Consider the following 57,671-nt stretch of genomic DNA (forward strand, 5'->3'; position numbering starts at 1 on the left):
TTGGACAGGTACAGGATAAGAGCATGCATCCATCCAGATATGCTGTTTCTGATGTTCATTACTCCAAGGGTAATAAGATTCTCCAAAAATATGTGTAACTCCATAGCTAGGTTTTACAATTTCTGCAATTTTATCAGATAATTCAAAAAACGTTGGCCACAATATTCTTGGCATTGACTTATGAAAATCAAACTTCAAAAAAGAACGTGAACTCATATTCAATTCAAAACTGCCAGAAAATTTCACAGCTTTATTGCGATATAGATGAACTTCAGAAATACCACAAACTGAGAATACTTTTTCAAAAATTTCATTGCGGTTATATCCGGTTTTAACCATCTCATTACTTCCCCAATGGGTAGGAGTAAATTTCTCGGTTGCCTCAAACGCATCCAGTATATGGCCTAGTACTTCTCTCTGGTTTAAATCAACTGTCGGGTACATTATAATCGAAAATAACTCAGGCTTCATAGATATTCTCCTTACTAATAAAACATTTTAATTGTATATTGTTTTTATATTTCCCCATCTGACTCCGCTATTTTTTTGATTAAAACACTGCCTGTGCTGCGACGGCCGGTTCATCTCCATGTAAAATCTCAGACGGAATCATAGACCGTAGCATCTAGTGAATCCCTATGCCAAGAAACGGCGCTCTTTCACAGAGGAATTGACATTTTAAGTTTATTCCACAAGTCTGTATCCACCTTATTCTATATCAACTGTTCATCAGCAGAGTTCTTTCTTCGCTTTAACAATCGCTGAACGGTTTAATTGAGTTGCGGACGATATGAAAAAACCTTCGTTTTAGCCGCCTTGCTCTTAATTGTGGTGGTATCTATCCTAAAAGATGCGATTTACCGCTATTTCAGCCTCCCTATCGTGGCGGCTTATTCTAAAGTTTCGAAAAAAACGCAAGAAAACGAAGATAACAAAAAACAGATCAATTAAGGTGGTGTCTGACCATAATCAACCTGTTTGATGTATAGGAATAGCGTTATTTAGGTTATAAAATTAAAGCATTTGATATGCGTACAACCGAAATGAAGAAATCAATCTTTATACAGGTATTACATGAGTTATATGTGTTATTGGTTGAACGATGGGTTCATTCGGCACTACTAATTCTCAATATTTTAAAAGATGCTCATAGCTTTGCGTGATATAAAGTAGATGAGAAATCATCTTAAGCGCTATGTTCTTTTTGAATTTGCTCGAACCATTCCTTTGCAATGTCGTCTGCAGTTTTTACAGGATCATTTGAATAAACCCGTTCATATTTATATTCTGCTTTAAGGCTATTTTTTGTAACATCATATACCAATTTTATTTCAGTTGGCATTTCTCTTTTGTGTTCGTCGCATGATCTATATATCTTTTCAATATCATCATTAATAATATTCAAAACGCCTTTTTGTCTTTCGACTGATATGTCATATAGAAAACCATAACTATCATCTAATGCATCGTTAAGTTTGTGTTTCTTTACAAGCTTACCGTTAATAAAACAGAAGAAATCACTGGAAATAACTCTTTCTTCAAATGAACAATAGATATATATTTTTTCCGCTCTTTTGTGAACATACTCTAAACAAATGGAGACCATATCCGCTTGAAGTTCACTAAAAATATCTTCAAATACTTTGCTCATAGTAACCTGCCTTTTTTAATTTAATATACTCTTTGAAAAAACTTCCCCATCAATTTCATATTGCACATTAAATTTAGATGGGCGCACACTATCTCCGTCATATTTCACTTCAACATTTACTTTTACTTGTTTCCCTTCTTTAATCGCATTAGCCCATTGATTCTCGATTTTCTTATATTGGTTTAAATTCACATTACTTAGTTGAGAAACAAGGTTATCAATTTCTGGTGAGCCACCAAATCTATCCCCTGCCAAATGACCCGCATGGTCGCCTGGCTCTTTGCCTGGAGTAACTGGATCATGAGATAATCTGCTACCCCTCTCAGTTAATTTTAAATCGTCAGCAGTAAATTTTTCAAGTCTTCCCTCACTATCAGTTTTATAGATATATTCATATTCACCAGTTTTATATGTTACATTTGGCTTTAGCTTCCCATCTACTATATGACTTCCATCACGTAAAACATCATCAGCCGGGCTATCAACCTTACCAATTCCACCCGTCCCCTCAGCCTCTGATTCACTTTTTTGTCTTTCTTCCTCTTCCCTTTTACGTTGTTCCTCCTCTTTTTTCTTTTTATCATTTTTACCTTTTCCTTTTTTCTTCGATGAATCTTGTTTCCACTGATTATGACTGTTGGGAATCTGATTATTTTTCTTGTTAGTGCTAGATGAATTTGTTCCTTCACCCTCGCTCGACTTTTTTCCTGTACCTGTATTTGATCCTGTAGTATCAGGTTCTCCGGATGTTTGGGTCTTCTTACTGGTATTCGGAGTTGGATCCTCTATCTTTCCACTACTTGATGGTCCTGTTTCTTCACCATCGCCAGACTTCTTCCCTGTACCTGGACTCGATGCAGTAGCATCCGTTTCACCTGACGATTGCGACTTCTTACTACTGCTCGGGGTCTGATTCGGTTTCTTGCCATTGCTGGAGGAACTTGTTCCTGCCCCGTCGCTTGACTGATTCCCAGCGTTCGAGCTAGTTTTCCCTCCGGAACCCACTTCCCCGGCATTACCCGACTCTTTGGGCTTGTTTTTTCCCAAGTTGCTCCAAGGCTGAAACCGGACGACCTGACTCTCCTTATAATAATCGCTGACGGCTTTAACCATCACATCTTTTGACTTTTTCACAAATGTCTTTGTTTTGCTTGTAGCCGGTTTGTCTGTCGTCGTTGTTCCTTTAGAAGCAGCTTGGAGAACCCGTTGTACCTGGCTGGTCTGAGGGTTCGGGTACACCTGAAGAACCCTTTTTCGTGCTTACTCTGCCCGTAAATCCATTGAACTCCCCGTCTAACCCTTTCATAGTCATCTCGTGTTGCTCGAATTCACCCATCAGGGTAGATAATTCTTCTTCGCTTATCGGAGCCATAATTCGCCGGGCAAGATACTTCTTCTGTTCGACCGTCAGATTCTGTTTCTGCCAGTAATTATAGTCACCCATTTCCTCGGCGGTGATGTCTATTCTTCCGATATCTCGAGCAATGCTGTTATGATAAGGGCCAAAAAAGAGTTCATATTTAATGTCATTCTGCTTCACATCCCCATAATACACGAGTGCTTCCTTCAACTCTTGGTCAACCTATTGATGAGCCCAATGCTCCCTCGTATTGCCTGGAATCTGATAATACATCTGGCTAATTTCCTTTTCCTGCTGATGCAGTTTCTTCACAAAATCCATAAAGGAAGTAGCCGTGCTTAACTCTCGTGCTACTGAGACAACTTTACCAAATAATTGGTGCTTATAAGCCTCTTCTTGCTGCATCTTGCCCACGAAATCACCATTCAGATAATTCAGAAGTTGTAGGGCCGAAGGCTTAAAGGATCCTGCACTTGGGATGTTCCCGATCAAGCCGATTGCTGCAGCGCCAACGACAACGGCCTGTGCCGCAATGGCTGGTGCACCTCCAAGCATACCCAAAACGGGGATCATGCCCGCCATGGCGACCGCTGCACCAAACAGGGAGACCTCCTTCATGTTAACCACGGAAGGCTGCATAGCAGCTGCCTCATATTGTTCAAGCGGAATAAGGGGCGGCTCCGGCGGCAAATCAGCTACCACGACCGGTGCCTTATGGCTGCCTTCTTGTTGAAGTAGTCCAGCACAAACATCAGCTTGTCCATCCAATATAAAGCTGCTTCCTCCGCCAAGAAGCCAAATTGCTTCAGGGGCGGTAGCTTTAATCTGACCTACTTTAAGCGATAGACTGCCACCCTGAATCGAGATATTACCTGCACTCTGCATCGTTACACCCTGGTCATTCAGTGTGATGACCAATCCAGCTCCAGCCTCTACGGTCACCTCATCCGATGACATACCAATAGATGGTCCGTCAGGGTGGCCCCACATTTTGTGTTGCGTTCCACCGGAAACCGAACGCTTGCTTTCGGGTACTGCATGACGAATATAAGCCTTGGACTCGCGACTTCCGGGAATGTACAGTTCTACCGTGTCACCAAGCTCTGGCATCAAGAGCAGATAGATCGTGGTTTTCGCATATGATGATCTTCTAGCATCATACGATGTGCAATGATGTGCAACCTGGACTCCATTCTGTTTATCCAAATCTTTAGTCATTTTTCTTATTACGTATCACTGAATATAATTCTTAAGACCTTGTGTATCATATGGTTGATCAAAGTTTTGACTTTTATTACGCAAGATTAACCCTTTCTAAAAAACCTCAAAACAAATAAGCCCCAGTCAAATAACTGGAGCCTGTCTGACTTAACTCTGAACTAAATATACAACTGGATATGACGCTCTTTTTCAGGAATATCTTCATCTTCTAGTAAATCCACTTCGGTTAGCGCACCCTCATGCTTAAGTTCGGCGATGAACAATGCATAGAAGTCTCCTGCTGTCGGATAGGAGAATAAACCATATCCTTTTCGAGAAATCAGCTTGTTTACCTCCCTAATTTTCTCAGGGAGATATTTGTAGTCAAACTCTCCCAACTCTTCTAGCTGATCTGCAGTTCCCAATTCGATATCATAGGCATACTCATAGTCTAAGATGTAATTGACGATTTCCTGATCCACTTCTCCTTTGTAGTCCAGAAATAAAAACCGTTTGGTCGCTAAGCCATGATTCAGCATACTATAATACGCCAGTGATTCATCCGGATCATTCAAAATTATGTCGATATCCTCTGTATCATCGAAAATTAACGGCACCAAATCTTCATCTGCCATGCAGTCTTCCTCCTCTCCTATTCAAACAGAACTCCATGGTGGTTTGGGATATACTCTGGATAGTTTTTGCGATAGAAGTCATCAATCATTCGTAAAACGGGATCCCATTCTGGATACGGTTCAGGATCTTGAATGTTCATTTTAGCCTCCGGTAAGTTCATCAGGAAATCATCAAAATGACTTGGGTTGGGCAGACCTTGTTTTTTTCTCACATGAAGCAAATACAAAATTTCATAAGGATAAAAAGCGTAATCATAATTTCCAAACTCAAGCGATTTTCCTAACTCTGAAGCAAGCGTGGAATGATGTTCGGACATTCTTCCAATTAAATGCGTAATTTCATCCACATCAGGTGTATTCCATTGTTCCAATACTTCTCTGTAGATTCCAAGTTCTTCGGGAATCAAGCCACATGGCTGTTCCCGATTTGTTAATGCGGATTTCACAGCCAAGTGAACATATTCATTAGTTCCCTCAATTTCTTGCTTGGTATGTTGGAGATATAACTCTAGTAAAAACCAGATATGTTGATTCCAATCATTCGCTTCCATTAAATTATCTCCAAGATATTTGACTATAAAATCAAAAAATATCTTTTCCTCTTTTACCCATCCGTATAAATTGAAGTGTATTAATGCGATGATGCTATACTCGAAAGAATAATCAATCAATTTCAGGCTCGGATAACGCTCTCTATAAATATGCCTACCCATGCACTGATAAAATTTTATTTGTTGGATTTTTTTTAGCGCACTTACATTTCGACCGTTTTTAATCAATACGTCATTTTTCCACACATCTAACCAAAAGGAAGATATATTATCCATATCAATTAATAGAATGTGATCTCTCTCTGTATCATTAATATCGATGACCTCAACAATCTCATTTTTACCTTCTTCGTATTCATTTACGGCATTACTACCAAAAAAGTTTTTGACATACCTTTTGTAGGCCAAATGCATTTTTTTTGAATTAACCATTGTGTTCTCCTTAAGTTTTATTTTATCTCCTTACTCCAATCTTTTACTTTTACAACATCTACTCCAAAACCAACCGAAGTTTTCGAAATATCAACCTCTACTCTGATATACTCAAACTCCAACCCTGGGTTATCTTTTAAAAGTTTCTTGTACTTTGCTTTAAAATCCGCAAAACTTTTATTTTTACGGCTTGACATCACTTCAAAATATTTAGCACCACCCAGTTTTTGCTCTGTTGAATAATTGAAATTTCCCCACTCGGAAGTCTTAGCCTCAATCATGGTTAATTTAGGAGGCGGACCTTTGGACAAAAAGGCTCCATCTATGCCGTTCCTACCAACTTGAAATTGATCGGAAATATCCTTACCCAGATTGTTGTTTATTGCGATTTTTTTCGCAACTTCCTCGCCAAAATCACCCTTATCATGATCATAATATTTTGTATTATCGATTTTTCGCTCATACCCTTCTACACTGGATAAATCAAATTTACTACTTATATCATCTGGAGTATCCAGTTGATTGATTGAATACCTTACTCCGTTGTCTTGACTGATCATCAGCTTATTTAAAAGTTGTGAGAAAACGAAGGTAATAAAAAAGAGGTCAATCATGGTGGTATCTGACCATAATTAACCTGTTTGATGTATAGGAATAGCGTTATTTAAATTATAAAATTAAAGCAATTGATTTGCGTACAACCGAAATGATGAAATCTTTATACGGGTATTACATGGGTTAGTTGTGTTATTGGTCGAATGATGGATGTAATCGGCACTGGGTAGTCCTACCAAAGAAAAATGGCATTTAATTCGCTTCTTCAAACTGCTTCATTTTTTCGATCTTTATTCTGTCATTCTCTTCTTGTGGAATATTATTCAGATATTTACTTTCCCAATATTCTAACCTGTCTGAAGGGCCAAAATTGGATTCTCCCCATTTTGTATAGTCGTATATTATATTTAATTTTCCTTCAGATGTAAGTTTCATGGTTATTGAAAACCAAGGCTCTTGTCCATCTTCTATAAATATATTTTTTAGATCATTGGTAACTTTCAACAACTTTCTCATAGTTTTTTTATATATTTCTGAATTAATATTGTAATTCTTCAAAATATCTCGGCAATAAACATAATCATGTTTATTTATTGGTTTGAAGAAAAAGAAAACACCCCCTTCTCCATTTTCTACCTCGCCATTAAAATAAAAATTTTCCCAATCTTCAGGTATCAATTCATTTATTGTTTCTGCTATCTCTCTATATAAATCATTCATCTGCTGTTCCATTCTACTAACCTCCCGGTTGATTCTGTATTGTAATAGTAACTTCTTTTTTCTTCCCTATTTGGTAAGTTACTTCGAATGAATGTGGTCTCATTGAACTTCCTGAATAGACTGGTTCAATTTTCACAGTAACTTTTTTAGGTGGTACTTCATTCAGAGCATTCGCCCATTCAGTTTCCATTTCATACCATTTTCCGCCACTTCGATTAATTTGGCTATTCTGTGGCACTAAGTTATCGATATCCTTTGGTCCTTTAAACTGTGCCCCTATCAAGTGTCCACCATCGTCATCAGGTAACCTACCTTGCCCTTTTCCTACCGTCCTCTGGGCATATTCACTACGGTCTCCTTTACCAAGTACAAGTGCTCCTTCACATTCAATAATACGCCCTTGACTGTCCGTACGATAATTATAACCATCTGGTGATGTGTATTCTATATTTGGTTTTAAAACTTTTTTTCTATTCTTTCTTGTAAAATGATCTCCATACTTAACTGTTTCATAGACTATTGGTGGCGGTATAACAGCTTGTCCCGTCCCCTCAGCCTCTGATTCACTTTCTTGTCTTTCTTCCTCTTCCCTTTTACGTTTTTCCTCCTCTTTTTTCTTTTTATCATCTTTTCCTTTTTTCTTCGATGAATCTTGTTTCCACTGATTATGACTGTTGGGAATCTGATTATCTTTCTTGTTAGCGCTAGATGAGCTTGTTCCTTCACCCTCGCTCGACTTTTTCCCTGTACCTGTATTTGATCCTGCAGTATCCGGTTCTCCGGATGTTTGGGTCTTCTTACTGGTATTCGGAGTTGGATCCTCTATCTTGCCACTACCTGATGATTCTGTTCCTTCACCATCGCCAGGCTTCTTCCCTGTACCTGGACTCGATGCAGTAGCATCCGTTTCACCCGATGATTTGGACTTCTTACTAGTATTCGGTGTCTGACCCGTTTTCTTGCCACTGCTTGGTGAGTTTGTGCCTTCACCGTCGCCAGACTTCTTCCCTATACCTGGACTCGATGCAGTAGCATCCGTTTCACCTGACGATGAAGACTTCTTACTGCTGCTCGGGGTCTGATTCGGTTTCTTGCCATTGCTGGAGGAACTTGTTCCTGCCCCGTCGCTTGACTTATTCCCAGCGTTCGAGCTTGTTTTCCCTCCAGAACCCACTTCCCCGGCAGTCCCCGACTCTTTGGGCTTGTTTTTTCCCAAGTTGCCCCAAGGCTGAAACCGGATGACCTGGTTCGCTTTATAATAATCGCTGACGGCTTTAACCATCACATCTTTTGACTTTTTCACAAATGTCTTTGTTTTACTTGTAGCCGGTTTGTCTGTCGTCGTTGTTCCTTTAGAAGCAGCACTTGGAGAACCTGTTGTTCCTGGATGGTCTGAGGGTTCGGGTACACCTGAAGAACCCTTTTTCGTGCTTACTCTGCCCGTAAATCCATTGAACTCCCCGTCCAATCCTTTCATAGTCATCTCGTGTTGCTCGAATTCACCCATCAGGGTAGATAATTCTTCTTCGCTCATGGGAGCCATAATTCGCCGGGCAAGATACTTCTTCTGTTCGACCGTCAGATTCTGTTTCTGCCAGTAATTATAGTCACCCATTTCCTCGGCGGTGATGTCTATTCTTCCGATATCTCGAGCAATGCCGTTATGATAAGGGCCAAAAAAGAGTTCATATTTAATGTCATTCTGCTTCACATCCCCATAATACACGAGTGCTTCCTTCAACTCTTGGTCAACCTGTTGATGAGCCCAATGCTCCCTCGTATTGCCTGGAATCTGATAATACATCTGGCTAATTTCCTTTTCCTGCTGATGCAGTTTCTTCACAAAATCCATAAAGGAAGTAGCTGTGCTTAACTCTCGTGCTGCTGAGACAACTTTACCAAATAATTGGTGCTTATAAGCCTCTTCTTGCTGCATCTTGCCCACGAAATCACCATTCAGATGATTCAGAAGTTGTAGGGCCGAAGGCTTAAAGGATCCTGCACTTGGGATGTTCCCGATCAAGCCGATTGCTGCAGCGCCAACGACAACGGCCTGTGCCGCAATGGCTGGTGCACCTCCAAGCATACCCAAAACGGGGATCATGCCCGCCATGGCGACCGCTGCACCAAACAGGGAGACCTCCTTCATGTTAACCACGGAAGGCTGCATAGCAGCTGCCTCATATTGTTCAAGCGGAATAAGGGGCGGCTCCGGCGGCAAATCAGCTACCACGACCGGTGCCTTATGGCTGCCTTCTTGTTGAAGTAGTCCAGCACAAACATCAGCTTGTCCATCCAATATAAAGCTGCTTCCTCCGCCAAGAAGCCAAATTGCTTCAGGGGCGGTAGCTTTAATCTGACCTACTTTAAGCGATAGACTGCCACCCTGAATCGAGATATTACCTGCACTCTGCATCGTTACACCCTGGTCATTCAGTGTGATGACCAATCCAGCTCCAGCCTCTACGGTCACCTCATCCGATGACATACCAATAGATGGTCCGTCAGGGTGGCCCCACATTTTGTGTTGCGTTCCACCGGAAACCGAACGCTTGCTTTCGGGTACTGCATGACGAATATAAGCCTTGGACTCGCGACTTCCAGGAATGTACAGTTCTACCGTGTCACCAAGCTCTGGCATCAAGAGCAGATAGATCGTGGTTTTCGCATATGATGATCTTCTAGCATCATACGATGTGCAATGATGTGCAACCTGGACTCCATTCTGTTTATCCAAATCTTTTGTCATTTTTCATATTTTGTTTCACTGAATATAAATCTTAATGACTTTATGTATCATATGGTTGATCAAAGTTTTGACTTTTAAAACGCAAGATTAACCCTTTCTAAACCTCAAAACAAATAAGCTCCAGTCAAATAACTGGAGCCTGTCTGATTTATCTTTGAACTAAATATACAACTGGATATGACGCTCTTTTTCAGGAATATCTTCATCTTCTAATAAATCCACTTGATTTAGCGCACCCTCATGCTTAAGTTCAGCGATGAACAATGCATAGAAGTCTCCTGCTGTCGGATAAGAAAATAAACCGTAACCTTTTCGAGAAATCAGCTTGTTCACCTCCCTAATTTTCTCTGGTAGATATTTGTAGTCAAACTCTCCCAACTCTTCTAGCTGATCTGCAGTTCCCAATTCGATATCATAGGCATACTCATAGTCTAAAATGTAATTGACGATTTCCTGATCCACTTCTCCTTTGTAGTCCAGAAATAAAAACCGTTTGGTCGCTAAGCCATGATTCAGCATACTATAATACGCCAGTGATTCATCCGGATCATTCAAAATCATGTCGATATCCTCTGCATCATCGAAAATTAACGGCACCAAATCTTCATCTGCCATGCAGTCTTCCTCCTCTCCTACTCAAACAGAACTCCATGGTGGTTCGGGATATACTCTGGATAGTTTTTCCGATAAAAGTCGTCAATCATTCGTAGAACGGGATCCCACTCTGGATACGGTTCAGGATCTTGAATGTTCATTTTAGCCTCCGGTGAGTTCATCAGGAAATCATCAAAATGACTTGGATTGGGCAGACCTTGTTTTTTTCTCACATGAAGCAAATACAAAATTTCATAAGGATAAAAAGCGTAATCATAATTACCAAATTCAAGCGATTTCCCTAACTCCGATGCAAGCATGGAATGATGTTCGGACATTCTTCCAATTAAACGCGTAATTCCATCCAAATCAGGCGTATTCCAGTGTTCCAATACTTCTCTGTAGATTCCAAGTTCTTCTGGAATCAAGCCACATGGCTGTTCCCGATCTGTTAATGCGGATTTCACAGCCAAGTGAACATATTCATTAGTTCCCTCAATTTCTTGCTTGGTATGTTGGAGGTATAACTCTAGTAAAAACCAAATATGTTGATTCCAATCATTTGCTTCCATTAAATTATCTCCAAGATATTTGACTATAAAATCAAAAAATACCTTTTCCTCTTTTATCCATCCATATAAATTGAAGTGTATTAATGCGATGATGCTATACTCAAAAGAATAATCAATCAATTTCATGCTCGGATAACGCTCTCTATAAATATGCCTACCCATGCACTGATAAAATTTTATTTGTTGAATTTTTTTTAGCGCACTTACATTTCGACCGTTTTTAATCAATACGTCATTTTTCCACACCTCTAACCAAAAGGAAGATATATTATCCATATCAATTAATAGAATATGATCTCTCTCTGTATCATTAATATCGATGATTTCAACAATCTCATTTTTACCTTCTTCGTATTCAATTACGGCATTACTATCAACAAAGTTTTTGACATACTTTTTGTAGGCCAAATGCATTTTTTTTGAATTAACCATTGTGTTCTCCTTATGTTTTATTTTATCTCTTTACTCCAATCTTTTACTTTTACAACATCTACTCCAAAACCAACCGAAGTTTTCGAAATATCAACTTCTACTCTGATATATTCAAACTCCAACCCTGGGTTATCTTTTAAAAGTTTCTTGTACTTTGCTTTAAAATCCGCAAAACTTTTATTTTTACGGCTTGACATCACTTCAAAATATTTTGGACCACCGAGTTTTTGCTCTGTTGAATAGTTGAAATTTCCCCACTCGGAAGTCTTAGCCTCAATCATGGTTAATTTAGGAGGCGGACCTTTGGACAAAAAGGCTCCATCTATTCCGTTCCTACCAACTTGAAATTGATCGGAAATATCCTTACCCAGATTGTTGTTTATTGCGATTTTTTTCGCAACTTCCTCTCCAAAGTCACCCTTATCATGATCATAATATTCTGTATTATCGATTTTTCGCTCATACCCTTCTACACCGGATAAATCAAATTTACTACTTATATCATCTGGAGTATTTAGTTGATTGATTGGATACCTTGCTCCGTTGTCTTGACTGATCATCAGCTTATTTAAAATCTGTGAGAAAAAGAAGATAACAAAAAAGAGGTCAATTACGGTAATAACTGACCATAATCAACCTATTCAGTGTAACGAAATAGCTATGAAATTAAAGCATCTAATTTTCTTACAACCGAATGGAGGAATCTGTACATGGGTTATATTTGATATTGGTTGAATGATGATATAATTCCACTAACTAATATTTAAAATGTAAAAATAGTTCACTCGGCAGACCGATTATCTAGCGCATCCAAGATTTCATCACTAATATCTAATGGTTCCTTTTCATCCCAAGCAACATCTGCAATTATAATAGAATTACCATTTATATATAAATATCCTTCCCTTCTATAAAAAAAGCCACCCCTTTCATATAGCTTTATTGCTGGCTCAAACAAATCCTTATTATCCATAGCTATTGGATTTTTTTCATCAATAAGAGCGCATAATTCAAGGTAACTCGTAACGAGAGCTTTGTGGTAAGAATTATTTATTTCATTCAGTATTTCAATCATTTCAATGTTTTCTTGTGGCTCAATGATCGAATTTGAAATCATAATAAAAGGAGGTATACAAGTACCTGGATAATTCTTTAAAAATTTGGTTGCTCTTCTTAAATATTCTCTACACAAATAACTCTGTGACACGAATTCCTTTTCTCCAAGACAACCCCAATCTATTAAGGAAATACGTTTAATTGCCTGACTTAAATATCCCACATTCATTCTCCTTTTTCTCTTTCTAATTGTTTTTCTATTTTACCTTGTTCTTTAAGATTATAGCTAAACGCCCCATCAAACTCACCTCTAGGTTGAGGCTCAGCTGCATCGTGTGCTCCTGGAGGATCAGAACCAAAGGTATTCGAGTCAGAATTGTATGCATTAGGGTTTTTATATGGATATCCTTGCTTCATAAGTTTAATTTCCGTAAGTTCATGTTTAATCATTTGTTGTAACCACTCTTTTTGTGAAAGTGTTAACGCTTTCTCTTTTTGTGCTTGCTTCCATGCGTAACCAAAATCAGCATCTGGAGTAAAGTGACCTACTCGATAGCTTTTATCACTCAATGGTATTTTATGTGAATCAAGAAAAATGTGTTGCTTCACTGCCCTTATTTCTTCTACTGATAAACCAGTATTTTTTGCAACCTGTTCAATATCTTCCATACCCACACTTCTGATCTCATCATAGTGCTTTGATGCAAGCCTATGATTTGCTTCATCAGGTATAGTTTCAAAAGTCGGTTTATAATTATCTACACGGTTGTACTTACTCCAATCAATCTTTGGAATATTAACTGAATCTTTACCCGTCCCCTCAGTGCCTTCCGTATTTCCCTTCGGTTTATTTGTATCCTGTTCTCCCTCTGGTTTTGGTGGCTTGGGTGGTTTAGTATCCGCTTCAGAATTACCCTCAACCTTATTTGGCAGAGATTTCTTCCATGAATTCACTTCATTTGGAGTAGCATTTTTTTCTGGATTCGTCTTAGTTTCGGTATCTTTTGGTTTCTGTTTTGGTGGCTTCTGATCACTACCCGCTTGGTTAGGTTTAGTTTCAGGTTCACCTTCTGTTTTACCACCAGAACTTGCTTGTCCCGTTTTTTCGACTTATCCCCGCTCCAATCGCTTCCTCCCCCAGAAACGATCCTCATTTTCTGGCCGTCTGTCCATTTCTTCTTTACAAATGTCGCTGCTTTTTTAAATCCGTTACCAACAACTTGCATGACCTTTCCTTCAATGTCTGGCGTCCTGACCCTTAGATTACCACCAGTCATCGTTCCGTTCTCTATTAAATCGCGATGCATTTCATAATCGTAGATCATCTCTACGAACTTCTCATCGCTAATCGGATTGTAAATCAACTGTGTCAGATATTTCATCTGTTCCAATGTCAGGTCCTGACGCAACCAAAAATCATAATGTTTTACTTCCTCGACGGTAATATTATGATATATGCCCGCCCTGTCTAATGCCCATGAAATTTCTTGGTAATAGGGCGAAAAGAAGGTTTGATGTTGAACATCGTCTTTCTCCACACTCTTGAAAAATTCCAGCGACTTCTGCAAGTCACGTTGGATTTTTTCACGCGCCCACTTCTCACGGAAGTAACTCGGAATCTGCTCATAAGCAAGGCTAATCTCCTTGTTCTGTTGTTCCAACTTCTTAAAGAAATCGGTCACCGAAGTCGATGTGGTCAGCTCTTTGGCGGCCGTCAGCATTTTACCCAGCATCGTCCATTTCGCTTCGTTCTCCTGCTGTTGGAGCTCAGCAAAACCATTCGTAAATCGGTCCAGCAAATTCAGAGCCGAAGGCTTGAAGGAACCTATCTTCGGCACGCTCGCGATGAGACCCGTGGCAACGGCAGCAATACCTACGCCGATGGCTGTCTGGGCAGCAATCCCCCCTAGAGCTCCCAGGATCGGAATCATAGCAGTGATGGCCAACGCAGCTCCAGCCAACGATCCATCTTTCGGATTCGTCGTTGATGCCTGCGTCACTGCAGCAGCCTCTGCGGCTGCTGCGGCCTGAGCCGCTTCGTACTCCTCAATCGGCATCAGCGGTGGCTCCGGCTCCGGAGGCAGATCCGCCACATGAACAGGCGCTTTGTTGCTGCCCTCCTGTTGCAATAGACCTGCTCGTACGTTGGCCTCCCCGTCCAAAATGAAGCTACCACCCCCGTCAAGCAGCCATTAGTTATTTTCGACACGCAAAAAGCTCTCTCCAACTCATAAATCAAGTAAGAAAGAGCTTTTGAATGTTAATCAAATGTTTGAATCATTTAATGTTGGGTTCGTTGGATATGGTTGTGCTATACGATTTAATTAGCCTGGTATCAAATTGCAACATCTTGGTATCCTACATCAGCTATTTCTTCATCTAATAAACGCAACCCTAAACCATTCTCTGAATCCCATGTGCAATTAAAAAGTATTCCAATATCTCGACCTTCTCTTATATCGCCATATGGGACCACAATTCCATCTAGAGCAATCATCTGAAGAATTTGGTCGGTTGTATCAACTAAAGGATAATTCTCATTAAGAGCAATATCATAACCTAGTTCATAACGCTTTTGTTGATAATATTCTAAAATTGGTTGCAAGAAGCTTTGCTGCAATTGATCCCAATTTTTCATTAATGCTTGATATGCCAAATACTGTTCTTCATCAAATCTACCGTCCTCATCCCCTTTAACAATGAGTGATATTTCGGTTTCATTTCCAAGAAAATTAATAGTAGTGCCCTTAGTCCAAACATAATCAAATTCGAGTTCGCCAAAAACTGAATCATTAATTTTCATTTTAAAATCTCCCCCTATTATTTTTTCGCAAATCCTCCAGGTTCAAACGCACCCGCATTTATTTCCCCAACACCGCCAAGATGTCCAAATGTACTGTTTATCTTTGTTGGGACAAGTTGCATTGTATTAACATCATTTAACTCATGCCATGTTAATTTATTTTTATCTCTGTATTTTTCTATATCTCTTGCTGTAATTCCACCAGGCTTCATGCCAAATTGACTTGCTAATTCTGGAGAATTATTAAGCTGATCAGCTAGCTTCTTATCTGACTGTGCAAAATTATACGTTCTGGCTTTTCCTCCATAAGTTCCTTTGCCACCTAGCATATATTCGATTTCTACTTGCGCTTTTGCTACAGGTGAAAGATCAGGTACAGCATTCTTATAATCTATACCATCAATCCCTGCTTCGTCTAATATTTTCTTCAATTCAGGATCAGGTGGTGGCTTAAGAGTACACTTAGTTTCGCCCCTAGTTCCTTCAAAACCAACTCTTGGATTCCCAGGTGCAGGTGTCTGATTAAGTCTTGCTTCATAAGAACTGGCAAATTCAGTTTGCTTGAAAGCAGGCGGAGTATCTTCACCTTTTCCCGTCCCCTCAGTGCCTTCAAGTTTATCCTTCGGTTTATTTGTATTCTCCTCTGGTTTTTTCGTTTCGGATGATTTAGGCGGTTTCGTATCGGCTTGCGGTTTACCTTCGCCCTTTTTCTTAGATGGAGATGGCTTCCACGTATTCACTTCATTCGGCGTTTCATTTTTTTCTGGTTTCGTCTTCGATGTCGTGCTATTTTTCGGCGTTGTCGGTACATTAGGTTCATTCATTTTCGAAGAAGGTATGCTATCCGAATTTTGTTTCGGTTTCGACGGGTTCCCTACAGGTTTGGAGGTCGATCCTGTTTCACTGTTTGCTGTCTTACTGCCTCCAGAAGCAGCCTCGCCCGTTTTGTTCTTCTTGTTATTGCTCCAGTGACTTCCTCCACCCGACACGATCCCCATCTTCTGACTGTCTTCCCAATACTTTCGGACAAATGTCTTCACTTTGGGCACGATGGACGAAGATGGGCTCATGTTCACTTTAGGCGGCGTTGTCTCACTTGCCTGTGGATGTCGGCCTTGGCCTAAAAAACCAGCTGCCTAACCTCCTCTGCCCTTAAAATTAAATTCCGCATCCAGGCCTTTTTTACATTTCGTCATTTGATTTTCTAGCATCATACGATGTGCAGTCATGAGCAACCCGGACTCCATGCTGTTTATCCAAATCTTTTGTCATTTTTCATATTTTTTCACTGAATATAAATCTTAAAAACTTTATGCATTATATGGTTGATCAAAGTTTTGAATTTTAAAACGCAAGATTAACCCTTTCTAAAAAACCTCAAAACAAATAAGCCCCAGTCAAATAACTGGAGCCTGTCTGACTTATCTTTGAACTAAATATACAACTGGATATGACGCTCTTTTTCCGTGCGTACAAACAAAATAGCGAAATCTTTTATACGGGTATTACATGGGTTATATGTGTTATTGGTTGTATGATGGAGTCATTCGGCACTTGGTAGCTGCTCCAAGCTTGAATCTGTTAAAGAGTGTACACAATCTATTTTACAGACTTGGGCAGTTAACTCCCATTGCGGCAATTTATAAATCAGAATAGTAACTCCAAAAATAAGTTATTATTGTAAAAATTATTTACAAATTTAGTAACTGCTCATATATATTAAACAACTATTCAAAACCAATTACAATCCATTCATCTACATAGCTCCAAAAATTTATATTATAATTCGGTTGTCTTTTTGATGACCAAAAAGTCGCATTATTATTATTACAATTTTGATAGTCTATTACTATATACGTTCCCATACCATTTGTGAAAAAACCAAAAGATGATTCTAAATTAATCCCGATGGGTTCTTCTAATTCATCAATTATCCCCCATTCTAAATCTTCGTCTCCTAGAAACGTTACAGACTTGATAGGAACTAGCCCCATAGATTCACTAGCATAGTAATAAAAACCATTGTGAACTTCTTCATAGAATTTTTGAATTAAGTTGGGCATTTTTTCCCAAACTTCACGTAATTCATTATTGTTAAATTGATCCTGTGGATTACGTCCCTCGTAATATAGTATGTTTCCCTTAGAATTTTTGATTGTATATAGAACCGAAAAATCCTCACCTGATTGCATTAATTCAACATCTACAAGAAATTCGCTTAAATAAGATATTGTGTTGCGTAATTCTATCCGTAAATATTCTTTCCAAATTCCTAGAATTCTTTTTATTCTGACTGTGCTATCTTGTTCTTTAAAAATATCATACCAATCATCTGGAAGTTGGTTAATTGCAATACTACTGATGTCTTCATGAGTAAGCAATCTTATCTCTTGGTTATATTTTCTTAAATGCTTCAGTTTATCATCCATTGAAATTTTCAACTCCCTACTTGTTATTCAAATTATTCAAATCATCTATTTGCTTTTGTAGCTTCCTTTCTATTTCTCTTTCAATAATCATCATTCTTTGTCTGAATTCAGGATCGATTTCAATTTCACCTTTCTTTCCTTTTTTATAATGAGTCCATTCTTCAAATTTTTGACTGTTTTGAAGTATTGGCTGACTTGCTTAATCCAATAAAGTTATCTGGATTATTAAGAACTTCAAGCTGTTGTGATTTTGTTAATTTCCCGAAACCGTCCATTTTAGTTATATTATTCATTGGTACGATATGGTCTGCTTCTAAAGAACCTATAAAAGTTTTTCCGGGTATTGCTTCGTCCTTTGTCTCCACATTTTGTTGTGTCCCTCGTTAACCTTGTCTCTTAGCTCTGGTGTTGGCGTCTCATCTCTCAATATTTTATATTCTTTATCAGTAATTTGTCTATCTCCATAACGAGGCGGTGTCCCAGAATCTCCCGTCCCCTCAGTGCCTTCCGGATTATCCTTCGGTTTGTTTGTATTCGGATTCTCCTGCGATTTCTCCGGTTCGGATGATTTAGGCGGTTTCGTATCGGCTTGCGGTTTACTTTCGTCCTTTTTCTTAGACGGAGATGGCTTCCACGTATTCACTTCATTCGGCGTTTCATTTTTTTCTGGTTTCGTCTTCGATGTCGTGCTATCTTTCGGCATTGTCGGTACATTAGGTTCTTTCGTTTTCGAAGAAGGTGAACTACCCGAACCTGTTTTCGACTTCGGCGGGTTCTCTACAGGCTTAGAGGTTGATCCTCCCCCACTGTTTGCTGTCTTTCCATTCCCCGAAGCCGTCTCACCTGTTTTGTTCGTCTTATTATTGCTCCAACGACTTCCTCCGCAAGAAACAGCATGCATCATCTGGCTTTTTTTCCATTGTTTTTTGAAAAAACTCTTCACTTTGGGCATCATAGTCTTAAATGCATTGTTGCTAGTTTTGGGCGACATTGTTCCGTTTGCCTGCGGGATGGACCGTACGAGGCCTGCAGAACCACCTGCTGAACCTCCTCTGCGATTCATACCAAATTGCGTATCCATCCCTTTTTGCATGGCGTCTAGTTGGTTATATCCATCAAGTTCAGCTAATTCTTCATTGCTCATTGTCGTACGCTTGATTCTCCAGGATAAAAACTTCTTTTCTTCGAGACTTAGCTCTTGAGTCTCCCAATAGTCATAACTGCCCAGTTCCTCTACCGTGATATGAGGCCTGCCTATGTCGAAGGTAATATTTGCAAAATAAGGATTTACGAAAAGGACATCATACTGCTCCGGGTTTTTCATCACTTTCTTGAAAAAATCCAGCGAACTTTTCAGTTCCTGATCCGCCTGTTGTTTCGTCCATTTCTCTCGAATATAAGCTGGAATATCATAGTATGTGGCACTAATTTCCTGATGCTGCTGATGCAACTTCTTGAGTAGATCAATGGGGGAAGTCGCTGTAGTCAACTCTTTGGCGGCCGTCAACATTTTACCCAGCATCGTCCATTTCGCTTCGTTCTCCTGCTGTTGCAGTTCAGCAAATCCATTCGTAAATCGGTCCAGCAAATTCAGAGCCGAAGGCTTGAAGGAGCCTATCTTCGGCACGCTCGCGATGAGACCCGTGGCAACGGCAGCAATGCCTACGCCGATGGCTGTCTGAGCAGCAATCCCCCCTAGAGCTCCCAGGATCGGAATCATAGCAGTGATGGCCAATGCAGCTCCAGCCAACGATCCATCTTTCGGGTTCGTCGTTGATGCCTGCGTCACTGCAGCAGCCTCTGCGGCTGCTGCGGCCTGAGCCGCTTCGTACTCCTCAATCGGCATCAGCGGTGGCTCCGGCTCCGGAGGCAGATCCGCCACATGAACAGTCGCTTTGTTGCTGCCCTCCTGTTGCAATAGACCTGCTCGTACGTTGGCCTCCCCGTCCAAAATGAAGCTACCACCCCCGCCAAGCAGCCATTAGTTATTTTCGACACGCAAAAAGCTCTCTCCAACTCATAAATCAAGTAAGAAAGAGCTTTTGAATGTTAATCAAATGTTTGAATCATCTAATGTTGGGTTCGTTGGATATGGTTGTGCTATACGATTTAATTAGCCTGGTATCAAATTGCAACATCTTGGTATCCTACATCAGCTATTTCTTCGTCTAATAAACGCAACCCTAAACCATTCTCTGAATCCCATGTACAACTAAAAAGAACTCCAATGTCACGTTCTTCATTAATGTCTCCATACGGAACAACAATCCCCTCTAAAGTAATCATCTTCATCAATTGAGTTGTTGTTTCAACTAATGGATAATTCTCATTAAACGCAACATCATAACCCAATTCACTTCTTTTTTGTATGTAATAATCCAAAATAGGTTGTAATAAGTTAAATTGCACTTGTTTCCAATCTTGTATCAATGATTGATATGCCGAATATTGTTTTTCATCAAATCTTCCATCTTCATCTCCATCAATCATCAATGTAATTCCAAGTTCTCCTCCGAATAATTGAAACATAGTCTTCCTAGTCCAACCATAGTTATATTCGAGCACTCCAAAAACAGGATCATTTTTTATCATTGTGTACTCCCCTCTTTATTGTTTATTAGAGAATCCCCCAGGTTCAAACGCTCCTGCATTCATTTCTCCCACACCTCCAAGATGCCCAAAAGTACTATTCATCTTTGTAGGTACTAGCTGCATTGTTTTAACATCATTTAATTCGTGCCATGTTAGTTTATTTCCATCTCGATAAATCTTTATATCTTTAGCAGTAATTTTACCAGACTCCATACCAAATTGGCGTGCTATTTCAGGAGAATTATTAAGTTGTTCAGCTAACCTTTGATCTGATTGAGCAAAATTAGCTCTTCTCGCTGCTCCTCCGTATGTGCCTTTTCCACCTAACATATACTCAATTTGCACTTCTGCTTTAGCTACTGGTGAAAGATCAGGGATCAGACAAATAAAAAGCCGATTTCGACTTATAATTCAAGTTGAAATTAGCATTTCTGCATCCGTCATTTTCTAAAGATTAAACTTCATATAAACTATCTAAAAAGCTATCAAAAGAATCAGATATAAGAAACATATTGCTCATCTTCTCAGTAGGTTCTATATCATGAAGTAAAATATATATTTTCCCCGCATACTCTTCGCTAGTTCCCAGACAAATTTGATTTCCTCCAGAATCATCACCTATAGATATAAATTCGTTTGGGATTTCGCCATATAATGAGTCAAACACACTTGATAACTCATCGTAGGATTCATTGATATCTAGCCCATAAAGTGTGTTGAGAGCAGTCTCTCCTTCATCATCTGAAATTTTGAAAACATTTGGCTTTACATTACCACCGTTATACTCAAGCAAAAAATCGCGATATTGAACCGGAAGCAAGACAGCATATTTTGCTTCAAATTCCTCAATATTTTTTAATTTAATTTTTTTATTTGTGTTATAAATCGTTGCCATGGTAATTCTCCTTTATAATCATTTTTTCCGTTAACTGTAGACTGACCACCTATATGTCTAAAGTCCCTATGGATATCCTTCTGAACAAGAACCATTGTCTTTCCATCTTCTTGATGATGCCAAGTGTACCCAGTTGGAGGTTGATTTAGTTCAGTAACTGGTGGATCAGAATCCTTATTTAGTCCTGCTTCTAAGTTCGCCTTCTTGGAGTCCGCCTGAGGGTTTTTAGGAATAGTAATTTCTATTGTTACTGCTGGTTTAATAGTTAGATGGTAAAATGCTGAAAAGTCAGGACACCCATTAGGATAACTAACCGATATTCCATTTTTGTTAGTATATGTCCATGTTCCATTCCCATCAATTGAAATATGTCCACCTTTATCCTACCTTTTTTAGGGATAGGAAATTCATTGGCTTCGTTTCCATTACTTCTTATGTCAAATCCGACAGTTCTAACTTCTTACCTTTACCCGTCTCCTCAGTGCCTTCCGTTTTTTCCTTCGGATTGTTTGTATCCTATTCTACCTTTGGTTTTGGTGGCTTGGGTGGTTTTGTATCTCTTCCGAATTACCATCCATATTTGGCATATATTTCCTCCATGAGCAGCATTTTTTTTGGATTCGTCTTCGATGTCATGCTTCTTTTCGGTGTTCTCGTTGCATTAGATTCATTCGTTTTCGAAGAAAGTGTTATCTCTTTTTCTTATATTTCCACCCCTATCAGGTGCAAGAGTGGCCTCATACTTTGGTTTAGGTAGCTTTAACGAGAAATCAGCATAGTCTTTTGCCTTGTTATCTCCATTCGAACTACAATGTGCTTAAAATTTCTTTTTGTCTATTCCTGTTATGTCTACTACGGAATATGCAAAATTAAGCTCATCTACAGTTGTGAGTAAATTTGAAACGCAAGAAAACTAAGAAACAAAAAAACAGGTCAATTACGGTGGTATCAGACCATAATCAACCTGTTTAATGTAACTAAAAAGTAGCTTTCAGAATATAAAATTAGAGTCAATCATCTGACTCATTTGACAGTATCTTTAAAGCTCATACTCCCACTCATTATAATGGGTTTATATCGGATTATTGGGATACTCTTCTAGATACCTATCTATTAGTTGTCTGCTTTTTTCATTCCCTGGTATGTTACCCAAATATTTATATTCCCAAATAAGTAGCTGGTCATTAAAGCTATATTTCGTATCAAACCAATTTGTATAGTCATAATGAATCTTGAATTTCCCATTCCTATCAATAGATAATGTGAAGGAATACCAAGGTTCTTGTTCATTATCTAGAAAATTCTTTCTTAGTTTTTCACTCAGTTCAAGCAGCACTCTGCCTTTGATTTTATATTGAGCTCTATAATCATGATAATAAAGAGGGATTTCTAAACTATATTTAAAATTTTCCACATCCTCAGGTGTGTTATAAAAAAAGTATGTCCCGCCCCCGGTTTCAGAAATTTGTGCATAGTAATGAAATTTCCCCCATTCTTCCGGGATCATTTCATTAACTGTTTCAGCTATTTGATTATATATTTGATTCATCTCTTTTTCCATGCTCAACGAAATCAACCTCCAGCTTGATTTTTAATAGTTTTTTGTACTGGCCTATTTCCTTCAATTTGATAAGTTACTTCAAAGGAATCTGGTCTCATTGAAGTACCTGAATAAACTGGTTCAATTTTTACAGTAACTTTTTTCGGAGGTATCTCTCTCAACGCATCCGCCCATTTAGACTCCATATTCACCGCCAGAGCTTTGTTTTGAGCCTGCTGGTTTCTGAGGTCCGGCGGTAGAACCAGGTTTTACCATAGGCTTCAGAGTTTCGGGTGCTGTCTTCGATATATCCATTTCATAAACATTAAAAAAACTCACTCCTGACTCATTGTTTGAGTAGGAATAAGCCTTTTAATTATTTTTGTCATATGATTGCATTATAAGAAGAACCTATTCTTCTAGCATATCAAGAAAACGATTAACATTATCTGCAATCTTTTCTGTAACTGGGTCATACTCATCTGATTCCTCATTATACCATATACAAACAACTGGATCGATTTTACTTTCAGTATAGTCTAAACAAACGAAATCTCCTGCAAATAGAGCTGCAATTGGTACTAATTCAGCACCTGTCATATCTCCATCAGAGAGTATCATTTCATCCAATTGACTGAAAACAACCTTAATATCATACATACCTTTATCATGCTCGCTTGGCTTGTCCAATAAACAAAGAAAACGATCAACCACATATCTATTCGATTTAAATTCAAAAAATCTAGTTATTGGAATAGATCCATTGCTTTCCGATATAAAATCTATAAAATCTTTAGGAAACTCGATTTCAAAATTCTCTTCTACACGCTTAATTAAATTACTACCTGGAAGCGGATAAATTATACTGTTATTTTTTATTTTTAACATATTTCACCTCTCAAATTAATGTCTTGGGGCGTCTGCTCAATGTCCCTTTGTTCTTCCTCCATTATGCTTTGTAATATTATGAATACCAAAAGGTACAAGTTGCATCAATCCGCCTTCCTCATTATGGTGACAAATTGTTCTTCTGGTTGTACTTTATTTGGTAATCTAGCGTTCAGCCACTTGAATTGTACAACCTCTGTTGCCTTCCAAAGGTCCTTTGGTAATACATCTTCATGCAATACTGCACCTGCCCCTTTAAAGTCTGCATATCCAAATTTCAATCTTGGAATCTTCTTCACTTGAATCGTAGGAATATCAGAATGTAATTCTAAGGCTCTCTGTTTAATCATACTTCTTTGGTCTGAATTTAATTTACCAACAAAGTCATCTTGCCATGACCACACTTTATTTGATTTTACAATATCCCCATATATAAAAGCATAATCATCAAGAACCTCATTAAATTTTTTATTACCTTTTGCAAAATCTTTTATGTTTTCAAGGTTAGCTGTCCTGTCAACACTGCCACTATTACCCGTTCCCTCTGTACCTTTCAGACTCTCCTTCGGTTTATTCGGATTCTCCTGCGGTTTCTCCGATTCGGATGATTTAGGTGGTTTCGTATCGGCTTGCGGTTTGCCTTCGTCCTTTTTCTTCGTTGGCGGTTTCCAGGTATTCACTTCATTAGGTGTTTCTTTTTTTCTGGATTCGTCTTTGGTGTCGTACTTGGTTTCGACGTTGTCGTTAAATTTCCTTTTCCTTCATTCTTTTTCCAAGAACATAACAAAAAAAACAGATCAATTATGGTGGTATCTGACCATAATCGACCTGTTCAATGTAACGGAATAGCGTTATTTAGGTTATAAAATTAAAGCATTTGATGTGCGTACCAACGGAATGTAGAAATCTTTATACAGGTATTACATTGGTTAAGTCTACTTGAAGTCAGCCGCCCGACTTATTCGGCACTGGGTGGGGATAAATCGTATTCTAAATATTCCTCATCCCATTTGAGAACATGATCTTCTACCGCCACATACCATTCAGTATTCAAAACAGTACATCGTATTTGTGACAGTAAAGCAGTCCAATGCTGAACACCTTCCCAGATTGCATCATCCATGTTATCAGGTAACTGTGTAGAACCTTCAAAAATAATCTCCGGATCAGACGAATCTTTCAGATCATATACATCAAAACCAGTCCAATTGTATCCTTCTCCTGTATTGTTGAATTTTTCAATTTCTTGTTGTACCGAATACTCGGAAATCAATTTCTTTATAAGGTCTCTTTCGACATCTGTTAATGATTCCTTTCGTTTTGCTGAGTAATATATTGAAATCGCCATGATACAAACCTCTCAATCGTTTTTCATTAGTGCATATACTCTCGTTTAAAGTCTTCATAAATTAAAAATGCATCAGCTAATAATTCTTTCAATTCTTCGTAATTACGGAATATCGGCTTCCTTACTTTATCATTTTCCAGACCATCTAGTTGTTCTTTTAATATTCCCCATGTCCCACCAATCTTAAGTTCGGAATTTTCCCATAGAGACCATATAAATTCAGCTACACCATATTTTAAAGAAATAACATATTGAAACTTATAATTATTCTGCGTTTCTGTAATCTTAAAAAACTTTTCCTTCTTATTAAACGAGGACTCGTACCCTAATTCACTAATAATTTTTACTACTTGGTTACTTTCATAGTCTTCGAAACTTTCACTAACATTAAATTGATACTTTGTGGCTAGATTCTTATACCTTTCAATAAATTTTATCTTCTCAAAAGTGTATTTAGTATGTTTATCTATCATATTTACTCCTCCCTAAATCTGATTTCGATCCCATATTTATTCTTTGCCAAATCAATGTAATCTTGTATCCCTGAAAAGTTCTTATTAGACGCAGGAATCTCAAGTATTTGTTTTCCCTTAAGTGGTTGACCGTCAATTGGAGGTTTAAAATCAGCGTATTTATCTGTTCTAATTATTGTTCCCGGCTCGTACTTCACCTTCATTTCCTTTAAATAACTCTCAAATGTAGATAACTCAATATCTGCTAAATCAGTCGCTTTTCTTGATACTATCTCGCCTTTTATAGGATCGTATGAATCCAAACGTTTTCCATTACTCAAATGTACTTCATTACATGGATACCATTCTTCCACAACTGACTTTTTATTGAATGCATTGCCTCTAGCCATTGGCGAATCATTCAACCAGTAATCTCTGGCCTTTTTCCACTCCAACCGATCTCGTGGTGGTTTCCCCTCTTTAGATTTACGAGCAAGATACTTTTGATAATCCGATTCTAACTTAGAATCTTTAAACTTTCCATTGGAAGACAGTAAATCTTTACCCGTCCCCTCAGTGCCTTCCGGATTATCCTTCGGTTTGTTTATATTCGGACTCTCCTGCGATTTCTCCGGTTCGGATGATTTAGGCGGTTTCGTATCGGCTTGCGGTTTACCTTCGTCCTTTTTCTTAGATGGAGATGGCTTCCACGTATTCACTTCATTCGGCGTTTAATTTTTTCTGGTTTCGTCTTCGATGTCGTGCTGTTTTTCGGCGTTGTCGGTACATTAGGTTCATTCGTTTTCGAAGAAGGTGTTTCTCAGGCCCGGCGGTTGAACCCGGTTTTACCGTCGGCTTCGGAGTTTCGGCTGCAGTCTTTGGAGGTTTCCCGGCATTGGAAACGACTTCATCCTCACTGCTGGCTCTCCATAAGGTGCTTAAACTTGGTTTTCTCGAATTATGGTTCGACGAGAAGATAGGGGTCAAAGTATGATTCGAGGAACGCGAAACGAGCCTAAGAAGCGATTCTATAGGCTCGTTTTTTTGAAAGAGACTTTTTCAGTAGCCTCTTCTTATGCTGGGGGGATTTTTCAATGTTCAGTTAGGTGTGTAAATGTAGTTTATAAAACACGCTTGAAAGATATTTTAGTTTCCTGGTGAAATTACACTAAGAAAAACTTCAAAAGATTCACACACGAAGTCTAATGTTTCACTCTGCCAATCATTAAGTGATTTCTCTTCTAATTCTTCCTCTGTAATTTCAGATTCTAAGATAACATCCTCATGATTCTGGTAAACGATTTTAGGTATATTCTCATCTTCTCGATAATCAAATAGAAATTTATCACCAGCTCCATTAATCGCAAAAGGAAACACTCTTGGAGGCAATGCCTCACTCAAAGTACTATATGCTAGTTCGATAGGAGAAATAATTTCCCCAAGCACTTCTTTTTCTATTAGTGAAAGTAATTGAATATTCCAAGCTAATTTCCCTGGTACTTCTACAATTCCAGCATCCCACTCCCCCTGTTCATTCATAACATAAGGCACTGAACCGTCATGATTTAATACAATATCGACATATTTCTTGGGAAATTGGATATTCCATTTTCTCTCTAGCTCAATTATTTTTTGGATATCTAGATTTGTTTGATCTGACCACTTTACGTTATAACTCATAGTTCTTCTCTCCAACACAAGTGATATTGATTGTATTTATTTCTGTTTAGTCCAATGAATTTCACACCAGGACGGATTGTAATATGAAGTGCGACACCCTTACTTAAATAAAAAAATGGCTCATAGCCTGATTCGTGTAGAATGAAAGTTACCACACCAGCATTCACACAAGGAGAATCAGTCCATGAGTTATTCACATCTTAGCATAATCGAACGTAGCAAGCTAGAAATCCTCCACAGACAAGGCAAAAGCTCAAGAGCTATTGCAAAAGAACTGGGGAGGCATTATTCCACGATTTGCCGTGAATTATATCGGGCTAATTCATCGTATCCTTATCAGGCAGAACACGCTCAGAACGCTTATGAGAAGCGTCGTAAATCCTCTGTCTCTTCAGGTAAATGGTCAGACACTTTAGCTGCTTCACTGGAGGAAAAACTGAAGGCAACGTGGTCTCCGGAACAGATCAATCAACGCTTCCGTACCGAAGGCTTGCCAGCAGTATCCTTAAAAACGATCTATCGCTGGATCTATGCAGGTCGATTGGTTCAAGGCACGTTACAGGTTCTCCGACACAAAGGAAAGCGTCAGAAACCCGCAGAAACTCGCGGTAAATTTCCCATTGGTAGATCCATTTCGGATCGTCCCCAAGAGGTTCTTTCTCGTGAAGCATTTGGGCATTGGGAACTGGATACTGTCGTATCGGGTCGTGGGAAAAGTAAAGGATACATAGCCACACTCATTGAACGCAAAACCCGTCTATATACCGCCATTCTCATGCCTGATCGCACCGCTTTGTCCATGGAAATTGCGCTTGGTGTAGCCATCTCACAGTATCCCACAGGCACTTTCCTCACAGCCACGGCTGACCGGGGAAAGGAGTTTGCATGCTATGCCAATCTGGAAACAAGCCATGACCTGCACGTTTATTTTGCTGATCCATATTCGTCTTGGCAACGCGGTTCCAATGAGAATGCGAATGGATTGCTTCGAGAGTTTTTCCCGAAAGGCACCGATCTCGCTCAAGTCGAGGATGAAGATCTTGCCAGTTCACTAGATCTAATAAACCACAGACCACGAAAATGCTTGGGTTGGAGAACCGCTCACGAATCTTTCACAGAGGAACTGTCGCACTTGGTTTGACAATCTGTCAATCTTAAAAGTTGATGCTTCAGGATACCCTCCATTATATTTAAGTAAGAAATTAATATACTGCTCAGGAAGCCTAAGAACATATTGACCTTCAAATTCAAGAATTTCATTTATAGTTATTTTCTCATTAGTTCGATCCATATTCGCCATAGTTATTCTCCTTGTCTATTTAAATCTAAACCGGCGGTCTGGATCAATACTAAGACCTGAATTCTGAGCAACTGGAAGGTGAACCCTTTATCCGATTCGGACGTCATACGGGTATTACGTGGGTTAAGTATACTTGAAATCAGCCGTCCTACTTATTCGGCACTGGGTGGGGGATTTTTGAATAGCTGCCTATTGCATTATTTACTTATTGCCGCGAATAAAGAATCCACAACACGGCGGTGAAGCTCGCATTGTGGCGTGGTTGTTTATACATATGGATCTACTTCAAATTCTAAAAACTGTTTTATAGACTTGAAGAATAACTATTGAAGCAGGCTTGTAAACTCTTCAAAACTATCTGCAACATGATAGCATACTGGATCAAACTCACCTGAATTCGAATGATCCCATACACAAACTATCGGATTTTCTCTTGAATTCCGAAAATCTAAACAAAGAAAATCACCAGCAAATAAAACTGCAATTGGTAATAAAGCCACTCCAATTAGATCACCATCATCTGTAAGTCTTTCATCTAATTGCGTCCAAGTTACATCTATATCGAACATTCCTAATTCTGTTTCTTCTGGATCTTCTAGAATGCAAAGAAATCTAGTTAACTTATAAGAGTGGTTATTACATTCGAAAACTGATTCTTCCGGAATACCTCCATTATTTAATTCGATAAACTTTTTATAATCAACAGGTAACGTAACTCTCCATGCTATTTCATTTTCAGAGATTAATTTTTGAGGTGGCAATGGTAAAATAATCGAATTGGACTTTATTTTCATTTCATTCTCCTCCTATTACTGCACTATCTAGGGGCATCTGCCCATAATCCAGTTGTTCTTCCCCCATTGTGTAAAGTGATATTATGAATTCCAAACGGTACTAATTGCATTTTACCAGGTGTTTCAGTGTGATGCCAGGTATACGTCCCATTTTCCACCAGCTCCCTTACATTATCAGGAAGCCTTGCGTCTAGCCATTCAAACTGAGGCCCATCCTTTTTCAACCAAAGACTTTTTGGTAATTCATCAACATGTACAACTACTCCAGCTCCCTCAAAATCAGCAAAACCATATTTTAATCCTGGAACTTTAGTTACAGTTATTTTTGGTATTAATCCAAGAATCTCTGCTTTTTGTTTTATTAGAGCTCTTTGAGTAGCTGTCAATTTTGTTCCACCTGGTATGTTTTTTTTCCAAGACCAGTTTTTAATATTTATAACTTCAACATAAAGTTTAGCATAATCATCTATAATCTCTTCAAACTTCTTTTTACCTAGAACAAAGTCATTAATATTATCTAAGGAGACTTTCTCAGGTTTAACAGTCCCCTCAGGACCTTCTTGATTATCCTTCGGTTTAGGATCATCTTTATCCTTCGTTGAAGACGGCTTCCAGGTATTCACTTCATTCGGTGTTTTATTGTTAACCGGATTAGATTTCGAACTTTCTGGCTTCGGTGTTGCATCTTTCGGCTTCGCACTTGAACCGTCTTTGTCCTTATTCGAAGAGTTTGGTTTTGAGCCTCCTGGTTTCTCAGGCCCGGCGGTTGAGCCGGGTTTCACCGTCGGCTTCGGAGTTTCGGGTGCTGTCTTGGGCGGTTTCCCGGCATTGGAACCAACTCCATCTTTACCGCTGGTTTTCCATAAGGTGCCTGAACTTGGTTTTTTCGAATCATGATTCGATAAGAAGCCCCCCGGGACAATACCAACTCTCTGACTCTCTTCCCATTTTTTCTGAATAAATGACTTCGCTGTGGCTAACCCGTTACCTACACTCGTCTTCTTACTCGCCGCTTCCGCATTCTGGATGTTTCTCATCATCTGGCTGGTTGCCGAGTTCATCGCTGGGCTCTTAGACATACTCTTGCCACTGTACATGCTGCCCACGACCATTTGCACGCCCATACCGACTTGATTCCATTTGAGCATAGTGATCATCATCTTGGCATAGGAATCTGGAACAGGCTCTCCTGTAAAGGGGTGAATCCCCAGCTCACACGCCTTGAGCTGCGTTAAAACAGGATTATATATTATTTGATATAACAACGAACAATACCGCAATACAGGCCGATAGCTTGTATTGCGGTATTGTTCGTTGTTTAGTTATCTACTATCTCAAAAAAAAGTGAAAGACCCTAATTCAATCAACTGTAGCATCCAATCATCGTAACGCAATAATTCTCATTTTATAGATTTTTACGTTGTACCTCTTCAAACCATTCATCGGCAAAATCATCAGCCGATTTTATTTCATCATTTGTGTGCACTAAATCATATTTGTATTCAGCCTGAAATTTCCCACTAGTAGCATCATAAATTAATTTCATCTCCGTTGGCATGTCTTTTTCATATTCATTGCACAATTCTTCAATTTTCCCGATATTATCATTGATAATTTTCAATACCATAAACTGTCTTTCCGTGGACACATCATAACTTTCGTCCGCATCTTCCAATGCATCATTTACCTTATGAGACTCTAAATACTTATTATTAATTAAATAAAAGAAACTGCTCGATATCATATCGTCTTCACATGAAGCATAAATATATACTTTATCGGTTCGATCTTCAACATACTCCATACATATAGATACCATATCTGCTTGCAATTCACTAAATCTTCCTTCGAAATCTTTCATAACTACATTTCACTCCCTTAAAAATTCTTAAATTCTGCACTTCCTGGCTTACCATCAATAGTGTATTTCACTATAAATTTGTCTGGGCGCATATTATTACCTGAATAAACTATTTCAATTTCAACAGTTACCTTTTTAGGAGGTTTCTCTTTCAGAGCAACAGCCCATTTATTTTCAAGTTTCTTAAATTTTTTCTGATTTACCTCTGATAATTGCGAAACTAAATTATCGACTTTAGGTGATCCTCCAAACCTATCACCTGCTAAGTGACCTGCCTCATCTTTTCCTTTTATTTTTCCTGGTGTATTTCTGCTGTGAGATAATCTGCCAGTTCTCTTAGTTAATTGTAAGCTGTCCGTTTCAAACTTAGTAATTCTACTATTCCCATCTGTTTCATAAAAATAATCATACTCGCCAGTTTTATAGCTAATATTAGGCTTTAACTTGTTTTTTCTTCCGTTTGTATACTGTTCGTTTTCACCTACTAATGTTTTATCGTTACTTATTGAATATTCTTTACCCGTCCCCTCAGGACCTTCTTGATTTTCCTTAGGTTTAGCATCATTTTCCTTTGGCTGTAAAGGCTTAGTGTCGTCTTTTGGCTTAGACACATCTTTATCCTTCGTTGAAGACGGCTTCCAGGTATTCACTTCATTCGGTGTTTTATTGTTAACCGGATTCGATTTCGAACTTTCTGGCTTCGGTGTTGCATCTTTCGGCTTCGCACTTGAACCGTCTTTGTCCTTATTCGAAGAGTTTGGTTTTGAGCCTCCTGGTTTCTCAGGCCCGGCGGTTGAGCCGGGTTTCACCGTCGGCTTCGGAGTTTCGGGTGCTGTCTTGGGCGGTTTCCCGGCATCGGAACCAACTCCATCTTCACCGCTGGTTTTCCATAAGGTGCCTGAACTTGGTTTTTTCGAATCATGATTCGATAAGAAGCCCCCCGGGACAATACCGACCCGCTGACTCTCTTCCCATTTTTTCTGAATAAATGACTTCGCTGTGGCTAACCCGTTACCTACACTCGTCTTCTTACTCGCCGCTTCCGCATTCTGGATGTTTCTCATCATCTGGCTGGTTGCCGAGTTCATCGCTGGGCTCTTAGACATACTCTTGCCACTGTACATGCTGCCCACGACCATTTGCACGCCCATACCGACTTGATTCCATTTGAGCATAGTGATCATCATCTGGGCATAGGAATCTGAAACGGGTTCACCTGTAAAGGGGTGAATCCCCAACTCAAACGCCTTAATCTGCAGTTGGTATATATCCTGCACAGGTTCCACGGGATGTGGGTCCTGTTTCAGCGTGGCATAATCCAGGCTACCTTTATCCTTCTCATACGCTTGCATGGCGGCATGGTCGCTATCCCCATTTTCGCCCACGGGCTTCCATATTTTCCATTCGTAATCATATGCCATACGGTAGCCCTTTTCCATGTTCGCCTGCTGTTGTTGATACACCCACTTTTTCTTAACCGGTTCAGAAATCTGATGGACGAATGTACTAATCTCCTGATGTTGCTGATGCAGTTTCTTAATAAAGTCAGGAAACGACGTTGCCGTAGATAATTCGCGAGCTGCTGTCAGCACCTTGCCGAGTAAGTTGCGCTTGGCATCCTGCTCATCTTGGACGAATTGGATGAACCCGGCTTTCATTTGATCCCATAAGCTACGAGCCGAAGGCTTGAATGATCCCACTTTCGGTACACTTGAGATCACACCTGCTGCTACAGAAGCAATACCTACGCCTTGAGCTATTGCAGCAGGGGCTCCGCCCAAGGTACCCACGATGGGAATCATAGCCGTAATGGCTAACGCTGCGCCAAATAAAGACGCTTCCTTCATGCTCGTTGTGGATGCCTGCACGGTGGCTTCTGTCTTGGCAGCCAGCGCCGCAGCCTGAGCCGCTTCGTATTGCTCCAGTGGGATCAGTGGCGGCTCTGGCTCTGGAGGTAAATCAGCAACGTGCACAGGCGCCTTGTTGCTACCCTCCTGTTGAATCTGGGCTGCGCGTACATCGGCCTGTCCATCCAGTATGAAGCTGCTCCCTCCGCCCATCAGCCAGATCGCTTCTGGCGAAGAACCCTGAATCTGTCCAGCGTCCAGCGCAATGTTGCCTCCCTGAATCGAAAGGTTACCAGGACTGGACAATACTACGCCCTGATCGTTAAGGGTGATCGTCAGACCTGATCCTGCCTGCACCTTCACCTCCTCAGGCGACATGCCGACCGAAGGCCCAGCTGGATGACCCATAACCTTATGCTCCGTGCCACCTCCAACAGAACGTTTGCTTTCCGGAACGGAATGGCGAATATACGCTCCGGATTCCAGACTCTCGGGGAAATACAGTTCTACGGTGTCCCCGATCTCTGGCATCATGTACAGCCCGCTATGTCCTTCCGCTGCATAGATTGGTACTACTGGATATGGGCATGAGGCACCTTGAATCATTGGGCCATCGTCCATAGACAATTGGATTTGTACGTGATCCTGTATCACCCGGACAACTTCTCCGTACAGGGACAGACCGATCAGATCTGAAAGCTCGCATCTCGGTGTACGCATCTGCTCTTCCAACATCATACGGTAGGAGGTCATCAGTAGACCAGATTCGAGGCGCGATATAGCTTCAACGACCGTGAGCTCCCTGCCGTCAGGAAATTCAACCTTGTCACCCAGCGCATAGGTTTCGGCACTGTCCATCGTGTACTGTAGAATACCCTGATTACCCTTGGGACTTCGAATCACATATTTCTCCTCAACCTCCGGACCATACCATCGCATTTCTCCCAGTTCTTTCCGGACACGATAGGATTGATCTTGCGGCCATTTCCATAACCTTCCTGTGGGTAGACCAAAAAAGATCTTGGGTGAGGCAGCCGTTACTTCAGGAACCAAGAACGTGCCAAACCGGGATGCGAGCCTTCGCAGAAACATCCAGTCGGTTTCTTTATATTGTAAAACAAGTCCGCTTAATTGGGTATTCCCCGTTACCTGATCTATGACGTCAGAATATCGGTATGGTTTCATGATGAATCGAACAAGATCTCCAAATGTCCAACCTCTGTTTTGGAACGCGCGTTCTGCAATATGAATATCCATCTGATATGTATTAGATAACGCTTCGATCTCAAATCGATATATTCCTCCAGAGAGATGAACCTTAAGAGACGTCATGACACCATGGAAGAGACGTCTTACAGACTTTCCTGCTTCATCAACTTGCCTGAGCACAATCGGTTCCCCTTCAGCCTGAATTCGAAGGATACCCGGGCCATCCTCTTCAGGAACGACTCCACTAACGTACAACTTCGCGTGCTCGTTCACTTGGCGTGTAATGCGTACTTCTTCCAACCATTGGGCCTTATATGGCCAATACAGACGAAGTTGTTCGTATCCAATACGATCTTGTAGAACCTTTGTCAATTCGTCCATGGCTAGAAATCCAATTGCTGCCCGTCATCTTCAATCACGATATCTCCACCATACAGACACTTATGTGTACATTGGCTGAGCAGGGCTGCTTTCCCTTCTACCTCGGTATCTCCCTTGCCATGTAGCCAGGACATGGTCAAAACGGGCATACATGGGGCTTTCTTGACTCCATAAATATCGACCATGGTACTGGTCTCTACAGCAGGATTCAGTGGATTGGAGCAGTTGCCGAAAGAACCGATATGTATGCCGGGAATGTAATCCTCGACCGTCATTTGTGCCTTACCTTTAATGTAAACCCCATGACTAAATGGAATTTTCAAACGTGTTCGTTGTGTACCACAGTTGCATTTCAAGATTGCGCCAGCAACGACATAGCTTTTAGGTGCATCTCCAGCACTTTGAATCTGCGTGTCTAATTCTTGTTTTTGCGCCATCCGATTATCTCCCTTCTAAGCTGTTAGCTCCTGTTCCAGCTTCACCAGTCGTACGCCTGTGATATCCCGCCGCAGAATACTCTCTGCCAATGCAAGATTCACGATCATGACCGTTTCGCGCAGGTCCACTAATTGGAACAAAGGAACCTCCACCATTTCTCGTCTAAGGACGAGCTGTTCCAAACTGCCGTCCATGCGCCGCTTTGTATGAGGTGACAGCACATTTGCAAGTTCTGGCGGATGAATCGCCCAATATGTTTCCTGGGTCATACGCTCCCTGTCCGTAAGGACAGCCGCCCTGCGCTTCAGACTGGGCTGATATAGTGTTAACACTTCAAGTAAACGATCTGATACGAGCGGAATTGGATGTTCCATATAATCTGTATAATCCACATGAACTCCACCGCGGACATTCAAGCTGATCGCCGTAAGATCGATGTTGGAATCTTGAAAAGCCTGACTCCATACCCTTCGCTGAAGTTCACCTACGGGCTCAGTCTCAGCGCGATGAATCCATCTCGAATCTGCCATTAAGCGAAAGTATTGGATAACCCTGTCCTCCCTTCGGCATTGTCAAAAATCGCCCCTTCAATATTGGCATTATTCCACAGTGTATCTACCAGATTAGCTCCGCTGAAGTTGGCACCTCGAAGGTCAGCCCCTCTAAAATCTGCTCCTTTCAGGTTTGAATTCTTGAAGTTAACTGCATCATACCCAGGTCCCTGTACAAGCCCCTCTGGGTGTCCTATATCTCCAACTACACCTCTAAATACAGCCCCTTGTAGGGAGCAACCACTGAAATCCGCTCCATAAATAAGACTATTTGAGAAGTTCACTCCTTCCATTTCGCAATTCCGCCAGCGTGTGCCCACAAGCATGCAACGTTGAAAATCCGTCAATTTCAAATCTATATTCTCAAATCTGCTGAAACGAAAGTCCAAATCGCTGCACTCCATTTCCGCCATACTCAGTCCTTGAAAATGCGCATACATAACAGCAATACCATTGCTTTCCTCCAGTTCCTCGCCAATTTCTTCAATGCTTCGCTCTCTCTGATCCAATCGGAATACGCATTCGCTCGCATCAAGATACTCCCCAACACGTACTTCGAAGTTCTGTTCAAGTTTCATTTGCAAATGCAATTCCATGTCTTCTAGCAAATAGCCGCATCGTCGGATGAAATAGACGAGATACCGGTTCACCAAAGGTACCTGCTGCAACCGAATACCTTCCAGTTCCACAACCGTCACGGCACCTTGATAAGAAGCTAAAGTCTGTTTCAATCTTTCGATCATCCGTTCTACACATTCGTAGGCCCATTGTGCAGAATAGAACGCTCGAACTGGCCTGCGGTCCAGCAACCACGACGAATCACAAGCCTCAACCAGCACATTCATCGCCCCACCCAGTACTTCCGTTCGCAATATAGAGTACTGGATGTAGGCGATTTCCCCTTTTGTCCTAACCTCTTGAGCAAGCGCAACTTCTTTAATAAACTCTCTGAAATGTTCCATATATTCTGCCGTCAATTCGGTTGATCTGCTCTCTAAGGTACGCCTTAAATCCTCCATCAGCCTGACTCGCTCTGGCTCCACCTGATCGGCATAAAAGTGCTTCAACGAATCCTTTCGGTTCATTTGCTCCCCCCTCCCTCGACTACAAATACATATGTTTAGTTGGATTTCACCTCAGAACCACTCATCTGTGCCTGCCCATCCAATCGGAATGTCCCCCCTCCACCTTCAAGAAGTAACTGAGAACCGGCAGACAATATCATTTTCTTTCCTGCTTTCAGGGAAAGGCTGCCCCCTGCAGACATTGTGACTTGCTGGTTGCCCTTGATTTGAATGCCCTCATCACCACTCAATCGGATAAACACTTCTCCTTCTTTTCCAGTGATAACAATGGAGTCTGGTGTCAGTCTAATCTCCTTGCCATGGGGTGTGCGAAAAATTTTGTGATCCGGATTGTTCAATTGGTTCGTTCCCGTCACCTGTGTATCTAGTCTGGGCGCTGGCGTAGCATATGCCTCTTCTTCATGCTGGGTTGGAAAATAAACCGCCACCGGATCACCAATCTCTGGCATCACATACCATCCGGTCTGCCCCTCAGCAATATAGGGAGACTGATACATTAGCCATAGTCCATTCTCCGCTTCCTGTTCTTTATCACAATTCAGTTGCACTCTGACATGTCCGCCATGTACCGCAAATATGCGCCCCATTAATGAGCTTCCAGCAATCAGCGGATTGTAGTACGTCTTTTGCCGCAATCCTTTGTGAAGACTCAGCACATATTTATGCTTTAGAATACCTCCTGCGAGTTCCGTATAGGCTTCCGTAAGATACAGACTTCTGCCACGGAATGAGATATGGTGTCCCAGTTCCATAACTTGATCTGTCTCCACTTCGTATACAATGAAGTCACTTTCATTCACATTTACAGTCTCGTTCTCCGTGAAGTACATGAACGGAGTCATGTTTTTGTGGACGGTATAACGCGTATTATCCAGTTCGATCGAGTTCCCATGCTCATATACGCCGAAATAAAATTTGGGGCTGTCGAATTGAGCCGCAGGCATCAGACTCGTATGAAACCGGGAAGCCAGTCTTCTGAGAAATGCCCAGTCTGTTTCCTGATATTGCACGGCCACCTTGCCAATCTTGGCTCCCCCGGTCCCCTCATCGATCACGTCCAGTCCCGGATAATCCTGATCCAGCTCCTTTAACAATTCAGGGAGCGTCATCTGGATGTTTTGAAACGTACGCGTTCGCTTTTTGACATCCATCAGGTACGTATGTGAGATTGCTTCAACCTGGAGCGTATATACGCCCCTCACAACTTGCACTTCTACAGATAAAGGAATGCCTTTGAATAGCGGACTTTTGTTCCCCTCCTCGTCCTTTTGCCACACTTCAATCGGGGTATTCTTATCCGTAACATCCACATAACGATCTTTCCATTCCTCAGATACCATGCCTTTGAAAACAAGGCGGGTGTGCTCATTCATCTTTTTGCGGATTGTCAATTCTTGCAGATGTACTAGTTCATAAGGTTCAATAATCAGATTTTCATACGTCAGGCTCATGGACTCAGCTCCTCTCTAATTCATTTCGACAATGAGTGTATCCAGAAGTGTACCACCGGGTTCCATCCAATTTTTCTTCTCATCGTCCGTACAGTTAAAGCCATAAACAAGAACTTTCTGATCTAAAATGGTGAACACCATATGGTTATAAATTTGATCATTCAACCCCTGAACAGCGAATTGGCAGTAACCCGTGGAAAGACCAGCATCCGTCACTCGAACACCGTGTTTTTTCCATTCTCGTACAGGTTGAGTTGCACGAATCACATCAGCCATCGATTCCGTAAAGGAATTCAACTCTTCCGGAGCAAGACGATGATCCAATGTCTTGAACGTAAAGTTGATCGTTCCCGAATCATTGGTATAGATCCATTCAGGACGATGGGACGACGGATATTTTAACTGAGCTTCTCTTTCTGTCACCAAACGAAATGTGCGGGGAAGAGACACCGTAACCTTGCCCTCGTATAGCTCCGTTCTTCTCAGATGTATCGTTTCCTGTTCAAGACGTATCATGGTTATTGGCTCGAATGGTTTAATTTCTCTTGATTCAGGAGAGACTTCAACATCTCTAGTCTCTGTTCCCTGATGAGGTTCACCGTTCAATGTTTTGCCATATAACATCGGGATGATTTTGCGATCCATATGTTCCATAAACGAATTCCATCCTCCCATTCACTTGAAAATTTCAATCCACAATCATACGATGTGGTCCGCCCACCGGCATACCCGAACGTACCGTTCCCCGACCTGCATTCGCCAGTATGCGATCCAGATATCGATGAATCTGCGCATTATCATATTCTCTGTACTCCAGCCCTAATCGACTAGCAATGTGATGCAAAATGACGCTACGCGCAACCGTTCCTTCATTGAGACACATCATGGCAAAGACCAGATCCTGGGGATCAGAGGTCCCCGTTCGAAGCAACCTCTCGGCATAATCCTTCATGACAACAGGAGATAAGGTGCTTGCCCCCTCGGCTGCATAAGGGACATGAATGACATGCAGGGTGTTGAACTCCGTTGCCAAGTCGGCAAAGGTCTGGTAGTCACGCCGCAGCCGGGCCCCTTCCTTCAGCTTGAATCGAGCCAGCTCCAACTCTCTCGATGTGCACGTTGTCTCTTCATCCAAGAGCAGCTCTGAATGGCTTATCGTCATGTCACTCACGGTCTCCTCCGCGGTAAACCGAAGCTTCAGCACATTGACCCGTCCCGTAGCTTGGTATGCCAGTTCCATAGGCTCTGTCAGCATATAAAGCCTTCCTTTATGCAGCACCATCCCAGGGGCGACGAACAATTTGTCCGGGAACACTTCTACCTCTGCACCTGCAAGAATGCCATCTGCATAACCGCGATAGTACAGTTCGATGAAGTCTCTGGGGAAATCACGTAGTCCCTCCAACATGGATGTTTTCAGAATTCTTCCCTTGTTAAAATGCGGATACGAATATGTGAACATGAGCGGTGTTCCCCCTTTCTGCTCGTGGTCCTCACTTCATTCCGTCAAAGAAGTCCAGTTCCGACAAGTCCGTTTCAAACGGAAGCAGCTTCTGCGATCCCAGATACAGCCGTTCATTTCTACGAGCTACAGGCAACACATGGAAGCCCCAATGACGATCATCCGGAAAGACAAAAAACTTTGTCTCTCCATTCACGATGGAATCCGTATCATCTTGCGGAATTTTATCTCCATATCGATCTCGAATGTCTTCGTAGAGCACCTCTTTATAGAAATCCGGGCGGTTCGCATATACGAATTTTTGTCTCAGCTGGCCATCACTTCCGCTAAGATACAACTCCACTTCTGCCGTCTCGAATGGACGGGAAATGCTACCTGGAATGCCATCACTCCGATCCAGACTGCTGATCAGCATTTTTTCACGTCCATTATGCGTGTAGGCACTTACGGTATACGGAATTACAGCGGCATCATGCGTGATATCGGCTTGAACGCTTCCTGTTTTGCGGGCACTCAGATAACGAATCGCCCCTCGAAGGCAGGCAAGTTTAAGATCAGGCACACGCCCTTCCGCAGGTTTTTGACGAAACTCAATGCTTCTGCCTGGAACGAACTCTTTCAATGCTTCCCGAAATACATCAATGCGGCAGGACTGACCTGTCAACTTGATAATCGAGTACTGGTTCATCCGCCCTTGCCGATAGAAATCATCCAAAAACTTGCGAACCACCTCATAGATATCAGCCTTAATCAGCTGGGTAATTTCCTTGATATTGAACACCACATCGGGGAACTCATATTCATCCTTCAACTCCCCATTCCGTTCTACCGAGAGGAACCAACGCTCCATGGTGGTGATCTGCAGATCACTGTCCCCGTCGCCATCCATCTCCGAGTGGAATCGGTTACGCAAGATGCCGGTTTTGCGGAAAAATTGCTGCTTCATCTCTTCTGCGATTTCCCATAGAAAGTAGAAGTTGCCTCTTACCCGCAAATACTCGTCCCGTGAACGATTCTCTCGGCGCGCAAACGCGGTAGGGATGATGTGTTCTGCCTCCTCATATCGCTGCTCCAGCTTCTGATAAACGGACTTCACACCCTCTTCGTCCACCTGACGGAACACATCCGCACCAGGTGCCTCAATCAGGCTATCAATATCCGTCACCTGACGGCGTCCGCTATAGTAGTCGGCGAATACAATTTTCATGAATTGCATAATACGATAGGTAATGTTGTGACCTCCGAAGTTCGTATCCCCATTTTCGTAGGTAGTATGGATATCGAGCTTGTACGCCATATGTCCATCCTCGATCGTAAAGGCACAGGAAGACAAATCCGTCGTTCCACCGCCACAATCAATCACGAGCGCATGATACGTCTGCCCTTCCATGAAAGCACCACGTTCCATGCCGTCAGCAAGGGTGTTATAGAGCACAGCCATTCCCTCATCCAGCGCATACGTCTGCTCAATCCGATAATCCGGAAGCATCTCTCCGAACATCTGCAAAAACTGTGTTTTCATCTTCACGGGACTCGTAAAATGCACATGGCGAAACTTGCACTTGAACTGATGCTCTGCCGTTCGGATGATGTAATTCATGTACGCACGCAGCAGATCCATACGAGACACCATGGCCGCATTGCCATGAACATCGACGATTTCTTCCATTTTGTTGTAATTGTTCACCCATCGCTTCATGCTGCGGAAGACACTCGCCCGGCTGCTGTACCCTCCCCGACGCATACTTCGCAGCGCTTCATAGCCGAACTCGTAACGAATGTTCGCTGGATCCGAACACTCCGCCACCCCAATGGCCGTAGGCAAGACTTCGATCCAATCCGTATCTTTGTATGTAGGATCGGGAAAAGAAACGTAGTTGATGGCATCCATACGGACTCGTCCATTCAGCACATCCTGGCTGCTTGGTGCCTGAATATAACCGTTATGCAAATAGGCGCCTGCCGTCGTATTGGAGGTGCCAAAATCAATCGCAAGCACCGCTTCTGTCGGTTCAAGCTCCCGGATGTCCAGATCTGCCAGTGGGATTTGGGTATACTGAATATGAACGGGTGGAAGCGGTCTGCTGGAGTAATAGGTCTGATAGAGATACTCCGAGTCGCGTTTACGGAAAAAGAGAAGACTGTACTGTCTGTTGCCCGATTTCTTCCAGGTCGACCCACCTCCTGCCGTCAAATAAAAGGTTCCCGATACGGAGTCGTCCTTAACCAGGTTGAAGATGCCACACAGCTCCATGCTCTCATTGACTAAAAGTACGTTGGATTCGGTTAGTCCACCCGGTGCCGTAACCACATATCGATCCAGCTTGTCCACGTTCAATCCTTCGTACAGAATCAGTCGTGCAGGCACACTAATGCCTCCATCACTGCTCATGGGCGCCGTCATATGACGAGAAATAGCCTTTTGTATCCGCTCGAATCCACCTTCAACAGACTGATTGATCCACAATATATCGTCCGCTCCCAGAAATTTTAAAATAATCCGAATCAGTTCTTCCCGCTCCGTCCGAGGGCCCAATCCCTCGATTAACCGTTCCTTGTAGCAAATGTTCCGTAATTGGAATGTGGTCATGTCCATCAATTCTTCACGCGTATAACGCATGGTTCCTCTGGAACGTTCCCTGCTCGTGGCGTCAGGATACAATCGGTATGAATAGCCGTTCATCTATACTTCCTCCTTACAACTGCTGGTGCTGCTTAATATAGAGCAATCCCGTCCTGTATCATCGTATAGTCCACATCCAGAATGCCAAAATGATGCCCCCAGTATATTTCCGTGTCGAAACGAACCGGCAGAAAGAGTTCAAGAATCAGTTCCAGCTTCTCCTTCGCTTCCGTACGTTCTACCTGACCAATGTACAAAAGCAATTCATCCTTTTCCTCACAATTGGCATATAGGGTTGAACGCGGGAACATTCGAACAAGGGTATCCCTCAGCAGATGAACCGCCTCACCCGTATCATACAAACGGAGCATATTGCAGGCGATCACTTCCTGCTTCTCCTGTCCGAACAGCTCCAGTCGCCGCCGAACCCGATCCCCGTATACACCCGAATGCATATCCTTCAGAATGAAGCGAATATAATACTCCCTCTTGTTCATCCCCTGCATCAAATCCATATCCGCTAGAAAATGAATGACCAGATCAAAGAGCGCTTCCCGCAACTCCACCTGCTCTTCATTATTGATATCGAAGAGGTCCCGGAAAATATCAAAAAAGCGATAATACGGATTGACTTCAACCGTGCCTTCCACGCCTGAAGCATTCAGGTTTGTCTGGCTAAGTTCCATGTAAGGCGAGTACACACGTGCTGGCACAAAGGTTACGTCGCGCAGATCGGTTCCATTACGCTTGGCCCGAATAATCAGATCCCAGATGTAATTCATGCTGTACTCACACCCATTCCCCTTCGCAGCAGTATTCCGGGAAAGCCAGCTGGATTTCGGATACCAGAAAGCTCAGCAGATCATCCAGAAAAATGGCCTGTCCCGGCTGCTTTCCGTGTCTGCTGAACCTTAAAATCATTCGATGTTTATCTGTTTCAACACGGACATGATCGCTAACAAATGCATTAAGTGGATACGTAATGCCCAAAGCGGGTCCTGGCGCCACCACTTGCACATCTTCCAGTTCCAACCCCTCTGCTGCCTGAAAAGCGTGAACCATGCGGGCAATCTCTCCTTTGGATCGTACAGAACGTCCTTCCTGACGCGCATATTTACCGGCAAACCCTTCCCGCTTGTTATTGGAAAACAGCGGATAGTCCATCCTGCCAATGCGGGTTGCGACGGGACCAGCTATTTTCAGCACCGTCCAAGAATCGGATTTTTCCAGTGGTGATACGATGGTGATATCTTCTTCCGATCTTTTGATATACCGAATATGCGATTCGTCTCCATCCACCAGATATCCGTGTTCCGTTCCGGTTTTGCGGAGTGGCAACACATGTTCATAATTGATTCGGTCCGAAGCCGGAACAGGGAATCCACCCGTTTTCATATCCAGCTTCTGAATGTTCCACAGCGGAATCATATTGGTTCTTTTATAAGGCTCAAACTCTTCGAGATGGATGGAAAGTTCCTTGACAGCATGTTGTTTGTCCCATGCTTCTCCATCGTCCGAACTGACCAGAACACAATCAACGAATTTGAACACATAGGGTGCATTGATCGATTTCCATGGCAGACTGTTCTTACGAAAGACCCGGTACAATTCTTCAACTTTGGAGATATACGCTGCACTTGATTTCAACCGAACCGTTATGGCATGTCTGCCCCCACTGGTTACTATCTCCCCGCGAAATGTCCGATTACTGTTCAGCAGAGATTGGAGTTCCTGTTGCCCACATTCCATGTAGAATGTGAACAATTTCATCTCTTCCTGACGCGCCAGTGCCTCTGAGGCCTCGCTCAAATAGACGGTCTGTGGTTCAGCATCCTCAGGAATGATCGGGTACAGAAATTCATGAATGGGGTCCAGATCTTCCAGCGCACATAAGGTGACATATACATCATGACGTTCCTCCTGCGGCAACACCTCATCAAAAACCCGTTGCTCAATCTGTTTGTTCAGCGTCTCCTGATACTCCACAAGATTAAGAAAAACGCCTGTCATGAGATCTTTGAGCATGCGGCGTTGTTCAAGATCCTCCATCTTGTTAAGACGGTCACGAATCATGTCTTTCATCATGAATCTCCTCCTTCCGATGATTCCTGTTCGTTCACGTCAGCCTCCGTGGTTCCGGTGCTTCCGTCAGCCTTGGAGGCAGAATTACTGCCAGCATTACTTGTCGTTTTTCCAGAAGAAGCACCTGAGCCAGAAGCATCCGCATTGCTACTTCCAGCCGAGGTAACATTACCAGTGGAAGAACCGCTCCCCACTGTACTGCCTGTGCTCACACTTCCTGTACTCCCGGTCATATCCGAGGTTATGCCCGATGTATTTGGTGAATCTGATCCTGCCGTATCCTGCGTAAGATCAGCCGCCGGTACCGGTGGGTTCAATTTCTCATCCAGTTTGTTTATTTTCCGCTCCATGGCCAGCACACGTTCCAGCATATCGATCTCCTGATAAATTCCCTGTGCCGAAGCATAGGCATCCATGGCTCCGCTGTAGTCTCCGGCTTCATTGAAGCGGTCACCCTTCTGTTCCAGCGTATCTGCCTGAAGCTGCCGGGATTGCCGTTTGATATCTGCACGTTTGGTCTCGGCCGTCTCCAGTTGCGTAGCAATTTCCTTCAGCGCATCTTTGTAAGCTGTCTCCGTAGCGGCCGTTCTGGCCCGTTTATACAAAATGATTGCTCCACTGTAATCTCCGTTCTGGAGTTTCAGATCGCCCTCCGTGATCCAGTCTTGCACTTGCTGGAAAGTGGTCATCTGCTCCAATCGCTCCTGAATAACTTCACGGTTGAACATGCTATAGGATTCAGACAATTCCAATGCTTTGGTGTAACTCGCGGTTGCTTTGGTAATGTCGCCTTCTTTCAGGTGAGCTTCCCCATCAACCAGCGTCTGGGCAGCAGACATCTTCGCGGTCAACAGCTTTTTATGTATAGGGTCCTTGATTTTGATGGAATTATTGCGTGCAAGGCTGTAGTCCGAGACCGCCTTGGCATACTCTTGTTCCTTGACATACTGGTCTGCGGTCTGTTCATATTGCAGCATATCTACGACCAATTCAGCTTTTTTGGCTGCGCTTTTCACCGCGTAGAATATGCCGGCTCCACCAAAAATCAGGAGCATAACCAGCATGATGGCAATCCGCTTAATCCATTTCTTACGGTTCTTGGGCTCTTCATGAAAAATCTTGTTCACATATATGGCTGCCGCACTATAATTCTCGATACGGGTACGCTGCTTGCTAAGCATTACTTCTTCAAGCGTATCCGCCAGTGTCTGCGGGTCATTGGCACCTTCAACCGCATCGATCATCTCGGCATCCTGAACCCCTTCCCATAATCCAGGGGTGCAGAGCACAAGCACATCGCCATCGGCCAGCTTGATCTTATCCGATACATACGGCCTGATCATGCCAGGTTTGCCCGCGTATTCGTTCAGATTGCCGCGTTCATCGTGCTGATCCACGCGATCCTCTGCAATCTGGCCTTCGGCTGCCAACTGGACAGCAACGCTATGATCTTTGCTTTTTAGTGCAAGCCGATTTCCACGAAAATGATACAACCGGCTGTGTCCGGCAGATGCCCACACCATACGTGTATAATCTGTCACAACAATGACGAATCCCGCTTTGAGCCTGACTCGGCGGCTTTCATACTGCAACCATTCATGGGCAATCTTGATATACTCTGTTAGTCTGCGTTTGGACATGGTTGGCTTTTCCAAAAAGGATTCCAGAATGGTCTGCACTGTGATCTGTGCGCTATTCACTTCCGTATCTGTATCCAGGCCATCTGCAATGACATAACAGGCCCAATCTTCCAGCTCAACGCAGCCGTAGAAATCCCGATTCTTCAGGAAAGATCCTGCTTCCGAGACAAAAGCCGTCTTGAATTCACTGTTCTCCTTCCTCATCCGTCTCCCCATTTCCCTTCCCTGTGCGTTGCCTGATCCGCTACCATCCTTGCTCCAAAATGATAATCGTGGCATTATCCTGATGCACGAGCTGTTTTTCTTCAATCAAATCAATGATGGTCTGAGCTGCATCAAATGGCGACATGTCTTTCGCAAGTATAGTTTCCAGTTCCATCTCAGTAAGAGAGTTGTATACCCCGTCACTGCATAACACAATCTTGTCCGCCGGTTGCAGTGCAAACGGCTCGTCCGCGATTTCCATTTGTTTAAAATGGTCGTACCCCAAATAGTTGACCAGCCTTTTGCGCTGCGGATTATCCAACGCCTCCTGCTCCGATATCTCTCCAGACATATACTGTTCTTCGAGTTGAGTTTCCAGTGTATGTTTATGATTGATAGCAAGTAGCTCACCTTTGCGAAACACGGCCAAAATGCTGTCCCCTACTGCGCCCCAATACAGCTCCCTGCCCTTGATCATGGCTGATACCAACGTCGTTCCTCCAGGAACGCCAAGTAAATTGCGAAGAATCGCCTGATTTGCTGCATGGGAAGATGCATCCCAAAACTCCTCTGGATCAGGAAACCGCTCCAACTCTTCGAACTCACGGATAAATATTTCTACAGCAGTTGTACTGGCTACTTTCCCACCAGATAAGCCGCTAATTCCATCGGCAAGTACCGCGAGCACACCATATGGCTCCACGGCACAGGCAAAATAATCATCCTGCTCACTGCGAGCACCAATGGTCTGTCCATTCCCGATCTGAACACCTACTGGCCTATCGTCACGTTGCCTTACCGGAATCCGGCTTCGGACGAATAACAACAACCAGATCGACAAACAGCCTGCTGCAAGAACCCAATAAGGCGTTAGCTCCTTGTCGTTCCACAAGATCATGAAGGTATTCACTGTTGCTCCCATTCAAAATGCACACCACATAATGGGATGAAAATGAATTTGCTGCGTCCCAATTGAATGACGTCGTACGCAGCCAGTTCCACCGGAGAATAGACCGCTTCGTTGTTATGGTAGGCAAGGCCGGAAGCATCACCGGGCAGCAGATAGAAATTGCGTTTTTTGGGATCATATACAATCACCGCATGATTACGCCTTGAAATCGTGTTATCCCCAAGGATTCGAACATGCATCTCTTCCGAACGCCCAATAAAGTTCTTTTCAGCCATAATTCGATAATCCTGGCCCATCTGTGGACCTTCGATGCACACCATCCATCCCGTTACCGGTTCAATTCCTGTCGTTTCTCCCAGGTATGGCATCGTTCTGTCATCCTCTGCCGTGCGAGGCGCGCGTGGGATTGCTCCCCCTGCTTCACTATTGCCGGAAGGCGGTGACTCGACGGCCAGATTGCAATATGGACAGGTGTTTCCGTGCCGTCTCGTGCTGAACATATGTCCGTTTCCACATCTTGTCAGACTCATTTCTTTTCATTCCCCCGTAAGTTTGTATGATGGTACGCCAACGTTATTTCACCAAAATGCGGGTATTGGCAATATAAATTAAGTCTCCTGCCTCAATCAGGCTGGGTTCTTCGATTTCCAATTTGGATGATCTGCTTTGATTTCCCTTACGTACGCCCACGCCGCTGGCGGAGTCAATATCCTCGATAAACCATTGGCCCGAAGCTTTGTTCAGCACAGCATGTTGCGGACTGATGAGGGAAGCATATGGAGTATCGGACAGATCAATGTCCGCCTCACTGTTCTTCGAACTTTTTCCGATCAATACACTTGTCTCACCCTGAATGTACCATTCCTTCACACTTGTACCGTCATCGTCCAACAGTACGAGTTTCACAACCCGTGAAGACAACTTCTTCTTTTCCCTCTTGCTGGCAGGTAAGTATTTAAAAAACAGGTATGCTCCCCCGGAGAGGACCACAATAATTCCAGTTATCCACTGGGCACTCATGTCCCGGTTAATGATGAATATGTAATACAGCACGGCTAACGAAATCATGGCGACGCATGCGTCAACCCCTATCGTCATTACCGACCTTCCTCGTTTCACTTCCATAACCTCCGCCTGAACCGGCACGATCCATTACAGGCCACCGGCTTACTTTTTTCGAACTCCGAAATATCGGTCAAACATGGCGGACATATCCATTCCTTTGTTGGGATCGGCTTTGCCACTGTTTGAGCTTCCCTTGCCTTTGGGGCGATAGCCAAAAAATTGTTCAAACTGTTCCTGCATTCGTGATGGATCCGACCATACCTTATCGGTATTCATAGGTCCATTTTGGGCTTGTCCACTCTTTTCTCGTGCAGTACTGGATGTTGCTCCATTTGGTCCTCCTGGGTTCCCTGTAGATCGAGGTTGCTGATTGTATGCAGCCCTTAACTCGGGATTTCCGAGTGTGCTGTAGGCCTCATGGACTTGCTTGAAACGCATCTCTGCCTGCGGATCTCCCCCATTAACATCCGGGTGGAATTTCTTCGCCAATTGACGATAAGCCTTCTTGATCTGCTCCGGAGAAGCTTCACGTTCCACACCAAGCACGGCATAATAATCATTCATGGTATTCGTCCCTGCCTCCCTGCCGTATTCGGGCGTAAATAAAGATTAAGGGGCACCAAGGCCCCTTAACATGACAGAATTATTCTGGGCCAGCCATAACTGACCCGGAACATCAGCTGCTCCCTTTTATACCGGGAAGCCGCCTTCAATTTTAGTGAATTCCGTTTTGTCTTTTTTCTGTTTGATGAACAGACTGAATTCACCCACGCCTTCGGTATCTCCGAAACGTTCTGTGTAATCCACAACGAACGCGTTAGGCATGTAAATTTTGCGTACCACTTGATCCGCCGCAACCACTTCAAGGGTTACTTTACGGTAGCAATCTGCTTTTTCAGCTGGAACGAGTGACCACAGAGCAAGTTTCATCGTGTCATCTGCATTGTCACCGTCTGTTGCTGTAATAATTTTGCCACTGATGCGAAGTGTTGCACCTACATCTGTGGATCTAGCGTTGGAATCATCCGGTGTATCTGTGTCATACACTACTGTGCGGATATTATCCATTCCCAATTCGATTGTTTCTGCGCCTTCTACTTTCAATACAAAACCCATTAATAAAAACCTCCTTAAGATTAGAAAACAATGTGCCCGGCATGCTCTCCATCTGGGGAGAGGTACCGAAATATATGTATAAGGTCAGCCAGTAAAGGCCGCCTCTAACACCAAAATGAATGTCTATAATTCGTTGTTTAAAGAATCATATTCCATTTCTAAAACTTGTACCCACTCCAGTTTCTTACACCTTCATCGCGCTGGTGCCTTTGGTAATCATGACCTCCAGGTTCTTCACGTTGCCGTTAAATACCAGGTCAATGTGGCACATATTGCTCTTCTCATCGATGATAAAGCTCATATCGTCACCTTCCTGAATGATCGAATTGATCGACCCTCGGGTTCCCAGCCACCGACTCTTCTGACTGCTCGGATTGTTGCTGAAGAATTTGACGATATTTTCATGCTTGAAATCACCCGTCTGGAAACGGAGCAAGCGCTCAATGTAAGTACTTACGAGTGTTTTATACAAGGAATCAAAGCCATCTTCGGACATCGCCATGCTTCTCGCTTTGTATACCGTGATCCGCTTGATGTCGCTATCCTGGATTTGGGCATTCTCCGATGAGAAAATAAATCCAAAGTTTTTCCGGTTAATCGAATCCTTGATGGTGTTCGTGAATCCGGAGATTTCTTTGGTCATCGTAGTCACTACACGCAGACTGTTATCCCCTGCCTCAATATCAAAACGCACACCTGGATAATCCCGGTTCACGGTTTTGAATGCGCCTCGTAGATACTCGGGGCACTGATATGCAGCCACAATTCCGGCAGATACATAAGACGCACCGACATACACACCTTCAATCCACAGCTTCAGAATGTCTTCTTTCTCCTTGGAAAGTTCCACACCATTCTCTGTCTGAAGCATACGGCTGTCGATAACGACACCCGATTTCTCTTTCGGAATGATGGTGAAATTCGGAGCACTTGGAATGGCGAATTCGCTGTAGTCCTTGCGAGTTAATACCGCGCATTTATCAATATATTTATCGATGCCCGCAGTAGCCATGCTGCTGAATGTAGTCTCTTCTCCGGATTCAAAGCTGAAGAATACTTGTACTTTGTAGTCTTTAACGACTTGCAGGAGCATGGACAGGGATTCCATACTGTTTCCATCTTGTTTAACCACTTTCTCGTTACCACGGAAACGGGCTCGGCTGACTTGAACTTGTCCCGTATTCTCCAGTTCAACGGAAGGAACAATACCGAACCAAATGGTGTCGGTAAAATCATTCTTGGCATTGACTGTGTTGAGATAGGTCTCCAGCCGCGGAATGTTACTGCTCTTAACCAGCATATCCAGCTTGGCATTGGCAATCAGCATGGAAGGCAGCATGCCTTTGTTTTTGGTCGCATATTGATCAAAGAACATTTTGACACCCAAAATTTTCTCTACCAGCGGTTTTACGGTTTTTACAAAGTCATCCTTGGCGTTCTTGTAAAATTCCAGGTATGTATTGTAATTCTGTACTTCAACTGCCGTATCGACATCCGTCTGAACCGCAGGCAGTGGGCAGAATGTACGAACGACCAGATCCTGTACATACGGTGAAGGTGCCTCGGAGAGTGAATCATAATCTTCGGCAAACACCTGAGTCAAATCTGTGCTTGTCGACTCATCCAGGAGCATCAACTCGTTGTTATCACTCTTTGGAGCTTCGATAATTTTCAATTCTCCGCTCTCACCAATCGTGAGTTGTCCTACCTGAATCGCTTCGGAAGAAGTTTCTTCTTGAGCACGGCCCAGCAACAAGCGGGTTTTGATATCTTCGATGGCCAGTGGCAGCATCGCCATGACATTGTTATAGTTCCGGCTCGCATCTTCAAACATGACATTAAGTTTATCCCCGATATCCAACTTCTTCGGGTCCCCGTCATCCAGCTTCTCATGCTGGCCGTACATGTAATGAATTTCTTTCCGTACCTGCCGAATGTCATCCATAACCTTTTTCGGTGAGATCATATCCAGCAAATTCTCAAACTTAAAATCTACATTCGTAATCCCCTGACTACGTTTGGTATCGATCAGGGTAAACAACATTCTCAGGAAGTCATTGCTATGATCAATTTTGATCTCAGAGATTGCTTCATCCGGAATCCCTTCGGGCTTTTTGAGCGTATACATGACTTTCTGGTTTACCGCATTGAAAAAGGAATACACACTGGGAGAAAACTTGTCCAAAAACTCATCGAAGCTTCGTACAAGCAGGTGTTCATTGATCTCCTTGATCTTGTCGTCATTCAGACTGTCGATCCCTTTTACGTCACCGACAATCGTAATCAAATCCATTTTCTCAGGATTGATCTCTTCAAAAAGCATCGTTCGGTTCGTTTGATTAATAATATCCATTCAGGCAACATCCCCCTAATGATGGTTCATTCGGGCGAATGCTTCCCCCCCTCCATCAATTTTTGACACTCCGCACGCTCTATCAGTCTTTGGTCATGATCTAAGAGAATCATCTTCTCAGGCGCTCACAAGTCCAATAGAACGAGCTGTCAACATATGACTGGAACTTATGTACCAGATTATGCCGTTTGCTTTGGAGATTTATGGAATTCATCTTAATCATCAGCGATATGTTTTGTCAATATTCCCCTATATAGGTCTAAAAGCTCATTTATGTGACTTCGATATACCTATAGAACTAATTTCCGATTTTCGCTTCACTTCCCTTCGAATCATGCCGATGATAAAGAATATCCTATAATCTGGATGATGTTCAATGATTTAAAATTAGTAGAGTTTTACTCCTAATCAAGAGGAAATCGCCTTAACGTATGCGGTGTTGCAATATTTTTAACTTATTGAAACTACGCATAACGGGGTTATATCGTGTAGAAAAAAATTTTTTTTCAACAAAAATTAGTTTGATATCAAAAACATTTGCAGTACCCAAAACAGAAAGGAGATTCAAAGCATCATATGATATTAATAAAATTCAAAAAAGCAATTTTCACTCTCTTGTTCATCAGCTTTTTAATTCCAGCATGGGACATTGGGGAAATACACGCAGAATCATCTGTCAAGACCCACGCGTACGAAGGTCTCGATGCCATGTTTGTCCTGGATGTTAGCTACTCCATGAATGAGACCGACAAAGATCGCATTGCCGAAGAAGTTATACATATGTTTATGGATATGAGTAGTGGACCTAAGACCCGATTGGGATTCGTAGCCTACAATGACAAGATCACTTCATCCGTACCACTGATGGATATTTCATCCTCTGGAGCTCGCAATAATCTTCGTAGTCGTGTGGATGGCTTAAATCGTTCAGGATATACAGATCTCGGACTTGGCTTACGCCGAGGTGCTAGCCTGCTTGAACAATCCCAGACGGACAAGCGTAAACCATTTATGATTTTGCTCTCTGACGGAGAAACCGATTTACGAGGATCGACGAGCAGAACACCTGCCGACTCATCCAAAGATGTGGACAAGGTTATTGAGATGGCACAACAAGCTGGTTATCCCATCTATACTGTAGGATTAAACCGCGACGGTACGGTTAACCCGGCAGAACTGGAGCGCATCGCCAAAGAAACGGGTGGTTCTTCCTTTATCACCGGAAGTGCGGACGATCTGCCTGAAATCTTCAATCGTATTTTTGCAGATCAGATTCAATCTGTTCTTGTATCTGTAGCGGCTGTGACTGCAACCGGAGCAATGCAGGAAGTAACCGTGGATATTCCTAACTCCAGCATGGCGGATGCCAACATTATCATGCTCTCTGATCATGCTGTCTCGGAAGCTCAGCTCTATTATCAATCGAGCAATGTCAGCTTCATTCGGTCTGATAAATATGCTCTGATGAAGATCATTCGTCCGGTCAAAGGACAGTTCAAACTGAAATTCAAAGGCCGTAGCGGTGATCTGGTGAAGATTAACCTATTAGGGAATTACAACGTCTCTGCGGTCGCAAATATGGCAACGGAGCAGCCAGTCAAGGGGAAGAGCATCACATTTGAGGCATCACTCTACGATCAGGCTGTGGACCCTAAACCCATTCAGGACTTGGATGTGTACAAGGGACTGGAAGCGGAACTCATTATAACGCCATCTAGCGGAAAAACAGAACGTATCCCTTTGACCAATACAGGCAGCGGGTTTACGGGAAAATACACTTTTCCCAAGTCAGATCTGTACACATGGGGACTACGGATCGATGGTCCAGACTTTTATCGGGAAATTACTCCGGTTGAAGTAGACATTACGAATCAAGCACCCGTAGCCACCGGCGAATCCATGGTGTTATCCAAAGATGACAGCAATACAGATGTCGACCTGAACAACTACTTTAAGGATGCCAATAATGATCCATTAACGTATGTCCTTGCTGAAGGTGGAAATGAACGCAAGCTCGGGGAGGCCATCATTGAAGGTAACCTGTTGCGATGGTCCTCTCTTCACACTGGAAGTTCGACCATTAAGGTGACAGCAACGGATTCTGAGGGAGCCAGTATAACAACAGATATTTCGTTGCAAATTCATTCTTTACGTGAAAAGGTACTCCTATATACAGGGTTGGGCCTGCTTCTTGCTGGTGGAATTTTCGCACTGTATTGGTTCGTATTGAAACCAAAACCCGTATTCCGCGGAAGACTGGAAGGATACTTTCTAGCTACAGCGAACGGAGAGGATATACCGGTGACAAATTGGCCGCTGACTTCATTGGACCACCGAAAAGTAAGTCTCCGTGAGCTGTTTGATCGAATGGATATCGGGGTCAAAGTACCGGAGTCGGGACGAATCTGGCTGGAAGCCGGTAAAAAAGAAACATTATTGGTACGGCACGATACAAATTGTACGGTTGTCCGAGGCCGAACTCCAGTGAAGCGCAGACATACGGAAGCTATGGAGTACAACGAAAAGTTGTACATTACGTTTGAGGATGGCGTTACGGAGATCGAAATTCGTTACAAAGCCATCAAACCAAGTACCAACATCTATGTAGGACAAAAGAGAGATTCACAGTAAACACCGTGTGATAACTACGTGGAAATGAAGCACACTGATGCATGCCTTCTATCAAAATATAAAAGAAAACAAGCCAGTTCGTCCCCTTCAATGGTAAGAACTGGCTTGTTTATGTTGTTCATATATTCAACTGCTATGCTCATTTAAGTGCATCCACTTTATGAACATAGGTCACGCATGCTTATGCCATCTCATGTTGCTTTTTGGTCTCCACTTCATAGACCTGTGTATGTTCATTCTCGGCCAAAGACCATTCCACCGTTCCAGGTTTACGCACTTTCCACACCCAGGCTTGAACTCGCAACGAGCTTCTGACCCAGGCTAGGGAGGCACAGCGTTTCTCGGAACGAACCGTCAACCCCCAATGAATAACACGAGCGAGCCAAGGATTCACATACTCATTATGTGAGCGAACAGATGGCAATTCATCCTGGAACAACCGCTGTTTCACGTCCATAGGGGGTTGCCCGCATGCCCAATAATGGAGCAGAGCTGCCAAACTATAGATGTCCGACATCGGTCCTTGACTGGATTTCTCGGAATAGAACTCCAGCGGGGAATAACCTGCCGATGTAAATATCACCTGTTTCTCTCCGGATTGCATAGGCCAACGGGTGGCTGAGCCAAAGTCCAGAAGTTTGGGTGTACCGTCCTCCATAACCATAATGTTGGAAGGTTTCACGTCCCGGTGAAGAATGCCTTGCTTATGTATGTAATCCAATGTATCCACCAGTGGAAGCAGCGTCTCCGTTATGAAGGCAGCATCAAGAGCATGATTGTGTTCATTCAGATACTCGGTCAATGTGATTCCCGTGCAGTATTCCGTAACCAGATACCCCGTATCATTTGCTTCAAAATGATCCAAATACGAAACAATATGAGGATGGTCCAGTTTCGATAACAGTTCACCTTCAAGCAGAAATGCAGCCAGTAGCTCCTGATATTGCCCACCGTATCCTCGTGAAGAACAGAACACTCTCCGCTTGTCTGCCTGACGTTCAGCCAGTCTCTGTGGGAAAAATTCCTTAATGGCTACCTTGGCACCCGTGTTACGATCTCGTCCTGCATATACAATAGCCAACTCACTGCTGGCTAATACCTGTCTTACCTGATATGTATCATTTATAATCACATTGCGCTGCAATGTCATTTTACAATTGTCTTTTCTCATAACAGACCTCTTTTCAACCTTGTCGATCGGAAGACTTTCCGCGTAAATGCATCACTTGGTTTAACCAGTCAGCAATTCATCGCCAACTATACATATAAACCAAATGATGCAATTTGAAACACCTTAACGCGAAATATTTAAATATTAGTGATATCAAGCCTTCTTCGTTCTACTGCTAATCCCTATCCACACTATTCTATAGAAGAAAAGCATTCTCTTATATAGAGTATCGACAGATGGATGTAATTACTTTATTAAACTGGAGAAAAACATTTCTCATCCTTCATTAACAGCTTTTATTAATAATTATTCTGTAAAAAACGCCCGATTTCCTCATTCATCTGAACCAATACGTCCTGTGAAGGAAAATGTCCTGTATCATACTTGATGGCTTGAACATTTTGAATAATCTTTTGAGCCCGTTCAATGCACTTATCCGCAGGGAAAAAGACATCCTTCTCTCCTACCAATAACAAGGTTGGTGACGTATAATTCACCAGTTCTTCTCGCTCCGTGAGCTTGGGCAGATCCTGATCTATGCTGACGTATTTAAAAAGTTTGCCGATAATGTTTTTATCCATTTCTTTCATGCAGTTGCACGACATGTTGTCCGTAATTTTTTGCAAAGAAGATGGTGAAGACGTCATGCGGTACTTGACGAGCGGCAGCGTGATATCCTGAGCTGTTTTAATTTTGGAGTTGACCGCAAGACCCGCAGGAGCAACCAATACGGCACACGAGATGCGTTCCGGAATATAGGTAGCCAGTCTGAGGATAATGCCTCCTCCAAACGATGGGCCGATAAACGCACTCTTTTCAATATCATAGTGATCCAGCAGATCCGACACCCATAAAGCCAAACTATCAAACCGTGTGGAGATACTCGCTTCCTCACTATAACCAGGGTGACCAATCGTATCAGGAGCAATAATCCGGTATTCCTTGAATAAGGAAGAGAACCAGGACAGCGTCATCGGATTCACACAATTACCGCCTTGGAGAATAAATAACGGCTTGCCATCTAGAGGTCCTGTCAGTAAAACATGCGTCTTGCCAAAACGCGTCTCTACATACTCCCGAGTAAATTTCTCACCCAACTCGTTCAAATAAATCTCATACTCTTCAAGTATGCTGCTCTTGCCTTCTTCACTTCTATAAATGGAACTCATGTCTGCCTCCTGCAATATATACTCAAATAACCCATTCTAGTGAATGGACTTGCTAATCAGTGGACCAAAAAGATAAAGAGGGCCTGCAGATGACAGGCTCCTCCATATGTTTAACTAATCATATTCAGATGATTATAGAGCGGAAACTGGAAATTGTAAATAACGATTCTAATAGATCAGAAATAAAGGAGGCATCCTTTGGAAAAATTCCTACTTCCGTCCGTAATCTGCCTTGATTTCGCCCCACTGCTTGGTCTGCCATTTTAGCACTTTATTGCTGTACGTATTCGTCTGGAGCCACTGCTCTGCACGATCAATCATCAGCCAGATCTCTTCCGTGGAGTTGTCCCGTGCTAACGTCGTGGCTACTTTTTTCTGCTTTAGCCATTTCATGGCATTGACCGAGTCGGTATACACCGTTTTGGTACTGCCTTCTTTCTTCAGATGTGCGAGGGCATGTACAATGGCCAAAAATTCGCCCAGATTGTTCGTGCCTTTGGAGATCGGTCCAACAGAGAAAATAATCTCACCAGTGCGGGTGTCCACCCCTTTGTATTCTACAGGTCCAGGATTACCGCGTGTACCCACATCAACGGAGATGCTGTCGTAATCCACTTCCTCTGACGTTTCCATGCCAGCACTTCTTCCGCTACCAGCCGACTTTGTCTTCGACGCTCCGCCTGCACTTGAACCCCAGTTCCCTTTCCATCCAGCACGATACGCTTCTTCTGCGGCTGCTTTGGACTCATATGATTTATATTTTGCTCCGGTATAATGATCCGTCTGCGCTTTGCAATCTGCCCATGTGTTATATACACCAGGCTTCTTGCCTTCCCAGACAACATAGTATTTCTGTTTTGCCACTGTGACCCGCTCCTTTGTTCACTTCATCAATACCCTATTGTAAACGATCCGGTGGGCGGAATGAAAGCTACGGATTTAGCCAACTGCATAATTCCCTTATCTCCAGAACAGCCTAAGAAGCAAAGAGCAAACTGGAATAGAAAGGAATATACGTATGGACTGGATATGGAAATCCGTTTTACTTGTTCTTGTCGGCATGATCCTGCTGAGAATTGCAGGACGCAAGTCAATCTCCCAGATGAGTGTGGTTACAACGGTCATCATGATCTCCATCGGAACAACGATTGTGCAGCCCATCGCAAATCATGAACTTGGTAAACCGATTGGATC

At 42.5% G+C, this 57,671-nt stretch carries 56 protein-coding genes and 3 pseudogenes (2 of these 59 cut by a window edge); 3 read left to right on the forward strand and 56 right to left on the reverse strand.

The features are described 5' to 3' along the window. From MKZ13_RS22150 to MKZ13_RS22310, 33 genes and pseudogenes are all read right to left on the reverse strand, one after another. A protein-coding gene (locus MKZ13_RS22150) for a hypothetical protein (protein ID WP_339178206.1) crosses the window boundary here: on the reverse strand, window positions 1-471 show its 5' portion. Its footprint begins 309 nt before the window's first position; the window shows 471 of its 780 coding nt (coding positions 1-471); the start codon lies at window positions 469-471; its stop codon lies beyond the left edge, outside the window. Window positions 472-1,186: 715 nt separating this feature from the next. Next, window positions 1,187-1,651 (reverse strand): DUF600 domain-containing protein, encoded by a 465-nt coding sequence (locus MKZ13_RS22155; RefSeq protein WP_339178208.1) that lies wholly within the window; start codon window positions 1,649-1,651, stop codon window positions 1,187-1,189. 15 nt (window positions 1,652-1,666) lie between these two features. After that, on the reverse strand, window positions 1,667-2,698 hold the full coding sequence (locus MKZ13_RS22160; RefSeq protein WP_339178210.1) for a DNA/RNA non-specific endonuclease: 1,032 nt from the start codon (window positions 2,696-2,698) through the stop codon (window positions 1,667-1,669). Between the two features lie 136 nt (window positions 2,699-2,834). Next, on the reverse strand, window positions 2,835-3,221 hold the full coding sequence (locus MKZ13_RS22165; protein ID WP_221821888.1) for a hypothetical protein: 387 nt from the start codon (window positions 3,219-3,221) through the stop codon (window positions 2,835-2,837). Window positions 3,222-3,233: 12 nt separating this feature from the next. Next, the gene (locus MKZ13_RS22170) at window positions 3,234-4,229 is read right to left on the reverse strand and encodes a hypothetical protein (RefSeq protein ID WP_221821886.1); all 996 of its coding nucleotides are present in this window, start codon (window positions 4,227-4,229) and stop codon (window positions 3,234-3,236) included. Window positions 4,230-4,390: 161 nt separating this feature from the next. Next, window positions 4,391-4,846: a hypothetical protein gene (locus tag MKZ13_RS22175; RefSeq protein WP_221821884.1), complete on the reverse strand. Its 456-nt coding sequence runs from the start codon at window positions 4,844-4,846 to the stop codon at window positions 4,391-4,393. A gap of 17 nt (window positions 4,847-4,863) precedes the next feature. Continuing rightward, window positions 4,864-5,829, reverse strand: a complete 966-nt coding sequence (locus MKZ13_RS22180; RefSeq protein WP_221821883.1) for a hypothetical protein — start codon at window positions 5,827-5,829, stop codon at window positions 4,864-4,866. Window positions 5,830-5,846: 17 nt separating this feature from the next. Continuing rightward, window positions 5,847-6,443 (reverse strand): hypothetical protein, encoded by a 597-nt coding sequence (locus tag MKZ13_RS22185; RefSeq protein ID WP_221821881.1) that lies wholly within the window; start codon window positions 6,441-6,443, stop codon window positions 5,847-5,849. Between the two features lie 193 nt (window positions 6,444-6,636). Then, window positions 6,637-7,116 carry an immunity protein YezG family protein gene (locus MKZ13_RS22190; RefSeq protein ID WP_154897029.1) on the reverse strand — a complete coding sequence of 160 codons (480 nt, stop codon included), beginning with the start codon at window positions 7,114-7,116 and terminating at the stop codon, window positions 6,637-6,639. A gap of 4 nt (window positions 7,117-7,120) precedes the next feature. After that, the gene (locus MKZ13_RS22195) at window positions 7,121-9,853 is read right to left on the reverse strand and encodes a DNA/RNA non-specific endonuclease (RefSeq protein ID WP_339178216.1); all 2,733 of its coding nucleotides are present in this window, start codon (window positions 9,851-9,853) and stop codon (window positions 7,121-7,123) included. Window positions 9,854-10,012: 159 nt separating this feature from the next. Then, window positions 10,013-10,468 (reverse strand): hypothetical protein, encoded by a 456-nt coding sequence (locus MKZ13_RS22200; protein WP_339178219.1) that lies wholly within the window; start codon window positions 10,466-10,468, stop codon window positions 10,013-10,015. Between the two features lie 17 nt (window positions 10,469-10,485). Further along, window positions 10,486-11,451, reverse strand: a complete 966-nt coding sequence (locus MKZ13_RS22205; protein ID WP_339178221.1) for a hypothetical protein — start codon at window positions 11,449-11,451, stop codon at window positions 10,486-10,488. 17 nt (window positions 11,452-11,468) lie between these two features. Further along, window positions 11,469-12,011: a hypothetical protein gene (locus MKZ13_RS22210; RefSeq protein ID WP_339178224.1), complete on the reverse strand. Its 543-nt coding sequence runs from the start codon at window positions 12,009-12,011 to the stop codon at window positions 11,469-11,471. 221 nt (window positions 12,012-12,232) lie between these two features. After that, a complete protein-coding gene (locus tag MKZ13_RS22215) occupies window positions 12,233-12,730 on the reverse strand; it encodes a hypothetical protein (RefSeq protein WP_339178226.1) in 498 nt (165 codons plus the stop codon). A gap of 2 nt (window positions 12,731-12,732) precedes the next feature. Then, entirely contained in the window at window positions 12,733-13,461 is a 729-nt protein-coding gene (locus MKZ13_RS22220; RefSeq protein ID WP_339178229.1) for a hypothetical protein, read from the reverse strand. Continuing rightward, the gene (locus tag MKZ13_RS22225; RefSeq protein ID WP_339178232.1) at window positions 13,458-14,669 is read right to left on the reverse strand and encodes a hypothetical protein; all 1,212 of its coding nucleotides are present in this window, start codon (window positions 14,667-14,669) and stop codon (window positions 13,458-13,460) included. The genes MKZ13_RS22220 and MKZ13_RS22225 overlap by 4 nt, the downstream gene beginning before the upstream one ends. 173 nt (window positions 14,670-14,842) lie before the next feature. Then, a complete protein-coding gene (locus MKZ13_RS22230) occupies window positions 14,843-15,310 on the reverse strand; it encodes a DUF2004 domain-containing protein (protein WP_339178234.1) in 468 nt (155 codons plus the stop codon). Between the two features lie 17 nt (window positions 15,311-15,327). Then, window positions 15,328-15,924, reverse strand: a pseudogene (locus tag MKZ13_RS22235) (HNH endonuclease); the annotation flags it as partial. Window positions 15,925-17,037: 1,113 nt separating this feature from the next. After that, on the reverse strand, window positions 17,038-17,739 hold the full coding sequence (locus MKZ13_RS22240; protein WP_339178236.1) for an SMI1/KNR4 family protein: 702 nt from the start codon (window positions 17,737-17,739) through the stop codon (window positions 17,038-17,040). A 16-nt stretch (window positions 17,740-17,755) separates the two neighbouring features. Continuing rightward, window positions 17,756-18,032 (reverse strand): annotated as a pseudogene (locus MKZ13_RS22245) (hypothetical protein). Between the two features lie 29 nt (window positions 18,033-18,061). Then, window positions 18,062-19,690 carry a hypothetical protein gene (locus MKZ13_RS22250; protein ID WP_339178238.1) on the reverse strand — a complete coding sequence of 543 codons (1,629 nt, stop codon included), beginning with the start codon at window positions 19,688-19,690 and terminating at the stop codon, window positions 18,062-18,064. Between the two features lie 173 nt (window positions 19,691-19,863). Next, entirely contained in the window at window positions 19,864-20,331 is a 468-nt protein-coding gene (locus tag MKZ13_RS22255; protein WP_339178241.1) for a DUF2004 domain-containing protein, read from the reverse strand. 15 nt (window positions 20,332-20,346) lie between these two features. After that, window positions 20,347-20,709 (reverse strand): annotated as a pseudogene (locus MKZ13_RS22260) (HNH endonuclease); the annotation flags it as partial. A gap of 76 nt (window positions 20,710-20,785) precedes the next feature. After that, complete coding sequence (locus MKZ13_RS22265) at window positions 20,786-21,226, reverse strand: SMI1/KNR4 family protein (protein WP_339178243.1); 441 nt, start codon at window positions 21,224-21,226, stop codon at window positions 20,786-20,788. Then, complete coding sequence (locus tag MKZ13_RS22270; RefSeq protein WP_339185433.1) at window positions 21,187-21,594, reverse strand: HNH endonuclease; 408 nt, start codon at window positions 21,592-21,594, stop codon at window positions 21,187-21,189. Before MKZ13_RS22270 ends, MKZ13_RS22265 begins: the two co-directional genes overlap by 40 nt. 704 nt (window positions 21,595-22,298) lie before the next feature. Beyond that, window positions 22,299-22,787 carry an immunity protein YezG family protein gene (locus MKZ13_RS22275; RefSeq protein WP_339178244.1) on the reverse strand — a complete coding sequence of 163 codons (489 nt, stop codon included), beginning with the start codon at window positions 22,785-22,787 and terminating at the stop codon, window positions 22,299-22,301. 11 nt (window positions 22,788-22,798) lie between these two features. Then, on the reverse strand, window positions 22,799-23,032 hold the full coding sequence (locus tag MKZ13_RS22280; RefSeq protein ID WP_276324000.1) for a DNA/RNA non-specific endonuclease: 234 nt from the start codon (window positions 23,030-23,032) through the stop codon (window positions 22,799-22,801). Between the two features lie 145 nt (window positions 23,033-23,177). Then, complete coding sequence (locus tag MKZ13_RS22285; RefSeq protein WP_339178246.1) at window positions 23,178-23,654, reverse strand: SMI1/KNR4 family protein; 477 nt, start codon at window positions 23,652-23,654, stop codon at window positions 23,178-23,180. A 104-nt stretch (window positions 23,655-23,758) separates the two neighbouring features. Beyond that, window positions 23,759-24,334, reverse strand: a complete 576-nt coding sequence (locus tag MKZ13_RS22290; protein WP_339178248.1) for a hypothetical protein — start codon at window positions 24,332-24,334, stop codon at window positions 23,759-23,761. 278 nt (window positions 24,335-24,612) lie between these two features. After that, complete coding sequence (locus tag MKZ13_RS22295; RefSeq protein WP_339178251.1) at window positions 24,613-25,002, reverse strand: hypothetical protein; 390 nt, start codon at window positions 25,000-25,002, stop codon at window positions 24,613-24,615. 26 nt (window positions 25,003-25,028) lie between these two features. Beyond that, window positions 25,029-25,475, reverse strand: a complete 447-nt coding sequence (locus tag MKZ13_RS22300; protein WP_133385604.1) for a hypothetical protein — start codon at window positions 25,473-25,475, stop codon at window positions 25,029-25,031. Window positions 25,476-25,477: 2 nt separating this feature from the next. Beyond that, window positions 25,478-26,173, reverse strand: a complete 696-nt coding sequence (locus MKZ13_RS22305) for a hypothetical protein (protein WP_339178253.1) — start codon at window positions 26,171-26,173, stop codon at window positions 25,478-25,480. Window positions 26,174-26,600: 427 nt separating this feature from the next. Further along, window positions 26,601-27,134, reverse strand: coding sequence for an SMI1/KNR4 family protein (locus tag MKZ13_RS22310; RefSeq protein ID WP_339178255.1), 534 nt, complete (start codon window positions 27,132-27,134; stop codon window positions 26,601-26,603). A 184-nt stretch (window positions 27,135-27,318) separates the two neighbouring features. On the opposite strand from MKZ13_RS22310, the gene MKZ13_RS22315 reads away from it, so the two are divergent. Further along, window positions 27,319-28,275, forward strand: coding sequence for an IS30 family transposase (locus tag MKZ13_RS22315; protein WP_339178257.1), 957 nt, complete (start codon window positions 27,319-27,321; stop codon window positions 28,273-28,275). Window positions 28,276-28,757: 482 nt separating this feature from the next. Here the strand turns inward: MKZ13_RS22315 and MKZ13_RS22320 are convergent, their stop codons facing one another. From MKZ13_RS22320 to MKZ13_RS22415, 20 genes are all read right to left on the reverse strand, one after another. Further along, window positions 28,758-29,228, reverse strand: a complete 471-nt coding sequence (locus MKZ13_RS22320) for an SMI1/KNR4 family protein (protein WP_339178259.1) — start codon at window positions 29,226-29,228, stop codon at window positions 28,758-28,760. Window positions 29,229-29,251: 23 nt separating this feature from the next. Further along, complete coding sequence (locus tag MKZ13_RS22325) at window positions 29,252-30,493, reverse strand: HNH endonuclease (protein ID WP_339178260.1); 1,242 nt, start codon at window positions 30,491-30,493, stop codon at window positions 29,252-29,254. A gap of 140 nt (window positions 30,494-30,633) precedes the next feature. Continuing rightward, window positions 30,634-31,089 carry an immunity protein YezG family protein gene (locus tag MKZ13_RS22330; protein ID WP_192269227.1) on the reverse strand — a complete coding sequence of 152 codons (456 nt, stop codon included), beginning with the start codon at window positions 31,087-31,089 and terminating at the stop codon, window positions 30,634-30,636. A gap of 17 nt (window positions 31,090-31,106) precedes the next feature. Next, a complete protein-coding gene (locus MKZ13_RS22335; RefSeq protein WP_339178264.1) occupies window positions 31,107-34,526 on the reverse strand; it encodes a DNA/RNA non-specific endonuclease in 3,420 nt (1,139 codons plus the stop codon). A gap of 2 nt (window positions 34,527-34,528) precedes the next feature. Further along, complete coding sequence (locus MKZ13_RS22340) at window positions 34,529-34,963, reverse strand: DUF4280 domain-containing protein (RefSeq protein WP_339178265.1); 435 nt, start codon at window positions 34,961-34,963, stop codon at window positions 34,529-34,531. Between the two features lie 15 nt (window positions 34,964-34,978). After that, entirely contained in the window at window positions 34,979-35,494 is a 516-nt protein-coding gene (locus tag MKZ13_RS22345; RefSeq protein WP_339178266.1) for a hypothetical protein, read from the reverse strand. Next, window positions 35,494-36,600, reverse strand: coding sequence for a pentapeptide repeat-containing protein (locus tag MKZ13_RS22350; RefSeq protein ID WP_339178269.1), 1,107 nt, complete (start codon window positions 36,598-36,600; stop codon window positions 35,494-35,496). Before MKZ13_RS22350 ends, MKZ13_RS22345 begins: the two co-directional genes overlap by 1 nt. A 35-nt stretch (window positions 36,601-36,635) precedes the next feature. Further along, entirely contained in the window at window positions 36,636-38,051 is a 1,416-nt protein-coding gene (locus MKZ13_RS22355; RefSeq protein WP_339178271.1) for a phage baseplate assembly protein V, read from the reverse strand. Between the two features lie 15 nt (window positions 38,052-38,066). Further along, on the reverse strand, window positions 38,067-38,705 hold the full coding sequence (locus MKZ13_RS22360; protein ID WP_339178273.1) for a hypothetical protein: 639 nt from the start codon (window positions 38,703-38,705) through the stop codon (window positions 38,067-38,069). 34 nt (window positions 38,706-38,739) lie between these two features. After that, window positions 38,740-39,513, reverse strand: a complete 774-nt coding sequence (locus MKZ13_RS22365; RefSeq protein WP_339178275.1) for a DNA and RNA helicase — start codon at window positions 39,511-39,513, stop codon at window positions 38,740-38,742. Window positions 39,514-39,544: 31 nt separating this feature from the next. Further along, window positions 39,545-42,196 (reverse strand): molecular chaperone, encoded by a 2,652-nt coding sequence (locus MKZ13_RS22370; protein ID WP_339178277.1) that lies wholly within the window; start codon window positions 42,194-42,196, stop codon window positions 39,545-39,547. 32 nt (window positions 42,197-42,228) lie between these two features. Continuing rightward, window positions 42,229-42,918 carry an iron-dependent peroxidase gene (locus MKZ13_RS22375; RefSeq protein WP_339178278.1) on the reverse strand — a complete coding sequence of 230 codons (690 nt, stop codon included), beginning with the start codon at window positions 42,916-42,918 and terminating at the stop codon, window positions 42,229-42,231. Between the two features lie 7 nt (window positions 42,919-42,925). Then, window positions 42,926-44,218 (reverse strand): normocyte-binding protein, encoded by a 1,293-nt coding sequence (locus tag MKZ13_RS22380; protein ID WP_339185434.1) that lies wholly within the window; start codon window positions 44,216-44,218, stop codon window positions 42,926-42,928. Beyond that, window positions 44,218-46,137 carry a serine/threonine protein phosphatase gene (locus tag MKZ13_RS22385; protein WP_339178281.1) on the reverse strand — a complete coding sequence of 640 codons (1,920 nt, stop codon included), beginning with the start codon at window positions 46,135-46,137 and terminating at the stop codon, window positions 44,218-44,220. The genes MKZ13_RS22380 and MKZ13_RS22385 overlap by 1 nt, the downstream gene beginning before the upstream one ends. After that, window positions 46,103-46,984 carry a protein phosphatase 2C domain-containing protein gene (locus MKZ13_RS22390; protein WP_339178284.1) on the reverse strand — a complete coding sequence of 294 codons (882 nt, stop codon included), beginning with the start codon at window positions 46,982-46,984 and terminating at the stop codon, window positions 46,103-46,105. Before MKZ13_RS22390 ends, MKZ13_RS22385 begins: the two co-directional genes overlap by 35 nt. Continuing rightward, window positions 46,969-47,502, reverse strand: a complete 534-nt coding sequence (locus MKZ13_RS22395) for an FHA domain-containing protein (RefSeq protein ID WP_091013796.1) — start codon at window positions 47,500-47,502, stop codon at window positions 46,969-46,971. The genes MKZ13_RS22390 and MKZ13_RS22395 overlap by 16 nt, the downstream gene beginning before the upstream one ends. A 43-nt stretch (window positions 47,503-47,545) precedes the next feature. After that, window positions 47,546-48,097, reverse strand: coding sequence for an FHA domain-containing protein (locus tag MKZ13_RS22400; RefSeq protein ID WP_127545040.1), 552 nt, complete (start codon window positions 48,095-48,097; stop codon window positions 47,546-47,548). A gap of 42 nt (window positions 48,098-48,139) precedes the next feature. After that, a complete protein-coding gene (locus MKZ13_RS22405) occupies window positions 48,140-48,601 on the reverse strand; it encodes a DnaJ domain-containing protein (RefSeq protein WP_339178288.1) in 462 nt (153 codons plus the stop codon). A 126-nt stretch (window positions 48,602-48,727) separates the two neighbouring features. Next, window positions 48,728-49,153 (reverse strand): hypothetical protein, encoded by a 426-nt coding sequence (locus MKZ13_RS22410; RefSeq protein WP_056695746.1) that lies wholly within the window; start codon window positions 49,151-49,153, stop codon window positions 48,728-48,730. Window positions 49,154-49,337: 184 nt separating this feature from the next. After that, the gene (locus MKZ13_RS22415; protein ID WP_091013787.1) at window positions 49,338-51,506 is read right to left on the reverse strand and encodes a transcriptional regulator; all 2,169 of its coding nucleotides are present in this window, start codon (window positions 51,504-51,506) and stop codon (window positions 49,338-49,340) included. A gap of 576 nt (window positions 51,507-52,082) precedes the next feature. Here MKZ13_RS22415 and MKZ13_RS22420 point away from each other — a divergent pair. Continuing rightward, window positions 52,083-54,137, forward strand: a complete 2,055-nt coding sequence (locus MKZ13_RS22420; protein WP_339178292.1) for a vWA domain-containing protein — start codon at window positions 52,083-52,085, stop codon at window positions 54,135-54,137. A 181-nt stretch (window positions 54,138-54,318) separates the two neighbouring features. Here MKZ13_RS22420 and MKZ13_RS22425 read toward each other — a convergent pair whose 3' ends face one another. The 3 genes from MKZ13_RS22425 to MKZ13_RS22435 all read right to left on the reverse strand — a co-directional run bounded on the left by MKZ13_RS22425 (window position 54,319) and on the right by MKZ13_RS22435 (window position 57,341). Then, window positions 54,319-55,308 (reverse strand): serine/threonine-protein kinase, encoded by a 990-nt coding sequence (locus MKZ13_RS22425; RefSeq protein ID WP_339178295.1) that lies wholly within the window; start codon window positions 55,306-55,308, stop codon window positions 54,319-54,321. A gap of 299 nt (window positions 55,309-55,607) precedes the next feature. Next, a complete protein-coding gene (locus MKZ13_RS22430; RefSeq protein WP_105599791.1) occupies window positions 55,608-56,477 on the reverse strand; it encodes an alpha/beta hydrolase in 870 nt (289 codons plus the stop codon). Window positions 56,478-56,687: 210 nt separating this feature from the next. After that, window positions 56,688-57,341, reverse strand: coding sequence for a ribonuclease H family protein (locus MKZ13_RS22435; RefSeq protein ID WP_076214201.1), 654 nt, complete (start codon window positions 57,339-57,341; stop codon window positions 56,688-56,690). Window positions 57,342-57,495: 154 nt separating this feature from the next. On the opposite strand from MKZ13_RS22435, the gene MKZ13_RS22440 reads away from it, so the two are divergent. Next, on the forward strand, window positions 57,496-57,671 hold the start of the coding sequence (locus MKZ13_RS22440; protein WP_339178299.1) for a DUF421 domain-containing protein. It continues 460 nt past the right edge of the window; only the first 176 of its 636 coding nucleotides appear in the window; the start codon lies at window positions 57,496-57,498; its stop codon lies off the right edge, out of view.

This window comes from Paenibacillus sp. FSL R5-0701, from assembly GCF_037973995.1.
GTDB lineage: Bacteria > Bacillota > Bacilli > Paenibacillales > Paenibacillaceae > Paenibacillus.

Excerpts from the sequence above, each read along its gene's own strand:
- MKZ13_RS22335 (WP_339178264.1), bottom strand. The coding sequence starts at position 34,526 with ATGGACGAATTGACAAAGGTTCTACAAGATCGTATTGGATACGAACAA.
- MKZ13_RS22375 (WP_339178278.1), bottom strand. The coding sequence starts at position 42,918 with ATGAATTACATCTGGGATCTGATTATTCGGGCCAAGCGTAATGGAACC.
- MKZ13_RS22170 (WP_221821886.1), bottom strand. The coding sequence starts at position 4,229 with ATGACTAAAGATTTGGATAAACAGAATGGAGTCCAGGTTGCACATCAT.
- MKZ13_RS22210 (WP_339178224.1), bottom strand. The coding sequence starts at position 12,011 with ATGATCAGTCAAGACAACGGAGCAAGGTATCCAATCAATCAACTAAAT.
- MKZ13_RS22265 (WP_339178243.1), bottom strand. The coding sequence starts at position 21,226 with ATGGCAACGATTTATAACACAAATAAAAAAATTAAATTAAAAAATATT.
- MKZ13_RS22345 (WP_339178266.1), bottom strand. The coding sequence starts at position 35,494 with ATGGCAGATTCGAGATGGATTCATCGCGCTGAGACTGAGCCCGTAGGT.
- MKZ13_RS22200 (WP_339178219.1), bottom strand. The coding sequence starts at position 10,468 with ATGGCAGATGAAGATTTGGTGCCGTTAATTTTCGATGATGCAGAGGAT.
- MKZ13_RS22395 (WP_091013796.1), bottom strand. The coding sequence starts at position 47,502 with ATGAGTCTGACAAGATGTGGAAACGGACATATGTTCAGCACGAGACGG.
- MKZ13_RS22320 (WP_339178259.1), bottom strand. The coding sequence starts at position 29,228 with ATGAAAATAAAGTCCAATTCGATTATTTTACCATTGCCACCTCAAAAA.
- MKZ13_RS22410 (WP_056695746.1), bottom strand. The coding sequence starts at position 49,153 with ATGGGTTTTGTATTGAAAGTAGAAGGCGCAGAAACAATCGAATTGGGA.
- MKZ13_RS22180 (WP_221821883.1), bottom strand. The coding sequence starts at position 5,829 with ATGGTTAATTCAAAAAAAATGCATTTGGCCTACAAAAGGTATGTCAAA.
- MKZ13_RS22155 (WP_339178208.1), bottom strand. The coding sequence starts at position 1,651 with ATGAGCAAAGTATTTGAAGATATTTTTAGTGAACTTCAAGCGGATATG.
- MKZ13_RS22340 (WP_339178265.1), bottom strand. The coding sequence starts at position 34,963 with ATGGCGCAAAAACAAGAATTAGACACGCAGATTCAAAGTGCTGGAGAT.
- MKZ13_RS22370 (WP_339178277.1), bottom strand. The coding sequence starts at position 42,196 with ATGAACGGCTATTCATACCGATTGTATCCTGACGCCACGAGCAGGGAA.
- MKZ13_RS22310 (WP_339178255.1), bottom strand. The coding sequence starts at position 27,134 with ATGAGTTATAACGTAAAGTGGTCAGATCAAACAAATCTAGATATCCAA.
- MKZ13_RS22420 (WP_339178292.1), top strand. The coding sequence starts at position 52,083 with ATGATATTAATAAAATTCAAAAAAGCAATTTTCACTCTCTTGTTCATC.
- MKZ13_RS22385 (WP_339178281.1), bottom strand. The coding sequence starts at position 46,137 with ATGCCACGATTATCATTTTGGAGCAAGGATGGTAGCGGATCAGGCAAC.
- MKZ13_RS22425 (WP_339178295.1), bottom strand. The coding sequence starts at position 55,308 with ATGAGAAAAGACAATTGTAAAATGACATTGCAGCGCAATGTGATTATA.
- MKZ13_RS22315 (WP_339178257.1), top strand. The coding sequence starts at position 27,319 with ATGAGTTATTCACATCTTAGCATAATCGAACGTAGCAAGCTAGAAATC.
- MKZ13_RS22430 (WP_105599791.1), bottom strand. The coding sequence starts at position 56,477 with ATGAGTTCCATTTATAGAAGTGAAGAAGGCAAGAGCAGCATACTTGAA.
- MKZ13_RS22230 (WP_339178234.1), bottom strand. The coding sequence starts at position 15,310 with ATGAAAATTAATGATTCAGTTTTTGGCGAACTCGAATTTGATTATGTT.
- MKZ13_RS22380 (WP_339185434.1), bottom strand. The coding sequence starts at position 44,218 with ATGAAAGACATGATTCGTGACCGTCTTAACAAGATGGAGGATCTTGAA.
- MKZ13_RS22390 (WP_339178284.1), bottom strand. The coding sequence starts at position 46,984 with ATGGGAGCAACAGTGAATACCTTCATGATCTTGTGGAACGACAAGGAG.
- MKZ13_RS22240 (WP_339178236.1), bottom strand. The coding sequence starts at position 17,739 with ATGGATGATAAACTGAAGCATTTAAGAAAATATAACCAAGAGATAAGA.
- MKZ13_RS22350 (WP_339178269.1), bottom strand. The coding sequence starts at position 36,600 with ATGAACCGAAAGGATTCGTTGAAGCACTTTTATGCCGATCAGGTGGAG.
- MKZ13_RS22205 (WP_339178221.1), bottom strand. The coding sequence starts at position 11,451 with ATGGTTAATTCAAAAAAAATGCATTTGGCCTACAAAAAGTATGTCAAA.
- MKZ13_RS22355 (WP_339178271.1), bottom strand. The coding sequence starts at position 38,051 with ATGAGCCTGACGTATGAAAATCTGATTATTGAACCTTATGAACTAGTA.
- MKZ13_RS22275 (WP_339178244.1), bottom strand. The coding sequence starts at position 22,787 with ATGGAAAAAGAGATGAATCAAATATATAATCAAATAGCTGAAACAGTT.
- MKZ13_RS22365 (WP_339178275.1), bottom strand. The coding sequence starts at position 39,513 with ATGTTCACATATTCGTATCCGCATTTTAACAAGGGAAGAATTCTGAAA.
- MKZ13_RS22175 (WP_221821884.1), bottom strand. The coding sequence starts at position 4,846 with ATGGCAGATGAAGATTTGGTGCCGTTAATTTTCGATGATACAGAGGAT.
- MKZ13_RS22190 (WP_154897029.1), bottom strand. The coding sequence starts at position 7,116 with ATGGAACAGCAGATGAATGATTTATATAGAGAGATAGCAGAAACAATA.
- MKZ13_RS22195 (WP_339178216.1), bottom strand. The coding sequence starts at position 9,853 with ATGACAAAAGATTTGGATAAACAGAATGGAGTCCAGGTTGCACATCAT.
- MKZ13_RS22295 (WP_339178251.1), bottom strand. The coding sequence starts at position 25,002 with ATGGCGATTTCAATATATTACTCAGCAAAACGAAAGGAATCATTAACA.
- MKZ13_RS22405 (WP_339178288.1), bottom strand. The coding sequence starts at position 48,601 with ATGAATGATTATTATGCCGTGCTTGGTGTGGAACGTGAAGCTTCTCCG.
- MKZ13_RS22400 (WP_127545040.1), bottom strand. The coding sequence starts at position 48,097 with ATGGAAGTGAAACGAGGAAGGTCGGTAATGACGATAGGGGTTGACGCA.
- MKZ13_RS22285 (WP_339178246.1), bottom strand. The coding sequence starts at position 23,654 with ATGTTAAAAATAAAAAATAACAGTATAATTTATCCGCTTCCAGGTAGT.
- MKZ13_RS22360 (WP_339178273.1), bottom strand. The coding sequence starts at position 38,705 with ATGGAACATATGGATCGCAAAATCATCCCGATGTTATATGGCAAAACA.
- MKZ13_RS22300 (WP_133385604.1), bottom strand. The coding sequence starts at position 25,475 with ATGATAGATAAACATACTAAATACACTTTTGAGAAGATAAAATTTATT.
- MKZ13_RS22255 (WP_339178241.1), bottom strand. The coding sequence starts at position 20,331 with ATGATAAAAAATGATCCTGTTTTTGGAGTGCTCGAATATAACTATGGT.
- MKZ13_RS22185 (WP_221821881.1), bottom strand. The coding sequence starts at position 6,443 with ATGATTGACCTCTTTTTTATTACCTTCGTTTTCTCACAACTTTTAAAT.
- MKZ13_RS22330 (WP_192269227.1), bottom strand. The coding sequence starts at position 31,089 with ATGAAAGATTTCGAAGGAAGATTTAGTGAATTGCAAGCAGATATGGTA.
- MKZ13_RS22415 (WP_091013787.1), bottom strand. The coding sequence starts at position 51,506 with ATGGATATTATTAATCAAACGAACCGAACGATGCTTTTTGAAGAGATC.